Annotated in this window: 42 protein-coding genes and 1 riboswitch; of the genes, 18 read left to right on the top strand and 24 right to left on the bottom strand. The window is 59.6% G+C overall.

Going from position 1 to position 45513, the window contains the following annotated elements:
• The first annotated feature begins 397 nt into the window (after positions 1-397).
• On the top strand, positions 398-619 hold the full coding sequence (locus A9Q02_RS13565; protein WP_097653625.1) for a hypothetical protein: 222 nt from the start codon (positions 398-400) through the stop codon (positions 617-619).
• Positions 620-704: 85 nt separating this feature from the next.
• Here A9Q02_RS13565 and A9Q02_RS13560 read toward each other — a convergent pair whose 3' ends face one another.
• From A9Q02_RS13560 to A9Q02_RS13495, 14 genes are all read right to left on the bottom strand, one after another.
• A complete protein-coding gene (locus tag A9Q02_RS13560) occupies positions 705-2759 on the bottom strand; it encodes a hypothetical protein (RefSeq protein ID WP_141508909.1) in 2055 nt (684 codons plus the stop codon).
• A gap of 5 nt (positions 2760-2764) precedes the next feature.
• Positions 2765-3433: a nitroreductase family protein gene (locus A9Q02_RS13555; RefSeq protein WP_097653623.1), complete on the bottom strand. Its 669-nt coding sequence runs from the start codon at positions 3431-3433 to the stop codon at positions 2765-2767.
• Between the two features lie 14 nt (positions 3434-3447).
• Entirely contained in the window at positions 3448-3666 is a 219-nt protein-coding gene (locus A9Q02_RS13550) for a Franean1_4349 family RiPP (RefSeq protein ID WP_097653622.1), read from the bottom strand.
• Positions 3667-3790: 124 nt separating this feature from the next.
• A complete protein-coding gene (locus A9Q02_RS13545; RefSeq protein ID WP_097653621.1) occupies positions 3791-5209 on the bottom strand; it encodes an MFS transporter in 1419 nt (472 codons plus the stop codon).
• A gap of 112 nt (positions 5210-5321) precedes the next feature.
• A complete protein-coding gene (locus tag A9Q02_RS13540; RefSeq protein WP_245860542.1) occupies positions 5322-6131 on the bottom strand; it encodes an ABC transporter permease in 810 nt (269 codons plus the stop codon).
• Positions 6121-6978: an ABC transporter ATP-binding protein gene (locus tag A9Q02_RS13535; protein WP_097653620.1), complete on the bottom strand. Its 858-nt coding sequence runs from the start codon at positions 6976-6978 to the stop codon at positions 6121-6123. The genes A9Q02_RS13540 and A9Q02_RS13535 overlap by 11 nt, the downstream gene beginning before the upstream one ends.
• 18 nt (positions 6979-6996) lie before the next feature.
• Entirely contained in the window at positions 6997-8067 is a 1071-nt protein-coding gene (locus A9Q02_RS13530; protein ID WP_216361516.1) for an ABC transporter substrate-binding protein, read from the bottom strand.
• Positions 8064-8726 carry a lipoyl(octanoyl) transferase LipB gene (lipB, locus tag A9Q02_RS13525; RefSeq protein WP_245860543.1) on the bottom strand — a complete coding sequence of 221 codons (663 nt, stop codon included), beginning with the start codon at positions 8724-8726 and terminating at the stop codon, positions 8064-8066. Before lipB ends, A9Q02_RS13530 begins: the two co-directional genes overlap by 4 nt.
• A 26-nt stretch (positions 8727-8752) precedes the next feature.
• A complete protein-coding gene (locus tag A9Q02_RS13520) occupies positions 8753-9640 on the bottom strand; it encodes a DUF58 domain-containing protein (protein ID WP_097653617.1) in 888 nt (295 codons plus the stop codon).
• Between the two features lie 9 nt (positions 9641-9649).
• Positions 9650-10663, bottom strand: a complete 1014-nt coding sequence (locus tag A9Q02_RS13515; RefSeq protein ID WP_097653616.1) for an AAA family ATPase — start codon at positions 10661-10663, stop codon at positions 9650-9652.
• A 530-nt stretch (positions 10664-11193) separates the two neighbouring features.
• Complete coding sequence (locus A9Q02_RS13510; protein WP_141508907.1) at positions 11194-12885, bottom strand: coiled-coil domain-containing protein; 1692 nt, start codon at positions 12883-12885, stop codon at positions 11194-11196.
• 5 nt (positions 12886-12890) lie between these two features.
• Positions 12891-13310: a zinc ribbon domain-containing protein gene (locus A9Q02_RS13505; RefSeq protein ID WP_097653614.1), complete on the bottom strand. Its 420-nt coding sequence runs from the start codon at positions 13308-13310 to the stop codon at positions 12891-12893.
• A gap of 87 nt (positions 13311-13397) precedes the next feature.
• A complete protein-coding gene (tatC, locus tag A9Q02_RS13500; protein WP_245860541.1) occupies positions 13398-14180 on the bottom strand; it encodes a twin-arginine translocase subunit TatC in 783 nt (260 codons plus the stop codon).
• Positions 14177-15046: a twin-arginine translocase TatA/TatE family subunit gene (locus A9Q02_RS13495; protein ID WP_097653612.1), complete on the bottom strand. Its 870-nt coding sequence runs from the start codon at positions 15044-15046 to the stop codon at positions 14177-14179. The genes tatC and A9Q02_RS13495 overlap by 4 nt, the downstream gene beginning before the upstream one ends.
• A gap of 134 nt (positions 15047-15180) precedes the next feature.
• Here A9Q02_RS13495 and A9Q02_RS13490 point away from each other — a divergent pair, with 134 nt between their 5' ends.
• The 7 genes from A9Q02_RS13490 (at position 15181) to A9Q02_RS13460 (ending at position 21944) form a co-directional block, all read left to right on the top strand.
• The gene (locus A9Q02_RS13490) at positions 15181-15825 is read left to right on the top strand and encodes an ABC transporter permease (RefSeq protein ID WP_097653611.1); all 645 of its coding nucleotides are present in this window, start codon (positions 15181-15183) and stop codon (positions 15823-15825) included.
• 12 nt (positions 15826-15837) lie between these two features.
• The gene (locus tag A9Q02_RS13485) at positions 15838-16776 is read left to right on the top strand and encodes a glycine betaine ABC transporter substrate-binding protein (protein ID WP_245860540.1); all 939 of its coding nucleotides are present in this window, start codon (positions 15838-15840) and stop codon (positions 16774-16776) included.
• Between the two features lie 89 nt (positions 16777-16865).
• Positions 16866-17849, top strand: a complete 984-nt coding sequence (locus A9Q02_RS13480; protein ID WP_097653609.1) for an ABC transporter ATP-binding protein — start codon at positions 16866-16868, stop codon at positions 17847-17849.
• Positions 17846-18469 carry an ABC transporter permease gene (locus tag A9Q02_RS13475; RefSeq protein ID WP_097653608.1) on the top strand — a complete coding sequence of 208 codons (624 nt, stop codon included), beginning with the start codon at positions 17846-17848 and terminating at the stop codon, positions 18467-18469. The genes A9Q02_RS13480 and A9Q02_RS13475 overlap by 4 nt, the downstream gene beginning before the upstream one ends.
• A gap of 14 nt (positions 18470-18483) precedes the next feature.
• Positions 18484-18969 carry a hypothetical protein gene (locus A9Q02_RS13470; RefSeq protein ID WP_097653607.1) on the top strand — a complete coding sequence of 162 codons (486 nt, stop codon included), beginning with the start codon at positions 18484-18486 and terminating at the stop codon, positions 18967-18969.
• A 497-nt stretch (positions 18970-19466) separates the two neighbouring features.
• Positions 19467-20603 carry an RNA polymerase sigma factor RpoD gene (gene rpoD / locus A9Q02_RS13465; protein WP_097653606.1) on the top strand — a complete coding sequence of 379 codons (1137 nt, stop codon included), beginning with the start codon at positions 19467-19469 and terminating at the stop codon, positions 20601-20603.
• A 93-nt stretch (positions 20604-20696) separates the two neighbouring features.
• The gene (locus A9Q02_RS13460; protein ID WP_097653605.1) at positions 20697-21944 is read left to right on the top strand and encodes a bactofilin family protein; all 1248 of its coding nucleotides are present in this window, start codon (positions 20697-20699) and stop codon (positions 21942-21944) included.
• Between the two features lie 72 nt (positions 21945-22016).
• On the opposite strand, the gene A9Q02_RS13455 is transcribed toward A9Q02_RS13460, so the two are convergent.
• Positions 22017-24752 carry an MSCRAMM family protein gene (locus tag A9Q02_RS13455; RefSeq protein WP_097653604.1) on the bottom strand — a complete coding sequence of 912 codons (2736 nt, stop codon included), beginning with the start codon at positions 24750-24752 and terminating at the stop codon, positions 22017-22019.
• A 346-nt stretch (positions 24753-25098) separates the two neighbouring features.
• Positions 25099-25241, top strand: a riboswitch (cobalamin riboswitch).
• 156 nt (positions 25242-25397) lie between these two features.
• Between A9Q02_RS13455 and A9Q02_RS13450 the strand changes: the two genes are divergently transcribed.
• From A9Q02_RS13450 to A9Q02_RS13430, 5 genes are all read left to right on the top strand, one after another.
• Complete coding sequence (locus tag A9Q02_RS13450; protein WP_097653603.1) at positions 25398-27731, top strand: prenyltransferase/squalene oxidase repeat-containing protein; 2334 nt, start codon at positions 25398-25400, stop codon at positions 27729-27731.
• Positions 27732-27886: 155 nt separating this feature from the next.
• Positions 27887-29143, top strand: coding sequence for a ribonuclease E domain-containing protein (locus A9Q02_RS24275; protein ID WP_097653602.1), 1257 nt, complete (start codon positions 27887-27889; stop codon positions 29141-29143).
• Position 29144: 1 nt separating this feature from the next.
• Positions 29145-29969 (top strand): ECF transporter S component, encoded by an 825-nt coding sequence (locus tag A9Q02_RS13440; protein WP_097653601.1) that lies wholly within the window; start codon positions 29145-29147, stop codon positions 29967-29969.
• Positions 29966-30997, top strand: a complete 1032-nt coding sequence (locus tag A9Q02_RS13435) for an energy-coupling factor transporter transmembrane component T (protein WP_097653600.1) — start codon at positions 29966-29968, stop codon at positions 30995-30997. Before A9Q02_RS13440 ends, A9Q02_RS13435 begins: the two co-directional genes overlap by 4 nt.
• The gene (locus A9Q02_RS13430; protein ID WP_097653599.1) at positions 30994-32637 is read left to right on the top strand and encodes an ABC transporter ATP-binding protein; all 1644 of its coding nucleotides are present in this window, start codon (positions 30994-30996) and stop codon (positions 32635-32637) included. The genes A9Q02_RS13435 and A9Q02_RS13430 overlap by 4 nt, the downstream gene beginning before the upstream one ends.
• Before the next feature lie 33 nt (positions 32638-32670).
• Here A9Q02_RS13430 and A9Q02_RS13425 read toward each other — a convergent pair whose 3' ends face one another.
• The 4 genes from A9Q02_RS13425 to A9Q02_RS13410 all read right to left on the bottom strand — a co-directional run bounded on the left by A9Q02_RS13425 (position 32671) and on the right by A9Q02_RS13410 (position 34276).
• Entirely contained in the window at positions 32671-33054 is a 384-nt protein-coding gene (locus A9Q02_RS13425; RefSeq protein WP_097653598.1) for a toxin-antitoxin system TumE family protein, read from the bottom strand.
• Complete coding sequence (locus tag A9Q02_RS13420) at positions 33035-33343, bottom strand: hypothetical protein (RefSeq protein ID WP_097653597.1); 309 nt, start codon at positions 33341-33343, stop codon at positions 33035-33037. The genes A9Q02_RS13425 and A9Q02_RS13420 overlap by 20 nt, the downstream gene beginning before the upstream one ends.
• A 118-nt stretch (positions 33344-33461) precedes the next feature.
• Complete coding sequence (locus A9Q02_RS13415) at positions 33462-33788, bottom strand: hypothetical protein (RefSeq protein ID WP_097653596.1); 327 nt, start codon at positions 33786-33788, stop codon at positions 33462-33464.
• Positions 33789-33919: 131 nt separating this feature from the next.
• Complete coding sequence (locus A9Q02_RS13410; RefSeq protein ID WP_141508896.1) at positions 33920-34276, bottom strand: hypothetical protein; 357 nt, start codon at positions 34274-34276, stop codon at positions 33920-33922.
• Between the two features lie 250 nt (positions 34277-34526).
• Here A9Q02_RS13410 and A9Q02_RS13405 point away from each other — a divergent pair, with 250 nt between their 5' ends.
• Both A9Q02_RS13405 and A9Q02_RS13400 read left to right on the top strand, forming a co-directional pair.
• Positions 34527-35288, top strand: coding sequence for a glycosyltransferase family 2 protein (locus A9Q02_RS13405; protein ID WP_097653594.1), 762 nt, complete (start codon positions 34527-34529; stop codon positions 35286-35288).
• Positions 35289-35389: 101 nt separating this feature from the next.
• The gene (locus A9Q02_RS13400) at positions 35390-35872 is read left to right on the top strand and encodes a PspC domain-containing protein (protein WP_097653593.1); all 483 of its coding nucleotides are present in this window, start codon (positions 35390-35392) and stop codon (positions 35870-35872) included.
• Between the two features lie 64 nt (positions 35873-35936).
• Here A9Q02_RS13400 and A9Q02_RS13395 read toward each other — a convergent pair whose 3' ends face one another.
• The 4 genes from A9Q02_RS13395 to A9Q02_RS13380 form a co-directional block, all read right to left on the bottom strand.
• Positions 35937-36599, bottom strand: a complete 663-nt coding sequence (locus tag A9Q02_RS13395; protein WP_097653592.1) for a Crp/Fnr family transcriptional regulator — start codon at positions 36597-36599, stop codon at positions 35937-35939.
• Positions 36600-36751: 152 nt separating this feature from the next.
• The gene (locus A9Q02_RS13390) at positions 36752-37978 is read right to left on the bottom strand and encodes an aminopeptidase (protein ID WP_216361515.1); all 1227 of its coding nucleotides are present in this window, start codon (positions 37976-37978) and stop codon (positions 36752-36754) included.
• Positions 37979-37988: 10 nt separating this feature from the next.
• A complete protein-coding gene (locus A9Q02_RS13385) occupies positions 37989-38705 on the bottom strand; it encodes a response regulator (RefSeq protein WP_097653590.1) in 717 nt (238 codons plus the stop codon).
• 2 nt (positions 38706-38707) lie between these two features.
• Positions 38708-39736 (bottom strand): sensor histidine kinase, encoded by a 1029-nt coding sequence (locus A9Q02_RS13380; RefSeq protein WP_172450960.1) that lies wholly within the window; start codon positions 39734-39736, stop codon positions 38708-38710.
• A 174-nt stretch (positions 39737-39910) separates the two neighbouring features.
• Between A9Q02_RS13380 and bchY the strand changes: the two genes are divergently transcribed.
• The 3 genes from bchY to A9Q02_RS13365 all read left to right on the top strand — a co-directional run bounded on the left by bchY (position 39911) and on the right by A9Q02_RS13365 (position 44880).
• The gene (bchY, locus tag A9Q02_RS13375) at positions 39911-41224 is read left to right on the top strand and encodes a chlorophyllide a reductase subunit Y (RefSeq protein WP_097653589.1); all 1314 of its coding nucleotides are present in this window, start codon (positions 39911-39913) and stop codon (positions 41222-41224) included.
• Positions 41225-41227: 3 nt separating this feature from the next.
• Positions 41228-42748 (top strand): nitrogenase component 1, encoded by a 1521-nt coding sequence (locus tag A9Q02_RS13370; protein ID WP_097653588.1) that lies wholly within the window; start codon positions 41228-41230, stop codon positions 42746-42748.
• A 278-nt stretch (positions 42749-43026) separates the two neighbouring features.
• Positions 43027-44880, top strand: coding sequence for an APC family permease (locus A9Q02_RS13365; protein WP_097653587.1), 1854 nt, complete (start codon positions 43027-43029; stop codon positions 44878-44880).
• Positions 44881-44890: 10 nt separating this feature from the next.
• Here A9Q02_RS13365 and A9Q02_RS13360 read toward each other — a convergent pair whose 3' ends face one another.
• The gene (locus A9Q02_RS13360) at positions 44891-45304 is read right to left on the bottom strand and encodes an NUDIX hydrolase (RefSeq protein ID WP_097653586.1); all 414 of its coding nucleotides are present in this window, start codon (positions 45302-45304) and stop codon (positions 44891-44893) included.
• Between the last annotated feature and the right edge of the window lie 209 nt (positions 45305-45513).

The following is a 45513-nucleotide window of genomic DNA, read 5'->3' as shown; positions in this document are numbered from 1 at the left end:
TCCATCGTGTCCTCCTGAAGCGTTCGATCATTCCTTCAGAAGGATACACGATGGGCTACCACTTTGACGTAGCCCTACAACATGGCGCTGTAGCGCGACACCGCTGGCGCGACTTTGAGCGGTCGGCGTGTGCCGACGGCCAGCAGCGATCCCAACGCCTGCCAGCGGCGCCGCTGAAGCTGGGCGTTGGCTGGCAATTCCGATGCGCTCGATCAGGTCACTCCCTCTCTTCCATGTGGTACAATTGCCATGTCGTGACCAGTGGTGCCAGTCGTTGATTGAGCCTATGAAATGGGTCAGGGCAGATGCGTATCTATTTTGACACATGTAGTTTACAGCGTCCGCTTGACGAGCGCAGCCAAACTCGCATCATGCTTGAGGCAGAGGCGATACTTGTATGAGTACCACCGCCTATCTGGCCTTAACCGAAATAAACGAGATTGCCGTACGCGTGCTGGTGCAGGAACTCGGCATCGCGAACACCGCACGCTTTATCAACCAATTCACACGCGGTGTCGGCGATTCTCTTGCCGAAAAAGATCGCCTGTTTGGTCATATGACCGTGGCCGAGCTTGCTGCAGCAATTCGTCAAACAACAACGCCGCCCGGATCAAAATAACCGGAAGGAGATGGAGCGTTGGGCGGCGGCGTAACGGGTTGGGGGCACACAGTGGAGTTCGTGCATCAACGGCGTTACGCATCCATCACAACGCCCCCGGCGGCAACAAATACCAGAGCACGCGGTTGCCCCACGCCGTCAGGCTTTGCCAAAAGAGCCAGATGAGCAACAGGCTGACGGTAAGCTTGCCGGCTCGGCCCCGTTGCCAGAGCCACGCGCACCCAGGGCCGCTCAGCAGCGCAACCAGCGGGGCAATGAAGACCATGTGTTTGTTCCAGAGCCCGAACCATTGCTCGGCAACCGAGGTGGCGATCAGCAGCGCGGCGTAACCGAGCCCCAGGTGGGTGATGAAGCGGTTTCGCCAGTTCCAGACCAGCACGATGAGCACAAGCCCGGCGAGCATCACGGGCCAGAGGCGAAAGTGCGCCACGAGATGCTCGGGAAAGCTGTTGATCGGCGTGCCAAAAAAGGTGTCACTGCTCCGCCCGACGCTCCCTTCGCTCGCGATGAGCCCAAGATAGGCCGGGATGGTGCGCTGAATGAGGGTCAGGGTGTAGCTGCGGTAGACGATGACCCAGCCGACCAGAAAGGCCAGGCCGACGGCGGGAAGCAGGATCAGGCCTTGACGCCGCGTGCGGCTTTCGCCCAAGAAAAAGAGGCTGCCTGCAATGGCGACGATGAGAAAGGGTATAAAGGCAAGATGCGTGACGTAGGCAGCGATCGCGATGCCGAGCAGCAGGATGGCGCTGCTCCAGCGAAGCCACGTCTGGCCCTGCGGTGCCGGTTCGAGCGCCCATTGCAGCGCAACCAGGGCCATCAGGGTGAGCCAGATGCCGATGGTGGTCGGGAAGCTGCCGTCGTGAAAAAAGAGGTAGCCGACCGGCAAGCCGGCGTAGATCAGGCCGCCCCACGCGGCCCCCCAGCGCGGCTGTGGCCCCTGACGCATCAGGGCAAGAAACAAGAGCGGGAAGGTGGCTTCGAGCAGGGCCGTCACGATTTTGACGGCTTTGATCAGCTCAAAGGGGCTACTCCAGACGACGGTCAGCGGCAAGAGCAGATAGTAGGTGACGAGGCTATAGGGCACTGGTTCACGGGTGCCCCATTCGTACTGTTGCTCGAGCCGCTCGCGCACGACCGCTTCTTGCCCGTCGGCAATCAGCAGCAACTGATTTGCGCGGAGGCCGTGGTCAATGTTGATAAACTGCGGGTGCAGCATCCCGGTGAGCCGGAAGACAAAGATGAGCAGCACGGCGAGCCGTACCAGGACCAGGGCCTGGGCATTGGGCATCGGTCGGTGTTGGCGGAGATCGGGGAGGCGGAGGGTCAATGCGAGCACAAGGGTGTACGTAAGCACCTCAACCAACACGGGCAGCGCCAAGGCAGCCTGCAGGCGCAACGCAATGCTCGTGCTACCGCCCCCCGCGACCAACAGGCCCGCCCCAACACACAGCAACCCACTGAGACCCAGCGCGATCCGCGTTGCCACCCCGCTGATCCGCAGGGCTAGCAGGCTCAAAAGCGCCACGAGACCGAGTTGCAACGCCATCCCTGAAGGCGGCGGCACCATCCCTTGTTGACGTGAGGAAAGCGTCAGCTGGTCAAGCGAGACGCCAAGCAAGCGCGGGTCATCGGTAACCCGAAAGCCCGGCACCTCAAGGTTCAGCACAAAATCGCCGCTGGCCGGATCGCTCAAACCCGCTGGCACCAGCAGCCACACCTCTTGCATGCCGTTGCGTACCTGCATCTCGGCAAGCACCTGCGCCCCGCTACTCAGACGTACCACCCGTTCGGGGGGCGCATCAGGATAGCCAAAAAAGCGCAGGCGCACCTCGAAGGGGGCCGAACCAACGCCAGGCACACGGATCTGCGCCTGCTCGGTCGTCCAGCGCTGAAAGCCAAACGCCCCCGCCTCGGGCGGATAGACGCCACGGAAGCTGAGGGGCGACGGATTAGCGGCAAGCGACTCGTTGACCGTGACCGGGAACTGGTAGCCAGCCGCAAGGGTCAGCCAGGCAAAAAAAGGCACCACCAGCAAGGCCAACCAGAGTTGATCGATCAGCCTTTTGTGGGAAGAAGAACCGGCTGGCCTAGTTGCCTCCCGCCCACGCACGGCCTGGAGCAACGCGCTTGATCTGCCCATCCAGTTCAGGTTCCCTCGCCGGGCTCGTCAGGCGCACGGCGTTGCTTCCAGCCATTCCAGTGCGTACGTTCGCTGGCCGGGGCACGTTGCGCCGGGCGAAAATCGTCGCCGGTATAGTAGGCCACCGGCAACAGCACGGCCTGGGTCAGATGTGCCGGAAGCCCCAGCAACGCCGCGACCTCGGCTTCTTCCTGCAGGTGCAACGTCGTCCAGACCGAACCGAGGCCACGGGAGCGCAGAGCCAACATAAACGACCAGGCCGCCGGCAAGATCGACCCATAGAGTGAAGCCTGGGCCGTGACGCCTTGCTGTTCGACGCGCCCCTCGTAACAGAAGAGCACCATCACCGGAATTTCATGAAAATGCTCAGCCAGATAGATCGCCGACGCTTGCAAAGCATTCGTCGGCGTATAACGCCCCCCGTGCGGACCTTGCGGCGCGCCAAAATAGGCGGCAAACGAACGCCGATATATCTCGGCGATGCTTTGGCGCAGGGTCGCATCAGTAATCACGACAAAATGCCAGCGCTGGCGATCCGACCCGCTCGGCGCCTGAGTCGCGATCTCCAGACAGCGCTCGATCACCTCAGGTTCAACGGGGCGGCTCAGATCAAGTCGTTTGCGCACCGAACGGGTTGTCGTAAGCAAATGATCAATTGTCGCAAGATCAAACATAGCTTCTCTGCAACCTAAATAAAACCACGTCCGGCACGCTTCGACAGACGCGGATCGAGCGTCCCGGCAAACGCCTTCAGACTCTCGGTATCAAGCGCATCAAGCGCATCGAGTTCATCATCGGTCAGTTCATAGGCGGCACACGCGCTACGTGCGCCTTCAATCAACTGCTGACAAAACTCAGCATCGGTAATCGCCCGCCCAATAACCTGCTGCACAACATCCAATGACATAGAGAGCATCCTTTGGGATGGTGTCTAGAGTATACACCATCTTGCGGGAACCCGTGCCCGGATGTATGGCCACACCATCGCCCGTGCCCGGCATCGCCCGTGCCCAGTGCGGGGCACAGCAAACTCACGCACCCGAAGAAGCCTCACTCGTCGCCAAAGCAGTTGCTAATTCCTCGCCATGCGATTTGAGCCCCAGGCTCAACAGGAACATCACGCCCATGCAGACCGCCGAGGCGAGGTAGGCGATGGCAAGACCGGTCATCCCGCCGCCCCAGGCATCGGCAATCACGCCGAGCGTTGCAACGACGAGCAGGTTGCCAACGCTAATGCCTACGTTCACCAGACCCTGCGCGGCCCCACGCTCTTCGAGGTTGACTTCGTTCAAGACAATCGTGCGCAGCGTGCCCCCGACGATAATGCCAACCCCAAGGCCAATCAGCATGCTGGAAGGCAAAAAGATCCAGAGCCCTGCCGTTTCAGTGAGGCCAAGCAAGGCCGAGCCAAGGCCGGTCGTACCAAAGCCGATCAGCATGACCAGACGCGAGCCGAGGGTATTGAGCAGGCGCCCAAAGATCACCGAACCCGCCGATGATGCAATCACCAGAGGCAACAAAAGGAGTCCGGCTCGCTCGGCGGCAATGCCAAGCCCAGCGACGGCGACCGAGGCGATGTAGATCACACTCCCCATGCCAAAACCAGCCCCGCAACAGAGGATGTAGGTCAGGCGAAGCTGACGTGAGTAGAAGAGGTGCAACGGTACAACCGGGCTAGCGGCGCGGCGCTCGACCATGATCAGCAACGGGACACAGAGCAACGCCAGGCCAAGCAACGCCGGCCAGAGCATCAAACCAAGCGCGTTGTCGAGCACCCGGTTGATCCCGAGCACCAGACTGGTCAGCATCACGGCCACCACGACCACCCCGGCCCAATCGAGGGGTGCCGGGTTTGCGGCCAGTTGTTTGGCGGGCAAGTTCCGCAGGCCGAGCCAGATCACGACTGCCGCGACCGGCAGGTTGATCAAAAAGATCCACTGCCAACTCAAGACCAGCAGAATCAGCGACGCTACCAGTGGCCCCAACAGAAAAGCCATGCCAAAGGTCGCCCCTAGCATACCGAGCGCCTTGCCCCGTTCTTCACGCGGAAAAGCATCGCCCACCATCGCACTCGCGGTTGGCGTCACGCCACCCGAAGCAAAACCCTGGATCGCTCGCCCAAGCAAGAGCACCGTAAAACTTGGAGCCATCGCAATGATCAACGACCCGAGCGCAAAGCCGGTAACACAAAAGAGGTAGACCGGGCGCCGCCCGTAGCGATCACCCAGGCCAGCCATCAAGGTCGTGCTGCTGAGCGTTGCCAGACTAAAGATGATCGTAATCATCCCGATCTGACTATTGTCAACCCCAAACACCTGGCGCAAGGCAGGCACCGCAGGCGCAACGACTGCTGTATCGAGCGCCGCCATAAAGACCCCGACAAAAAGAACCAGCATAATCCGCCGACGTGAGAGCGCATCAACTGCGGCATCAAGGCGCTGAGCGTGCATAGGAACTCCGTCCTACAAGCTGTGAAGGAAGATTCCTGGGGGCCGTAAGCCCCAAACCCAACGCCTATTATAATCAATCTTACGCTATAGTCAATCTTGACTATAGCGCAACTCACGCCAACCCCCAGCGTTCGCGGACGCGGCGTTCGATGGGGGCAAAGAGGATCTGGTCGATCGTGACACCGACGATAACAATCATCACCATGACCGCCATCACCTGGGCCGCATCGTTCAGGTCGCGCCCGGTCTGCAGTAGGTTGCCAAGGCTCAGGGTATAGTAGAGCAACTCGCCAGCCATGAGTGAGCGCCAGGCGAATGACCAACCCTGTTTGAGCCCGTTGAGGATCGCGGGAAGGGCCGCAGGCAAAAGCACCTGGGTATAGAGGCGTACCCCACGTGCGCCAAGGTTGCGTGCCGCTTTCAAGTAGACCGGCGGCGTATTCTTGACGCCGGCTTCGACGCCGAGCGTGATCGAAAAGAGCGCCCCGAGCACAACCACAAAGATGATCGCCCGTTCGTTCAACCCAAACCAGAGGATCGCCAATGGCAGCCAGCACACACTCGGCAACGCTTGCATGCCAAGCACCAGCGAGCCGACGGTCTCCTGGATGAGTTTGTTGCGCCCGAGCAGCAAGCCCAGCACGAGGCCAAGCGAAAGCGAGATGCTGTAGCCGATCGCGAGGCGACGCAGACTCACCAGGGTCGCAGGAAGAAAGAGCCCCTGAGTAACTCCTTCCCAGAGTGCGTTGGCGACGATCAGCGGCCCAGGAAAAAGATATGGCGGCCAGATTTCGAGGCGGACGATGCCTTCCCAGATGCTCAGCAGGATCAGGTAAAAGATGAGCCGTCGGATCCACGGCATGACTCTGGCCCGACCGAGATGTGGTTGTTCGGCAAGCATTGTCGTCATCTCACCACTCATCGTTTGCCTCCTCATCGGGACGTTGACCAGCGTGCAGCACCGCGAGGATTTCGCGGGCCTGGTCAATCGTCTGGTGATGTTCGAGGCTCCGCGGGCGAGGCAGGGTGATCGAAAATTCTTGTATGATGCGTCCAGGGCGCGGCGAAAAGACAAGCACCCGATCACCGAGCGCCACCGCTTCCCGCACGTTGTGGGTCACAAAGAGGATCGTCTTGCCGGTGGCCGCCCAGATCGTCTCGAGTTCGATCTGCAACTTATCACGGGTCAGCGCATCGAGCGCCCCAAAGGGCTCGTCCATCAAGAGTACCGCCGGATTGAGCACGAGCGCACGGGCGAGCGCGACCCGCTGCCGCATGCCGCCCGAAAGCTGATGCACATAGCTATGCTCAAATCCACTCAGATGCACCAGTTCCAGATATTCGCGGGCCATGCGCATCCGCTCGGCTTCAGGCATACCGGCCTGCCGCAAGCCAAAGGCGACATTATGCTGCACATCAAGCCACGGAAAAAGCGCCGCTTCTTGAAAGAGCAAGACCCGGTCAATCCCTGGGCCTTGCACTTTGCGCCCACCCGCCCGAATCAGACCACCCGACGGCGGTTCAAGCCCGGCAATGATGCTCAAGAGCGTGGACTTGCCGCAGCCACTCGGCCCGAGCAGGCAGATCAGTTCACCCGCTTTGACCTGCAGATCGACCGGGGCAAGGGCTTCGACCATACGACCACGGGCGAGAAAACGCTTGCTTACGCCAACAATTTCCAACGAGATCCCACCCGAAGGCTGATCCAACGCATCAGCCTTCCCAGCAACCGCTTGCCCGTGCTGCGCCACGAGGTGTCGCTCTGCCATGTTTCGCTCCAATCGAGGCTATGGCAGCACCATTGGTGCCAGCCCCTGCCCTCCAAGCACCTTGTTCAGCAATGCAAGGTCGTAGATATTCTGGAGATCGGGCTCCGTTGCCCCCAGAAAGCCAAGTGCGTAGGCATGATCCGCTGCCAGCAAGAGGGTTGCGGGCAAGGGATCATAGGTAAACTCCAGGGTCGTGAGCGAACGCTTCAGCACCTCTTCGGGAAGTGGCCGTGTCGTGATGCGCTCGATCTCCTGGTTGATCAGCTGCGCTGCCGTTGCAGGCTGCGCTTGCATGTATTGTACGGTATCAACGTGCGCACGCAAGAAGGCTTCAACCAGATCGGGATGCTCACGCAGAAAACGGGGATGCACGACCAGAACCGTGCTGATAAAACGGCCTTCGGGCCAGAGCGAGCGCTCATCGATCAAGACGGTGCCACCCGCTTCCAGTACCAGCCGCGAAACCCACGGTTCCGGCACCCAGGCCCCATCAAGATCACCTTTGCGAAAGAGCGTCAGAATATCAGGGTTCTGGCTCGGCAAAATGGTGACGGTGCCGCCACGATCCGCCGGTTTGAGGTCGTACTGCTGCATCAGGTGGCGCAGGGCGACATCCTGGGTGCCGCCATACTGCGGGGTCGCGAAACGCTTGCCAGCAAAATCGGACGGTCCATTGATGCCCGCTTCGGGGCGCACCACCAGTGCTGCGCCACCCTCGGCGGCCCCGGCAATGATGCGCACCGCCTCGCTGTTGCTGCGCACATAGCCATTGATCGCCGGGTTCGGCCCGAGATAGCCAAGGTCAACCTCGCCGGCAAAGAGCGCCTCGACCAGCGATGGTCCAGCATTGAAACTCGTCGTCACCAGCGTCACCTCTGGGCCAAGCGCCTCTTGAAACGTACCTCGTGCAACCCCAACCAGCGCGACCCCGTGGGTGACATTCGGAAAATAGGCCAGGCGCAGCCGATCGCCCGCAGGCAGACGCTGCCCGCTTAGCGTGCATCCTGCCAGCAGCAAGAGTACCATCAACCAAACGAAGTGTCGCCGTCGCACCAGGGACAAGCCCACAGGCTTTAGCCGTAGGTTCATGACGGCGTGTCCCGAGGTTCACAGGTCACGCCAAAGAGCGCACAAAAGTGGGCCAGCACCCGCTGCTCAACGTCGACCAGCGCTGGCGCCGTGCCAAGCAGCGCCTCCAGCGAGGTCACGGCCCGATCGCTGATGCCGCACGGCACTATCTGCGCAAAACCAGCGAGATCCGGGGCAACATTCAGCGCAAAACCGTGCGACGTCACGCCGGACGCACTGAGCCGCACACCGAGCGCACAGATCTTGGCGGTGCCTCCGTGTACCCAGACCCCCGTCAGACCGGCGACGCGTTCGCCCACCAGGCCATAATCGGCCAGCGTGCGGATGATGACCTCTTCGAGCGTGCGCACATAACGCCCGAGATCGGCACCGTGGTGGGAAAGCTTGAGCACAGGATAACCGACGAGTTGGCCGGGCGCGTGATAGGTCACATCGCCCCCGCGGTCACTGGCGACCAGCGCAAGGCCCCGTCCCGCCAGTTGCTCCGCCGAGAGCAACACATGCGCAGGGTCGGCACGCACCCCAAGCGTAATCGTGGGCGGATGTTCGAGTAACAAGAGCGTATCAGGCACCTCGCCCGCCGAACGCGCCGCCACCAGACGCCGCTGCCAGGCCAGCGCCTCGGCGTATGGCACTAACCCGCCACGGATCAGATCCATCCGGCGGAGGGGAGCATGGCTCGTCATTAGCGTAAGACCCCTCGTTTGCGCAAGCGCCCCAGCACAAACTCCTCGACAGGAACACCCGTATCAACCGGCAGGTAGACGATCCCCCGACCACTGCAAAAGCTCTCGATCTCATCTTGCCACGCCGCAAGTTGCTCGCGGTAGCGGCGCAGCAGATCAAGATCGGCACTGATCTCGACGGCTGGCCCGCCCTCGACATCAATCAGGCGAAAATCGCCATCGAGTTCAGGCGACAATTCCTGAGGGGCGAGCGTATGCATCAGCGTAATCTCAAACGGGCGCGACGACAGCGTCTTGAGGGCCTCTTGCCAGTTGGCATCAAGCAGATCCGAGCAGAGCAAAAGTGGCCCTGGATTCCGGGCCGTCTGCATATAGCGCCGACAGGATTCGGTAAGGTTGCCGCCCCCACTGACCCCTAGGCGTTGGAGAAAGGTGAAGAGCCCAATAGCCCCCCGTTTCCCGCGCACACTCGGCATCTGCACCGGCGTCGCGCCGGCCGCAAACGCACTCACACTCACCCGGTCAAGATTGCTCAGCGCAATATAGCCAAACGCAGCGGCAAGCTTCGTCGCATACCGCAGCTTGTTCGGCGTTCCCCAATCCATCGAGGCACTCGTATCCACCAGCAGATGAACCGTCAACTCTTCCTCAGCCACAAAGAGCTTGAGAAAGACCCGCTCCATCCGCGCATAAAGGTTCCAGTCAATCTGACGGATATCATCGCCGGGCGTATAGGGGCGAAAATCGGCAAACTCAACCGACGAACCACGGCGCGGACTGCGACGTTCGCCCTGAATCTCACCCGCCATTGCCCGCCGGGTCAAGATCATCAGCCGATCGAGCTTGCGCAAAAAACTGCTCTCGAGCAGCGGTTCGGTCGTGGTCATAGGGCCAGCCTATTCCTCTTTAATCGCCTCAAGCACGCCTTTAACCACCTCATCGGGCGAAACGCCCTCGGCCTGCGCCTCAAAATTGAGCACCACGCGGTGGCGAAGCGCTGGTAGCGCGGCCAGCTTGAGATCGGCAAACGAGACGTTATAGCGGCCATCAAGCAGCGCCAGGATCTTGCCGGCGAGAATAAGCGCCTGCATGCCACGCGGCGACGCACCATAGCGCACATATTGTTTTGTGACCGACGAAGCCTCACGGGTCTCGGGATGGGTCGCCGAAATCACCCGGGCCGCATAGGCGAGCACATGGCTCGCAATCGGTACCGTTCGCGCCAGATCTTGCATCTCGACAATCATCGCCCCACTGGTCACGTGGCGGATCGTCGGCTGACGTTCGCCCGTGGTACGCTGCGCAATCTCAACCAGTTCAGCCGTGGTCGGAAAAGGCACATTGACCTTGAAGAAAAAGCGGTCAAGCTGGGCTTCCGGCAGCGGGTAGGTTCCCTCCATCTCGAGCGGGTTCTGGGTCGCCAGCACAAAGAAGGGCGGCGCGAGCTTATGGATCGTCTTGGCGACACTGACCGTGCGCTCTTGCATCGCCTCAAGCAGCGCCGACTGCGTCTTGGGCGTCGCACGGTTGATCTCATCGGCCAGCACCAGATTGGCAAAGATCGGCCCCGGCTCAAACCGGAATGTCTTGCGTCCCTGCTCATCTTCGCTGATCAGCGTCGTCCCAATAATATCGGCAGGCATCAGGTCGGGCGTAAACTGGATGCGCGAAAAACCACAATCAATCACATCAGCCAGCGTCCGCACCAGCGTCGTCTTGGCAAGACCGGGCACGCCCTCAAGCAGCGCATTGCCACCGGCCATCAGCGTCACCACAACCTGGCGGATCAGTTCACGCTGCCCAACAATCACATTGCCCACCTCAGCTTCGATCATCTGGGCACGCCGACGAAATTCATCAGGACTAATCCGATTGACCGCCGCCGCGGTCTTGGGAAGAGCTTCACTCATAGATGTTTACCCTTTAGGGCGGGAAACCCACCCGCTTTCAGCGGTGGGAGGAACGCCCCTGCTTTCGCCGCTTTAGCGCATTGGGTTGCGTCAAACAGCTCTTTCTGGCACAATTGTGTTACGTGCAAAGGCACAAGTCCGGCTCGGGCCGGTGGACCCGGCTTCCAGGCACATGTCCAACGAAACTTTGCGGGTTCCATTGGGGAAATCTCCGATAGGTAAAAGGTTGAAGGTCAGATGTTCGCATCTGTAACTGCTGTTGGGTTCGCCCGGCAGGGCCTCGGTAAGCAGGCCGTACTGCTCGGATCCTGGCGTCTTGCCAGGAGCGCCAGGGCAAAGCCCTAGCCTTTAGGCTTGGGTAGCTTACTCTGTCAATTCCTTACAACGTCCTTGCCAAACAACGTAATCGCCTGGCAAGGACGTTTGCATCTGCATCTAGACGTTTAAGACATGGTTCAGAATTGGGTATGCTGGCTTGACAGTATCGTATGCTGATGCGCTCACCTATTTCCTAGTTGCTATTTCCTAGTCTAAGGCTCAAGCTGCGAAAAATAGTCCCGGACAAAATCCTTCAAATGGGGAGGAATATATCCACGATCGAGCGCTTCGCTGGCGGCCTGGCTATATTCGGGGAAGATCTGCTGATAGGGGACGACCGACGGACTATTCGTGCCCGGCAGCGTACTCTGCCCCGGTCGCGTCTCGGTGGTTCCGCCTGAACCCTGCTGACCCTGGACAAAATCGGGGTCGCCCTGCAAGCCCGATGGGCGGAAGGGCTGATAGACCAGGCCCTCGCTGCCTGAGCCACTGCCTTGCTGACCTGAAGGTCGGTTTGGATCAACATTGCCCGGATTATTGCTCTGCCCGGCCCCAAGGTTATCGGCATTCGAGCCGCCACCACCACCGGGTTGTTGCCCATCCTGGCCCTGGCCCTGGCCCTGCTGACCCTGCTGACCCTGCTGGCCCTGCTGGCCTTGCTGACCTTGCTGGCCTTGCTGACCTTGCTGACCTTGTTGGCCTTGCTGACCTTGTTGGCCTTGCTGACCTTGCTGGCCTTGCTCACCCTGTTGCGCCTGCTGGCCTTGCTGACCTTGCTGACCAGCCTCAGCGACCTCTTGACGTGCCCCCTGCACTTCGGCAAGCGACTCCTGCGTACTCTGCTGGTTCGCCAGCGCTTCTTGAGCCTGACGCACCTCATCCGCAGCCTGAGCAAGTTGCTCGGCGGCGCGCTGGGTATCGCCCTGTTCAAGCGCCTGCGACGCCTGCTGCAGATTCTGGGCCACCTGAGGATTCGCCGAGGACTGCTGGGCTGCCTGCTGTCCGAGTTGCTCGGCCAGTTCGGCGCGTTCAGCGTCACTCAACTGGTCAAGCTGGCGAGCCAATTCTTCGAGTTGTTGCGCGGCCTGCTCCACACTCGGTCGCTGCCCAGGCTGGTTACCCGCGAGATTCTCTAGATTACGCGCCATCTGTTCAAGCGCCGCCCGCTGCGCATCGCTATTTGGGTCAAGGCGCTGTTGCAACCGCGCCTCAGCCGCCGACAGATCCGCCAGAGCCTCCTGGCGATCACCGGGGTTATTACGCAACTGCTCTTGCAACGCCTGCAACTCGGCGAGAATCTGCTCACGATCTTCAGGCGAGAGTTGCGTATCTTCAGCGATCTGCTGCTGCAACTCGGCCAACTGCTGATCAGTCTGCTGTAACGCCGCTTGCACCGCCTGACGTTCGGCAAGCACAAGATCCTGGGGATTGGGCAAACCAAAGAGTAACAGAAGCGCGAAGGCAAGCGGAGCGAGCGACCAGAGCAGGGGGGTACGGGCGACCCGCAGCGGCAACTGCCCAGCCTTGAGCGCCTGAGCGACACTGCCTGCATCCTCCTGTTGCCGTTCACTCAACAGATCGTGCGCATCGCGGTCGTGCAACTCGATAGCGGTCGCCAGACGCTCACGCAGGCCAAGGATCAGGTCCACGCGGCGGGCGACCCGCACCAGCGGCAGCGGACGGAAGAGGCCATAGCCAAGGACGATGAGGAACCAGATCAGGAGAGGGAGCAGCGCCCACAACAGCAAGTTTGCAATCGGCACCAACCGCCCGAGCAACGCCACCCCGGCCATCGCCAGCGTCGCCACCCAGAGGCTCTGACTGGCAAACCAGAGTGTATCGCTCAAGCGGAGGCGCAACCCGAGGGGGCGCAACTGCTGCCGCACCTGATCATATGGTGACACGGTACTCAACCCTCTTTTTTCCAGACGTGCTTTTCAACAATTTGACGGGTCAAATTGCCATGATCCCAGATCTCAACCACACGTTGACTAACAATTGTCACCGCCCCGAAAACAGCCTCGGCTTGCGGCAACCCATGCGACGGCGTAAGCGTCGTCGTTTGCGGAACAACGGCAAGACTCGTCGGCTCACTACGGCGTCGCAACCACGCGATCCCCGCCTCGACCGCAACAGCGGCGAGCCCCACGGCAACAGCTTTGCCCACCTGGCGCACCTGCGTGAGCGGGATCGTCTGCCCGGCGATCACCAGGGCATCAGACGGGCGTTGCGCCAAGGCATGCTGCTCAAGTGAAGCCCCGCACGCCCCACAGAAACGATTTTCCATTGGATTGCCATGCTGGCACACCGGACAGATGCGCTCGACCATCTGCTTTTACCCCTCGTTTAACCTGACACCAACGAACGACCCCTTCTTTGCAGTATAGCACCGTGCGAGGGCGCGGCGCAAATCTGTTCAGCGTTTTGGCACAAAGCGCGCCATAATCGCCCCAAGCTCATAGAGCAAATACATCGGAATGGCCAGCAACGCCAGATTGATGGGATCGCCCGTTGGCGTAATCAACGCAGCAATAATCACGACCGCCAGAAAGGCAAACCGGCGATACTTTGCCAGTTGGCTGGCAGTGACAACGCCAAGAAAGGCCAGCACATAGATGATCACAGGCAACTCAAAAACAATGCCGTTGATCAGGAGTAAGGTCGTAATGGTGCGAATAAAGTTAGCAACTGATGGTTGACTTTCGATTAATTCTGAGCCTGAAAAGCCAATCAGAAAACGAATTGCCGTTGGCACCGTAATAAACCAACCAAAAGCAAGACCAGCCACAAAGAAAAAGGTCACAAACGGGAGCGAGATATAAATAATCCGTCGTTCGCGTTCGTTCAAACCAGGCACAATGAAGGCCAGCAATTGATAGACAATCACTGGCATCGCCATAATCAGGCCAACCGTCAGGGCAACCGTCATATAACTGGTGAACTCTTCGGTTGTGCCAACCGACTGCACAGGCGGGCGATCAGTCAGGGGCGCAAAGGTATTGATAATGAGATCAACCAGCTTGAACGGCCCCATCACCAGAAAGACCCCGAAACCGACCCCAATGAAAATCCCGATACTCGCTCGCACCAGGCGCATCCGCAACTCTTTGAGATGCTCAATGAGCGACATAGCGCGCTCATCTTCAGTCGAGCTACCCGAGGCGGGCGGCTTTGTTCCTTGTTCTGTCTTGGTCGTCACCGTGACAACGTCTCCTGCGCTTGTACTTCACCCTCTGGCGACCACGACTCGCTCAAGAGGCCCCGTTCACGCAATTCAGCAACCAGATGGTGCAGTGCGATCGTCACAGCCTCAAGCTGTCCCACTAGTTGGGCGTGCTCTTCAACACTCAGCGTTACCGTCGCTGGCTGTGGCTCAGGCTGTGCAGGTACCTCATGCGAGTCAGACGTCTGCGGTTCAGTAATCGTTCCCTCGACTGGTGCAACAGAAGCCCAGTCTTGCACTGAGTTGAGCACACCCGTAGGCTGAGTTGCCGCCATCCGCGCCGGGCGTGGTGGGGTCGGCACACTCCCTGCGGCAGGGGCAGGCACAAGCGGTGGTGGTGGCACAGCGAGTTGCTCACTCACCGTCTGGGCAGCCTCGGCAAGATCATCGGGCGCAACCACACCATTCGAGTGTGCCACCTCGGTCAGGTTCGCCACCTCAGGCCCTAGCTCCGCCACGGCGCTCGTCTCACGCGGAGGCAGGATCGTCTGGGCGGAATCGCCAGCCATCAGATCGATAGCCTCGGCAGGCGTAGGCGCCGAGTCGGTCAAACGTAACATCGGGCGCAACTCATCGCGGATGTTGGTCAGATCAGGTGAAATATCGAACTGCTTGCGCGTACGCACCAGCTCATCACGCAGGCTCGCAATCTCTTGCTCAAACTCAGCGCGCACCTCATTGATCATCTGGAGTTCAGGTGACTGCTGTTGCCAGGCGAGAAACCGGGCCACCTGCTTGCCCGCGAAGCGCCCTAGTTCAGGCAATCGCTCAGGCCCAAAGATCACCAGAGCGAGGCCAGCAATAATCAGCAACTCGGTCAAATGAATATTAAAAAACTCCATCGCTGCCTTTCGTCTCTAGGCTTGCTCTGCTACCATCTTACCATAGCATTTGACGTACATCGGTGAATGTGCGAACATAAAAAGAAGACCATAGGCGGCGTCATTCCGCACAGCTTCCAGGAGACTCTTTGCTCATGATCGAACTGCTGGGCGAGGCCTACGCCTACTATCTCGCCAATCAGACGCGCTTCTGGACCGAGTTTGGACGCCACCTGACCTTGAGTGGAGCGGCCCTTGGCATCAGCATTCTCGTGTGCCTGCCACTGGGGATCTGGGCTGCACGTCACGCAGCCAGTGCGCAGTATCTTATCAATGCAGTTGGTACGCTGCGCCTTGTTCCCAGTCTGGCGATCCTCTTTCTGGCCCAACCCTACCTTGGTACTGGTTTCACCCCGGCTTTGATTGCCCTCACGGTGCTGGCCCTCCCCCCGATTTTGATCAATGTCTATGCTGGGCTGCTTGGCGTTGAACGTGCCATTGTTGAAGCTGCCCAGGGCATGGGCATGACGGTGCAGCAGCAGTTGCTGCAGATCGAACTGCCGCTCGCGTTACCCGTCATTCTGGCGGGAATCCGGATCGCAGCGGTTGAAGTTATTTCAAGTGCGACGCTCGCCGCCTTTATTGGGGCCGGTGGGCTCGGCATTTTTATTACCCGTGGCTTTGCCCTCTTCGAGCCACGCATTATGCTGGTTGGTGCCGTGCCTATTGCGCTGCTCGCCCTAGGCAGCGATCTGCTGCTTGGTCAGGCCGAGCGATGGGCAACGTCGTATCGTTCATAAGGAGACATGGTGATGAGAACGTTGTTGCGCGCATGGCGTCCGGGAACGCTGATCCTGCTGTTTGTGCTGGTGCTGGCTGCCTGTGGAGGACAGCCGACGGCTGGGCCGGGTGATGGGCAACCAGCCAACCCGACGGTCAAGATCGGCTCAAAGAATTTTACGGAATCACTGCTCGTAGGCGAAATGTACGCCCAGATGCTCGAAGCCAATGGCTTTACCGTCGAACGCAAACTCAACCTGGGGGCCACACCAATTGCCCATACAGCCCTGACCAGTGGCGAGATTGATCTCTACCCTGAGTATACGTCAACCGGTCTGCTCGAGGTCCTCAAACAAGAGCCCATCGCCGATGCGGCTGGCATTCTGGCTGCGCTGCGCGAAGGCTATGAAAGCCAGTTCCAAATCACCTGGCTCGAACCAGCCCCGTTCAATAATACCAATACCTTTGCCATGACCGAAGCACGGGCTGCCGAGTTGGGCGTGACGAGCTTTTCAGACCTGGTACCCTTCTCGGGTGAATTGCGGCTCGGTGGGCCGCCCGAGTTTCCCGAGCGCGAAGATAACAAAGCCGTGCTCGCGCTCTATGGCTTTGATCCGAAGTTCGGCGGCGACAACTATGTGCAACTCGATACCGGTGGGTTGCGCTATGAGGCGCTCGTACGTGGTGATGTTGAGGTTGTCGTCGCTTTTGGGACGGATGGGCAACTGGCCGGGCTCGGCTTGCGCCCCCTGGTTGACGATAAAAATGCCTACCCAATCTATCAAGTGAGCCCCGTGATTCGTCAGGCAACCCTCGAGGCCAATCCGACCATCGCCGATCTGCTCAATCGCCTCTCGGCATCGCTAACAGGCGAAGTGATGTCGGGGCTCAACTGGGAAGTTGATGGGCCAGACAAACGCGAAGTGCCCGATGTCGTGCGTGATTTCCTGACCAGTCAGGGCTTGATCTAAAGGTTCATCTTCCTGCTGGGAGCGAGGGCGTCCCACCCTCGCTCCCAGCAGGAAGATGAACCTGCACATTAGATCTAAGGGTTCCATCCATGAGCATGCTCGTTGCTGACGAACTGACCAAACAATTTCCTGGCGAAAGTCAGCCAGCCGTTGATGCAGTCAGCTTTACGGTTGAGCCAGGTGAATTCATCGTCTTGCTGGGTCCTTCGGGATGCGGCAAGACGACCCTGCTCAAGATGATCAACCGGCTGTATGAGCCGACGAGTGGCCGCTTCTTCATTGAGGGCGTGGATGCCCGCGATATGCCGGTCACCGCGTTGCGGCGGCGCATTGGTTATGCCATCCAGCAGACCGGGCTCTTTCCGCATCTGCGCATCGCGCAGAATATCGCGGTGGTGCCCAGGCTGCTCGGCTGGTCGAACGACCGCATCGAAGCACGTATCGATGCGTTGCTCGACCTCGTTGGCTTGCCCCGTGAGTTTCGCCAACGCTATCCACGCCAACTCTCGGGCGGGCAGCAACAACGCGTCGGCCTGGCCCGCGCCCTGGCCGCCGATCCGGCGATGATGCTCATGGACGAGCCTTTTGGGGCGCTCGATGCAATCACGCGTACGCGCCTACAAGATGAGTTGATGGCGATCCAACGCAAATTGCACAAGACGATCCTCTTTGTGACGCATGATATCGAAGAAGCCTTGCGGCTCGCTGATCGGGTGATGGTGATGAAGGATGGGCGGATCATTCAGTTTGCCCCGCCCCTCATGCTCCTCGCTCAACCAGAAGACCCCTTTGTGGCCGAGTTGACTGGTGCGAGCGATCTGCTCCGTCAGTTGAGCCTGATTACCGTCGAGCGAGCCCTCGCGCATCCTGGTCTCCAACCGTCGACCGATGAGACTGCTGACCTGACGCCGCTGCATCCGCAGGATGACCTGCGTTTGGCCTTGACCCGCCTGCTCAGCGTCGGTGACGAGGGGTTGGTCGTCGTAGAGGACGGGCGCATGTGTGGCCGGTTGACGCTGAACCATCTGCAAGCAGTGCTACGAGACACGGCACTTCTGGGAGCGCAACGATGACCTACCTGATCCAGAACTGGCGCTCGGTCGGCAGCCTGCTCGGCGAACACCTCTGGCTCACGCTCTCGGCGCTGGCGATCGCCCTGGTCATCGCCGTGCCCACGAGCATTCTGCTCGTACGGGTTCCACGGCTGCGTGGGCCAGTGCTCGGGTTACTGGGGATACTCTACACGATCCCTAGTCTCTCGTTGCTGGTCTTGCTGATCCCACTGTTGGGTCTGGGCTACTGGCCAGCGGTCGTCACGCTGGTCATCTATGCCCAACTGGTGCTGGTGCGCAACCTTGTGGTTGGCATGACCGAAATCGACGCCGCGATCCTTGAAGCAGCCAATGGCATGGGTATGAATGGATGGCAACGGCTGATCATCGTTGAATTCCCGCTGGCCCTGCCGCTCATGCTCGCCGGGCTTCGCATTGCAACCCTCTCGACAATTGGCATTGCCACGATTGCCGCCTTTATCAATGCTGGCGGCCTGGGGGTGCTGCTCTTTGACGGTGTCCGTAGCAGCAACCAGGAAAAAATTGTCGCCGGAGCGCTTGCAGTCTCCCTGCTCGCGTTTGGGGCCAACGCCCTGCTGCGCCAAGCCGAACGCTGGTCACGGCGCGGGTTGGATGCGTAACCACAGGATATACCGTGAGCTTCCTGACGATCCTCGAAATCGCGAGCTATATAGTCACCATTATTGGCCTACCCTATGCCATTGTGATCTATCTCCGCGAACAGCGCCTGGCCGAACAACGTGACGAAGAAGCCGTCTATCTCGCCCTGATTGATGAGTACGTCCGCTTTCAAAAACTCATTCTCGAGCACCCCGATCTCCACCTACGCATGATCGGCACAGCGCCGCCACTGAGCGACGATCAGCAAGAACGACGGCTGATCATCTTTGACATCCTCGTCTCGCTCTTTGAACGAGCCTACATTCTCGTCTACGAAGAGGAGATGCCCCCCCGTCAGCAGCGTCTCTGGCGCTCGTGGGAGGGCTACATGCGTGAATGGTGTCGGCGCGAAGAATTTCGCACCACGCTGCCGCTGCTGCTTGAAGGCGAAGATAGCGACTTCGCGACCCACATTAGCCGCATCGCTGCCCAGGAAGCCGCACGCAAGCAAGCGGGGTAACCGTCTGCCTCAGCGGTAGGTGCCACGTTGACGGCCACGACAAAAGCTGCAATCGCCCGATAACGGTCGCTATAAGGGGTTGACTTTCACCATGGGATAGTGCTATAGTAGCAACCAGTACATCAACGGGGTGCCAGGATCGCGTCCCTTCGATTGTGTGATCCTGATGGGGTTGGAGCTACCCAGCTCGACCCTCTCTTTATGCTAATGCAGGTCATACGATGGCATAGGGGCCAGAGTGGGGTAACAAACTCGCTCGGGCCTTCATCGTTCTTTGGCATTGCGATGACATAATGATCGTGGTATGCTGAAGAGTCTATCCTTGCGCCGGGTGAGCGTTGATATCGCAAGTTGGCAGGAAAGGCTTGACAGCATGTGTATGATAGAAGTACATACGACTGCTGTTGGCAGCACTTGATATGACGAGTGGTGTCAAGCGTTTCCTGGAGATTAGGATGGTAACGCAGCACAAACTATCCACACAGGAGTCGGGTCTGATGATCGAGCGGCTGTTAGAGCTAGCCCGGAGTCGAGGGTATCTCACGTATGGTGAGATCCTTGAAGCGTATCCGCAACCAGAATTTGAAGTTGCAGAGGTTGATCAACTCTACGCTAGATTGCAAGCTGAAGGCATTAAAGTCGTTGAGTCGGCGGCCGAACTGGAAAAAATCACCGAACTCAGTGATGAGGAACCTGTCAGCGACCTGCATGATCTGGCTGACATTGCGTTTGATGATCCTGTCCGGATGTATCTCCAGGAGATTGGACAGGTGCCGCTGTTGACTGCGGCTCAAGAGGTGCAACTCGCCAAGGCGATGGAGTCTGGCGATGCGGCAAAAGTTGCCCTCGAACGCGAAGAGTATGTGACCAGTCGCGAGCGCCTCTTGCTTGAGCGTGCTTTTGCCCAAGGCCAGGAGGCACGGCAACACTTGATCCAGGCCAACCTCCGCCTGGTGGTTTCGATTGCCAAAAAATACACGTCGTATGGCCTGACCATGATGGATCTGGTGCAAGAGGGCAATATTGGCTTGATGCGTGCCGTCGAGAAGTTTGACTATACCAAGGGACATAAGTTCTCGACTTATGCCACCTGGTGGATCCGTCAGGCGATTACACGGGCGATTGCGGATCAGAGTCGCACGATCCGGCTTCCTGTGCACATGGGTGAGGCAATTAGCCAGGTTAAACGCACGAGCCACAAGCTCCAGCAGTCGATGCAGCGTGAACCAACCCCAGAAGAGATCGCTGAGGCGATGGGCATCAGCGCGGGCAAAGTGCGCCGTACCCTCGAAGCGAGTATGCATCCGCTCTCCCTCGAAATGCCGGTTGGGCAGGAGGGTGAAGGACGGATGGGCGATTTCATTGAGGATGATCGCATCTCGACCCCTTCTGAGGCCGCCGCCGTTTCGATGCTGCGTGAGCAGATCGAAGAGGTGCTGCAAAAACTTCCCGAACGTGAGCGCAAGATAATACAACTGCGCTATGGCTTGAAGGATGGGCGCTATCGCACGCTCGAAGAGGTTGGCGTTGAGTTTGGCATTACCCGTGAGCGCATTCGCCAGATCGAGGCTGTGGCCCTGCGTAAGCTGCGCCATCCTCACCTGGGGAAGAAGCTGCGTGGGTACCTTGATTAGGGCTGTCGCCCTACAATCCAGTGTTTTACTCATCGAAAAAGCCAGCATAGCTGGCTTTTTCGATGAGTAAAGCAAGGGTTCTAAGGAGTTTCTATGCGGACAACGGCAAGGTTCTGGTTGCTCGTGCTCTGCGTCGGTGGGCTGGCCTTGCTGATCAGTCGCCCAGCGCTCGCGGCTGAACTGGCGAATACCGAGGTCTATCGCTTAGAGGCTGGTCAGGTCGTGACCTCTGATTTGATCGTTACCGCAGGTGAGGTCTATATTGATGGAACGGTTGAAGGCGATCTTGTCGCCTTCGCTGGTCTTGTTGAGGTAAATGGGAGGATTGAAGGCGATCTGCTCGCGCTCGCGGGCGAGGTGCGCATCAATGGCGTTGTCGGTGACGATCTGCGCGCCGGTGCCGCCGGGGTGATCATTCATGGTGAGGTCGGTGACCACGTGCTCGCTGCAGCAGGTGGAGGCGATGGCCCCGCAGGTTTTGTCCCACCTATCGGTGGACGAACGGTGCAGCAGGGCTTTGTCGTGGCATCCGATGCTCGGGTTGGGGGCGGCGTGATCGTGGCTGCCGGTGGGGTGCAACTTGAGGGCACTGTCGGCGATGATGTTCTGGTGGCAGCCGGTAGCGCCGTGCTCGCAGGCACGGTAGAGGGCAATGCGCAGTTGAGCGTGGGCGCGTTGGACGTCGCCGACACCGCACGCGTAGCTGGTCAGTTGACGTATACCGCGCCTGAGGAGATCAGCCTCCCTGATCAGGTTGCCGCCACGATCCGCTTTGAACCAGAGGCAACGAGTGCGACGACTGGAGGTGGGTCAAATCTCTTCAGCCAGACACTGCGCTTGCTGTTAGTGCTGCTTGGCTTTACCGGTGCCGCATGGTTGCTGTTGCGTTTTGCGCCCCAGACCCTGGCAACACCTGCGGGAGCCATTATGATGAGCCCTGGCAAAGCCCTGCTCTATGGCCTCGTGGCCGCACTCTTGCTCGTCGTCTTGCCCTTGCTCTCAACCCTGATCGGTGTCATCTTGCTGCTCTTCTGGGGGCCTCTGCCTGCGATCATGTTTGGGTTCTTCTTAACCGGTGCCATCGTGCTTATCTGGACACTCAGCCCACTCGTTACGGGTCTCTGGCTCGGGCAGGCCATCTTCCAGGCGACCGGGCGCTATGCGAGCCGCCTCGCGACGCTGATGCTGGGTGTTGCCGTCATTGTTTTGCTTGGCATGGTGCCGTTCCTGGGATGGTTCGTCTATCTGCTCAGCTTCCTCTTTGCCATTGGCGGTACACTCCTGGCGCGAAATGCGGCCCTGGCACGACGCTCTGAGTCGATGATAGGGGCACCCGGCTAGGGATCTACACGGATGCACGCAAAAACGGCCAGCAAAGCTGGCCGTTTTTGCGTGCGCGCTCCCCTCCAAAAGCTAGGGGACAAGATCCAGTTGCAGATCCTGTTCGACCGTGGTGCCAACCACCACCGTCACGGTTGCGCTGGCGACGACACTCGTGTAACGGCGCACCGTGAGCAACGGCGTTGCTTCGGTGTAGACATCCAGCGTCACTTCCCCAGCCGGCAGACCAGCCAGGTCGTACTGGCCGAAGTTGTCCGTGACCACACTGCCGACGGCGTTGCCGTTGACGCGTGCCACCACCGCAACGCCGGCCAGGCCTTCGCCCGAAGCTATGGCACTAACCCGGCCACTGATCGCGCCACCAGGCTCAAGGGCGATGTCACGCCTGGTTGTGCCCAATGAGCGCGGTACAAGGAAGGAGTCCCCATCAACACTCTGATAGAGACGCGTCGTTGCATTCGGTGAGAGCCGGGTCGTATAGCGGACACGGTATGACCCACTATCAATGGCCGGTGAGCTATATGCACCCGTTGCATCGGTGAGGCTCGCCCCGATGACGCTTCCAGTGAAGTCGTCCTCGAAGATCACGATGACCTGGCTCAGCGGTGCGCCGGTATCAGCGGCAGTCACCGTGCCAATGATCTGATGGCCGCGATTCAACGTGATATCGCGGTTGCTCAGATTTTCGCCTGCGCCAAGCAGAACCGGATCGAGAGCGCTGTTGAAGAACGCCCGCACACTAGCCGCAGGCGCACGACTCGCCAGGAAGCGCACGGTATACTCGCCCGCCTCGAGCCCGCCAATGCGGTAACCGCCGGTTGCATTGGTACGCGCCAGCGCACGGATGATGTTGTTGCCATCCGTGGCTACAACCAAGACACCAGCAAGCCCATCAGCGCCATCGCCGCTGACGGTTCCCGCGATGCTGCCACCGGCAACCAGTTCGGCATCAACATTCGAGACCAGCAGGCCCTCGGTAACGGTCACCGGGTTGCTGGCATAGAGTGCGCCACCGTAACCGAGGGTGGTAGTCACCGAGGCAAAACTGGTCACAAACTGCACACGATAAGCACCAGGGAGCAGCGGCTTGCTGACATAGGTGCCATCGGGATCGGTCTGAGTCACGGTGACAAACGGGAACTCAGCCTCATTGGCCCCAAGGCGGGCCAGGACAACAATGACCCCACCGAGCCCGGCCTGGCTATCGGCAGCCTTGACCGTACCACGGATGGCACCGGTTTGGGTCGAAGCCGGCAGAGCGATAGGCGGAACCTGGCTGATCTCACCCGCCGTCACCGCGACATCGGCCAGCGTTGTTGAGCCAAACGCCCCACTCTTGCGGATGGCGCGCTGATCGAAGCGCAACGTGTACGTCCCTGCCGGGACATTGCTCAAGGTATAGGTACCGGTATCATCGGTGAGTGTCCCGGCAACCGGGTTCTCGTCAGCATCAACCGCAGTCACCCGCACAGCACCCACGGGCGTACCATCGGCAGTCACGGTTCCACGCAAAGCACCCACTGCCGGCACGAGCAGATTGACTTCGGGCGTCAGATTCGGCTCGGTGACCTGCACCGGATCGCTGCTGATCGTGCCAAGCAGCGCCAACGCCGGATCGCCCGTTGCGCCGGGCAACGCTTTGACAGTATAGGTTCCCGTCTCTAAGCCAGTTGCAATGGTATAGACGCCATCAGTAATAGTGCGCGTGACGGTGATGATGTCACCCTGGCTATCCAGTACTTCAACGACAATCCCGGCCAACCCGGTTCCCGTTGCATCACGCACGGTACCGGCGAGACCGCCCGTTCCGGCGAGAACAGGGGTTGCAGGAATTTCAAAGGCACTCACGGGCAGCGTCAACTCAGCCCCGCCTGCCATCCCGGGCATCGTCGCGGGCTGACCATTGATCTGCACAATGAAGGGGGCCACATTCTGCACCGAACTGCTCATCCCGTGGGCCACCATGCTATAGAAGCCCGCCTGGGTCAGCCCACCCGAGCCGAAGGTGAAGCGGATATTGCCCTGGGCATCAGCATTCCCGGTGATCGAGAGAGGCATGACCCCGCCACCTGGCATATTGAGCCAGGTGCGGAACTCTTCGCCGGGCAGGAAGCGTGACCCCTGGAAGACATGGGCCGTCCCAACCGGGCCACGATCCGGCGAAACACCCATGGTAAAGATGCCGCCCGTTGTGCTCTCATCGTCATTGACAAGGACTTCCACTTCAGCCAGGTTCGAGTTACAGGTCTGGTCTGGCGTACAGCGGAAGACCGCAAAAAGGGCAATCCGCGACTGCAGCGGCGCATCACGGCGCACAAAGAAATTGATCCGCCCACGACGTTCTTCACCGGGCGCGATATTCCGCACTTCGACGGTCACGGTGCTGCCATCATGGGCAAGGTAACGATCCCCAGGTGCTGGGCTTACCGACGTAAAGGAAAGCAAGCGCGACTGATAGACCAGTTGCAGGGTGTCGCTTGCAATCATATCAGTAGTGCTCTGGTTACGAAAGCGATACTCAACCGACAGCGTTGAGCCGCGTTGCACCTGGGACAACGGTACGGGGCGAATCGTCACCTGGCGCGCAGGGAAAGGCGGTGGCGGGGGTGGAGGCGGGGGTGGAGGCGGTTCGGGCGGTTGCGGGAGCGCCGCAAAGGGGAGGTAGGCGGTCAAACCACCTGAAGCAAGCGAGCCTTCCTCAGCGGTAGTCGAGGCAACCCCAAAGGCCATCCCGACCATCCCCATCAATAAAGCAACAAAAAGCCATAACCGTAACAAACGAAACACACCATCAGAACGTAACTTCATACTCAAACTCCCAATATAGATGCTTCGACACTGCACATGGGGGGCCCCCCACAACTCCAGTTTCGCTTGACAAGGGCACACACACCGCCCCAGGCAAGCACTCCAGGAATCATTCTACCAGATATAGCCCTTGGGCCGCTTCTACCATGAGGATAGGATTGTTTTTTTGACGCCAAGGCGCAAAGGCGCGAAGGTTTTTCGCGTACCTTCGCGTGAGCTTATTTGCAAGGTATTGGGCCTAGATGGTGAGTAGTGTAAGTTGACGCAGAGGTAATCCGGTGCTATAGTAGCACGGCGTTGCATATGCTTCACAAAAGAGGTGCGACGCGGGACATTTTCCAATTGTATATTCCAGTCAGATAGCGGTTCCTCTGGTTTTATGATCAGGGTGAAAGCCGAAGCCGGTGTGAGTCCGGCACTGTCGCGCAACTGTAATGCCTCCCTCAAAGGATGCAGAGTCAGGTCGAGCGCCGCTATCTTTGCTGACCTTTCCTTCGCGTGCTTTGAGGAAGGCGGACGATTATGACTGACCCGTAGTGCAGCCACCTGGTCCCGCGATCGTGGCCCTGCCGGTAGATCTACAGCGACCGCCCGACATTTTTGTCGTGCGGTCGCTGTTTGTTTGTACCTTGAGGAGTGGAAGCAATGCATCAGGTTCGTTTGTTCGTGCTGGCCTGTGGTCTGGCAGTATGTACGTTGCTTGGTTTTGTTGGCATCGCAGCGGCCCGCGTTCCTGCCGTTGCCCCGGTGGCCGCACCGGCGGCTTTTGCGACACCCCGGACGAGTTATCCCATTCTTGATACGGCCCCGATCACCCGTGCGCTTGTGTATCTGAATGGTGTCCAGCGCAACGATGGCGGTTTTGTTGGCTTTACCCCCGGCCAGAGCGATGATTTCACGAGTGTCCGGGTGGCCTTTGCCCTTGGCGCAGCCCGCCTGCCTGGTGACTATCTGCTCAGCGACGAGGGCAAGAGTGTCCACGATTATTTGACCACCCGCGCCTATAGCTATACGCACGATCTCCAGGGGCGTCCGCTGCCCGGTCGTCTCGGTATGCTGATTATCGCGGCGGTGGCCGGTGACGCGAATCCGATGGCCTACGGGACGGATCCTACCGCGCAGCCGCTCGATCTGGTTGCCGCGCTGACGGCAACCTACCAGCCTGCGACGGGCGCGTATAGCAGTACCGCATCGCTCGGTTTTTCCAGTGGTGCCGCCGGCCCACTGAATCAGGCCTATGCGCTGCTTGGTCTGGCGGCAGCACAGCAAGCTTTGCCTTCAGAGCAAGCGCTGACCTATCTTCTTGATCTGCAAGATACCGATGGCAGCTGGGGCTTTGGGTTTGGGGGCGATGTTGATACGACCGCGTTGATTGTTCAGGCGCTGCTTGCCAATGGCGTTGCCCCGACCGCGCCGGTGATCCAGGATGCGCTCGGCTTTCTCGCCGCGAGCCAGATCGATGATGGGAGCTGGGGCTTCGATGGGTCGCCGAATGCCGACTCGACGGCTGCCGTGATCCAGGCCGCCGCCGCTGCCGGGTTCTTCCCGGTGACCTTGAGTTGGCAAGCCGTCAACGGCAATCCGCAGACGGCGCTGCTGGCCCTGCAACAGGCTGATGGCGGTTTTGGCAATGCCCTTGGCACCGCCAATGCGATCCCTGGGCTGGCCGAGGCGCCACTGCCGATCTTTGGGAGCCGCCAGCGGGCCGAACGTGCGCTCGCCTGGCTGCAAACAACGCAGACGAGCAGTGGCGGATGGGCTGCGTTTGGCACAACGCCCGACGTCGGGGCGACGCTCGATGTCATCTTGGCCGTTAGCGCGGCAGGCTTTGCACCCGACAGTGTGAACCAGCCCGGTGGGGCGTCGGCGCTCGCCTTCTTGCGCAATCAGGTCTTGACCTATACCCGTGTGATCACGACCGCTGGCGATGTCAGCACCAATCTCTTCCCGGCAGCGACGGGCAAGGCGCTCCTTGGCATCGTTGCGGCGGGCGAAGATCCAACCGCCTTTGCCGCTAGTCCTGGGGGAACGCTCAATCTTGTCACCGATCTTCAGGCAACCCTCCAACCGACTGGCGCCTATAGTACCACCGCTGTGCGTGGCTTTAGCAGCGGGGCGGCGACTCCGCTCAGTCAGGCCTTTGCGATCCTGGGCCTGCGTGCCGCAGGTGAAGCGATTCCCGACGAGGCGCTTGATTTCCTGCGCCAGCGCCAGAATGCCGAAGATGGCTCGTGGGGCAGTGTTGATACGACGGGCCTGGTGATGCAGGCGCTCATTGCCGCCGGGGTCGCACCAGACGATCCGGCGATTGCCGCGGCGGTCGCCTTCCTGCGTACCCAGCAGGATGCGCTTGGTGGCTGGAGTAATCCCAACTCGACGGCCTACGCTATTCAGGGCCTGATCGCTGCGGGCGAAGATCTGCGCAGCAACTGGCGCAAAGCTGGACGCAGCCCCTTCGACGCGCTCGGTCTCTATCAGAAGCCCGATGGCCCGCTGACCTACACCTGGGAAGAGGGTTCGTTCTTTACGCCTGGGACGGCGAACGCCTTTGCGACCTGGCAGGCGGTGCCCGCGCTGCTCGCCCGCAGCTATCCGCTGCCGGCGGGAACCGATCTAACGCAGTATGTCCCGGTTCTGCGCGGCCCCAATCCCGATCGCCTGGTCGTGCGACCAACCACGGGGCGCTGGGGCAACAGCATTGCCGTCAGCCTCCCCTTTGGCGGTGATCTCAATGGTGACGCTACTGCTGAACTCGAATGGCGTGCCGCCGGGGCAAGTGAATGGCTCACAGCGACGCTGACGCGGGCACCTGGCGTCTTTACCGCGACCCTGCCCGTAACCATGCCGCGAACCTACGAACTACGCACGATTGTGAACGACAGCGATGGCGTGCAGGCAGGCAATGCCGTAAGCACAACCCTGACGACAGTGACAACGGTTGAGCCGTTCCGAACGTATCTTCCGCTTGTGTTGCGGTGACGGGTTACCATTCACGCCCGTCCGCCCCTTCCCCAGCCCTCCCCTGCTGGGGGAGGGAGCCGGACGCCTCCCCCAAGCGGGGGGAGGTTAGGAGGGGGGCGGAAACGCGAAAGACGGTAACGTAACATTCCGCGTGTGGAAGGCCAGAAAAAACGATGCGCTACCTGTTCAAACTCACTGCCTCTATTTTTATGTTAAGCTGTCTTGCCTTGTTGAGCGGGCTTGTGCCTGCCATTCCGGCGAGTCTGGCGGCCCCGGTTGCGCAGAACCCGGCGCAGGCGGGGCTCGTCGTGCAGTTTGGCGATGGCAGCGTACGCACCGCATGCGTTGACCTTGGCGCGGCGGGGCAGATGACGGGGGAACAGGCTTTGCGCCAGTCAGGGCTGACCACCATTGTGGCCTTTGATCCCGGTCAGGGATCGGCCGTCTGCAAGATCGAACAGGTAGGCTGCAATTATCCCGCCGAGGGCTGTTTCTGTCAGTGTACGCTTGCCCCAGGCCAGCAGTGTCGTTACTGGGCCTACTATCAATGGAATAACAATCGCTGGGTCTTTTCACAGGGGGGCTCGAGTTCACGCATCCTGCAGGATGGCGATGTTGACGGCTGGTCGTGGGGGCCAGGCGGCATTGGCCTTGGCGTAGAACCGCCTGCCGTGCCTTTCGAGGAGATCTGTGTGCCACCGGCGACCGCAACGCCCACGGCGACCGCGACACCCACGGCGACTGCGACACCCACGGCGACTGCAACGCCAACCGCGACCAGCGCCGCGACGGCCACGCCTCAGCCAACCGATGCGCCTGCTGCGCCACCGCCGCCCACCGATGCGCCGGTGATCATGCCCGTGGCAACCAGTACGCCGCAACCCTCGCCAACAACCGTGACCGCAACGGCGCTGCCTGCCACGGCCACTACGCAAGCCACGGCAACGGCGGTGCCGCCAACAGCGACGCTAGCGCCACCAACGCCAACTGTCGCAAGCACGGCAACGCCCGCGTCTGGTCTCCCTGAAGTTCCCTCCATTGCACCCCCAACGCCAGTGAGCGAGGCAGCAGTGATCTCGACGCAGCCCGATCCTGCCTACGAAACGACGCCCGAAGAGACGCCCGATCAGACGATGGCCCTGATCGCCCTGATAACTCCTTCGCCCGCTCCGGTCTGGCTGCCGATGGTGCAACAGGCAGGGGCTGAACCGACAGTGGTGCGACCGACCGTCACGTTCCAGGAACCGACGATCATCCCGGTGGCAACGGCAACCCCGACCGCCACGCCTGAGCCGTCGCCAACGGCGGTGCCCACACCGACACCAGCGCCAACCAATCAGCGCCAGGGCCTGACCTGGTTTCTGGTGATGAGTGTCGCCCTTGCCGGGGCCCTCGTTGCGGCACGTTCACGCCGTGAGCAGGGGACGTGATATGCGTGACCGGTTGATGAGCGGGATGATCATCGGATTCACGACGGTGATCGGGATCATTGCCTTTCTCTATCCGTTCTGGTTGCCGACGATGGCGACGAGTGGAGGCGGGGTGGCGCACGCTGGGACAGCCCCAGTGATCCTGACGACCCTGGTGGGCCTGAGCTTTCTGGCGCTGTTGTTGGAGGCGCAGCGCGCTGCCGAGCATGCGTTGCTTGTGGCGTTGCTCGGGGTGCTCGTGGCGATGAATGCGATCCTGCGCTTTATTGATGTTGCGTTACCGTTGCCCGGCGGCTTTTCACCGATCTTCGTCCTGATCATCCTCACCGGCTATCTCTTTGGTGGCTCGTTTGGCTTTTTGATGGGCACAATGACGCTGCTCGTTTCGGCGCTGATTACCGGCGGCGTTGGTCCGTGGCTGCCCTTTCAGATGCTGACGGCAGGTTGGGTCGGTCTGACGGCACCGCTTTGTCGGGGGCCAATCCAGTTGCTCGGAGGCGTCGGGCGCTACCGCGAGGTGCTGGTGCTCGCCGTCTTTGGGGCGATCTGGGGGTTTGGGTATGGGGCGATCATGAACCTCTGGTTTTGGCCTTTTGCGAGCGGCCCGGTGGAACAATATTGGCAGGCAGGCATCGGCTTGATCGAGACGGTGCGCCGCTATCTGACCTTCTACCTTGCGACGTCGCTGCTCTGGGATATCGCAGGGAGTCTCGGCAATGGTCTGCTTATTGCCGCGTTTGGTGGGCCAATTCTGCGCGTCTTGCGCCGGTTCCAGCGCCGCTTTGCGTTTGTGTTGCGGCAAGCACCGCTGAGCGAGGGACTGTGACGCCGCGCTCGCTGCTGCTGGTGCATCCGGTCACCTGGACGATCTGGCTGGGTACGACGCTGTTGACGGTGTCGCTTACGCGGAATCCGCTCTATTTGCTGCTCCTGCTCTTCGGGCTCACCCTCGTGGCCGAAACCGAACGCCCGACGGGGCGCGCGACGCCGCTTGATCCGATCTTCTTTGCGGTGATCGCGGTTTCGTTTGGCGCGCTCTTCAATGCCGCAACGATCCGCTATGGCGATACGGTGCTGGTGGCGCTGCCGGCGTCGTGGTGGCTGATCGGTGGCCCGATCACGCTCGAAGCCGTCGTTTTTGGCATGATCAACGGGTTGGTGCTCAGTGCGCTGGTGGCCGGATTTGGCGCGTTTGGCACCGCGATGCCAATCAGCGCCCTGATCAGCCTCGTGCCCCGCGCCTTTTATCCGCTGGCCGTCGTGATGAGCGTCGCCGTCACCTATGTCCCGCTGACGATCCGGCTCGCCGGGCAAGTCCGTGAAGCCCAGCAACTCCGGGGGCATCAGGTGCGGGTTTGGCGCGACGGGCTGCCACTGCTGCTGCCCTTGCTGATTGGGGGACTCGAACGAGCCTTGCAGCTCGCCGAAGCGATGGCGGCGCGCGGCTTCGCCGCCGATCCGCCCTCCAATCAGGTCAGAATGATGCTCGTCGGCGGGCTGGCCGCCCTCTTTGCCGGGCTGCTTTTGCAGTTCGCCTGGGGGCAAGTCGTGGCGGCAAGTCTGACCATGCTCATCGGCACTGGCCTGATCCTCTGGGCGCTGCGTGAGTCGGGCCAGCAAGCCCCGCGCACGCGCTATCGCCTCTATCGCCGGGGCATCCGTGATATGATAGTGTTGCTTGGGGCCGGCCTGACCCTGATCGCCGTGCTGGCACCATGGCCGGGGCGGGCGAGTCTCGCCTACACGCCCTATCCGATGTTGCAATTGCCAATCTTCGAGCCACTGCTCGCCCTCGCCCTGATGGGCCTGCTGATGCCTGTGGCGGTACGCCTGGGCGACCGTTATCTACCATGATTGAGTTTGCGCAGCTATCCTATCGCTACCCTGACCAGCCGCAGGTCTGTCTCGACCAAGTGAGCCTGACGCTGCCTGCCGGGAGCTTTACGCTGGTGATTGGCCCATCGGGCAGCGGCAAATCAACGCTGCTCCGCTGTCTGAACGGGCTCGTGCCTCACTTCAGTGGCGGCGAGGTTGCGGGCAGCGTGCGGATCGCCGCTTATGATCCCATTGCCCTCGGGCCACGGGTAATGAGTCGCCATGTCGGCATGGTCTTTCAAAGCCCCGAGGCGCAATTTGTGCTGGAGCGGGTCGAAGACGAGATCGCCTTTGCGCTAGAACATGCGGCCGTGCCACGCGAGCAACTGCGCATCAGGGTCGAAGAGGTGCTTGACCTGCTCGATCTCGCGCCGCTACGCGACCGGTTGCTGACGACGCTCTCGGGGGGCGAACGTCAGCGCGTGGCAATTGCCGCAACACTCGCCTTGCAACCAGAGGTGCTGGTGCTCGATGAGCCAACGAGCCAACTTGACCCGCAATCGGCGGACGACGTCTTGCAAGCGCTGGTGCGGCTCAATCACGACCTGGGGCTGACGATCGTGCTCGCCGAGCATCGCTCCGAGCGGGTCTTGCCGATCGTCGATCTCGTTGTAGCGCTTGATCGGGCCGGGCGCGTAGTCAGCGGCCCCCCGCGTGAAATTCTGGCGACCAGTCCGCTCTGCCCGCCGCTGGTCACCGTAGCGCGTGCCGCCGGGTGGCAGCCGCTGCCCCTGAGCGTCAAAGAGGCACGTCCCTTTGCCACGAGGCAAGGGTTGGCCCAACAGGATGCAATAGCTGTGGGGAAGACCGGGGAGGCGGGGCGGGCCAGTGCAACAGGCCCCACCAGACCACCGCGTCCCTACCTAGAAATACGTGGCCTCGAAGCAGGCTACGGCAACACACCGGTCTTGCGCAACCTGGATCTGACCATTGCGGCGGGCGAAATCACCCTGCTCATGGGGCGCAACGGCATCGGCAAAAGCACCCTGCTCAAATGCATGATCGGCCTCTTGCGGCCACGGCGAGGCGAGATCCGCATTGCAGGGCGTTCCATTGCCGGGCGCGATGTTGCCGCGATCAGCCGCGAGCTTGCCTGCCTGCCCCAGGAACCAGACAGCATGCTCTTCGCCGACACCGTCGCCGACGAACTGCGCACCACCCTGCGCAACCACCGCCTGCCGGTGAACGAAGCGCTCATTGACGAACTGCTTGCGCAACTGGGGCTAAGCGAACGGCGCGAGCGCTACCCACGCGACCTGAGCATCGGCGAACGGCAGCGGGTCGCCCTGGGAGCGATCAGCATCACGCGACCGGGAGGGTTGCTGCTTGACGAACCAACGCGGGGGCTCGACTACGAAGCCAAAGCCATGCTCGGCGGCCTCTTGCGCCAATGGAGTCGGGAAGGCAGCGCGATCATCGTCGTCTCACACGATGTCGAATTTGTCGCCGAAATTGCCGACCGCGTGCTGATTCTCGGACAAGGCGGCCTGATTGCCGACGGCCCCCCGTGGAACGTGCTCGGCAACTCACCGCTCTTCGCCCCGCAGATCGCCCGCATCTTCCCCGGCCGCGGCTGGCTCACCGCCAGCAACGCCTTGCAAGGGTTGCAACAGAAATAACGCTGAAAACAATATTAAAAAACGTTAAATTCATCATACTGGATCTATAGCGGCCACAATCTCGTGCAACACCTCTGCTAAGCTTGGTGACACTCCCTCAATAATGCCTTCAGGAGTATGTTTGTGCTCGCGTGTTCCGAGATGAGGTCGGTGCAACGCATTGTCATAGCGAAATCGCAATTGCTGGGCTTCGTCCTGATAATGATAGCTATACATCACGCGCTGTACATTCGACCCAGAAACACTTAAGTACTCGCGCAAAAACAACACTGAGCCATCCTGGAAGGTGATTGAGCCAGAGAGATAGCCCTGTCCACCAGGGCGGGTTTCCATATTGATCTGAGCATGCAACACAAGGCGAGTCGCGGCATATGGTTCAAGTATGGTTGTTATCTGATCATAATATGCCTGAATCACGGTACGTGACACCTCGCAATTGGTTGATTTTCATATGCAAATCTTGTACTAAAGCATATTCACCGGCCCACTGAATATACTCATCATCACCACCGGAAAGATCTTCGGCTGTCATAGAACTCATAAAGCGTTCGGATGAAACCCCATGCTTCTCCTCAAATGGAATCAAGCGCTGTTTAGCCAGGGTAAGAGCTAGTTCAAGGTGAGCAATTTCGCGCTTGATAGCTGCATCAACCAGGGAACGCACCTGAGTCGCATCATCACTTGTCTCCAGATAAATTGTTGTCATAAAGATTACCTTATGTATCTACAAGTTCTCATATTGCCATATTTATTCCAGTTCTCATGTACACGGCGCTTCAAGCAAGGGAGTGGTGGGAGAGCTGCGCCCTCCCACCGAATGTAGGTTAGGCAACGACCTCAAGGGGGCCGTGATCATCGCAATGGTCGCCGTGAACGTGGTGCAGGCGCCCGTCGACGAGATAGTCGAAATGGTCGCCGTGGGGCACGAGCGGATGCCCACAGCCGACATGACCACATGCGCACGCAATGGGGGCGCAGCCATCGGGATTGGTTGCACTCACCGCAATCACATGCTCATCGTAATGGCCCGCGTGGGTATGATGCAGATGCCCATCGTGCAGATAATCAACATGCCCCTCGTGGCGTACCCGTACATGGCCGCAATGCTCGCTATGCACATGCGGATGGTTCTCGTGTTGCGTACAACTCATTGCGTTATCTCCTCATACCATGCCTGAAAACCGTGCTGGTTTCAGCGTACCGACTGATAGGTCTATGGTACCGTATCCTGATGCGCTGACAAGCCCTTGTAGATGAGATATCATCGCAGGAAAGCGACGTTTTATTTGGTGCGAACACGGCGCTTGAGATCAAGCGACGGCTGGCGAAAACCGAGCACATCAAGCGTGCCACGCGGATAGCTCTTGATAAACCGGGTGAGGCCATTGGGATTGCGTCGCCAGAAGAGCGAGATCAGCATCGCGGTGACGAGTAACGCAATGAAGACACCCATATTGATATCAAAGCCAACAACCGAAGCTACGGCCAGGTACGCAAAGGCAAGCAGCATCAGCAAGGCCTGCAGCGCTGGCAATAACAACAGACGCTCGCCTATCTGGCGATACGCATACAGAAACGCCACCAGATACCAGACCTCAAAGAGGATCACACCAATGATCAGATACGTCCAGACACCCACATTCATTCCTCCTCATCTATATCTATCGAGGCGTGTCGGCTTTAGCCGGCTAATGGTCTTCAAGAACTTAATCCGGTAGTGCCGACTTCAGTCGGCGTCCGGCTTAGCCGACTGAAGTCAGCACTACCATAGACACGCGCGCCAAGAACGCACCTACCCACCTTCTGAGACTTCATGATAACATATCGTAGCGAGTACCTATGCTATAATCGCCGCGTGGCAAAAGCCCGCGAGTTTTAAGGATAGCAGCATGACCGAGCGGCCCAGCATTACGGCTTTCTTTCCGGCTTTCAACGATGCAGGCACCATTGGTAGCATGGTGATCAGTGCCATCGAAACGTTAGAGGATCTGACTGACGATTACGAAGTAATTGTGGTCGAGAATGGCAGCACCGATTATACCGTACAGGTACTCGAGTCACTCGCTGCCCACTACCCCCGTCTGCGGGTCTTTACCCATCGTCAACCGCTCGGCTATGGCGGGGCCTTGCGGGTCGGCTTTGCCAGTGCCACCAAGGATTTGATCTTTTACACCGACGGTGATGCCCAGTATGACCCCCGTGAGCTACGCCTACTGCTTGCCGCCATGCATGACGGGGTTGATATTGTCAATGGCTGGAAAATCGATCGTTCTGACCCCTTGCACCGCAAGATCATCGGGCGCGTCTACCATCATACGGTCAAGGTGCTCTTTGGCTTCAAGTTACGCGATGTTGACTGTGACTTCCGGCTGATCCGGCGTGACGTCTTTGATGTAGTCGAACTTGAGTCGGACAGTGGCACCATTTGTCTAGAGTTGGTCAAAAAGTTACAGGATGCCGGGTACCGCTTTGCCGAGGTACCGGTGCATCACTATCACCGCACCTATGGGCAGAGCCAGTTCTTCAACTTTCCGCGGCTCTGGCGTACCGGCGTGCAATTGATCCAACTCTGGGGCAAGCTGGTTGTGCGGCGTCAGCATATGAAACAGATCGCCGCCCGTCGCCGCAAACTTGGTCTGCCTCAGCCGTAAAGGTTGGCGCAAAGGCGCGAAGCGCCACTTGTTGCAACTATTCCCCGCTGCGCACCGTCTCATTGACAAGTGAACGGAAGGTAGTGACGGAAGGAACAACAATGAATACGACAACCCGCTTGATGCGCAGTCGCAATGATCGGATGATCGCTGGCGTAGCCGCCGGGATCGCCCGTTATCTCACCATAGATCCAGCCATTGTCCGCTTGATTTTTGTCTTGCTGGCGCTTAGTGGGCCGGCGATCCTGCTCTACCCTTTGCTCTGGCTGATTATGCCACAAGAGCCAGCCGAGGGCGCGGGAGTGAGCCAGGTCTTTGTAGCCACAGGCAAGACGCAGCGGCTGCGTGTTGATGCGATGACGGGGGAGACCGGTGGGCCTGAACAAGAAGTGCCGATCAACAACGTCGGCGGCGGCAGGCCACACCATGAGAGTCAGCCAGCGACCCAGGGCAACCGGATGCTCGGCTACGTGTTGCTGGGGCTAGGGATCTTTATCATTTTACAGATTATCTGGCCCGGCTTCACCTGGATTGTGTTTCCGGCGTCACTGGTAGCAGTGGGAATCTATTTGCTACGCAAGTAGAGGTGGTGCATAGATCGCAGCAGGCCAGCTTTGCTGGCCTGCTGCGATCTATGGGGAACGTCGGTTAACTTTGCGAGAGCTCGCGGAGGCGTGAAAGATTGAGCAGGGTAATCCCCGAACGATCAATATCGAGCAGGTGGGCATCGCGAAACTGGTTAATCACTTTGGTGACGGTTTCGCGATAGGCGTTGATCATCTCGGCGAGTTGCTGATGGGTACGGCGTGGCACGCGCTGGCGTGGCTGGTTGGATTCAGGTTGGTCGCCTGACATCTCAAGCAAGACTGACGCGAGCCGAGCGGGCACCGATTTGAAGGCCACTTCATCAATTCGGCGGCTAACCGCCAGCCGATGTTGCCCGAGCATATCAATCAACGCACTCGCCAGACCGGGAGTTGTTGCCACAGCTTCGCGGAGCGTGGTGGACTGCACCGCAACGACACGTACAGGCAAGAGCGCCTGCGCATACGTATCATACGCGCCGCTACCTTCGAGCGCACTATGCCCAAAAAACTGACCTGGCTCAACCACTTTAAGCGTCAAGACCCGGCCTTCATTGGACAATAACTGCAGGCTCACCTGCCCGCTCTGCACAAAGTAGAGCGCGTGAGCGGGTTGGCCTGGTGTATACACATAACTGTGGCGCCTGAAGCCCTGGACGTTTCCCAGACGCTCAACAGTGGTCTGCAGCACGTGCTGCACAGGGGCGTTACCCATCAAGGCGTCCATAGGCTCTTCTCCACCATATCGTGAACGTATGCGTTGCTCTAGGTATTGTATCACAGACACCAGGATTTTGGGGCCTTCAGCCCGCAGGCACCATAGCTTTGCGCACGAAAAAGCCAGCGATGCTGGCTTTTTCGTGCGCAAAGCTACAACACCTAGACGGCAAACGCCCACTCACCCGCACGCATCACCGGCTCGGTACTGCCATCGGCATTGAGGCCATCAATGTCAAGCTCGGCTGAGCCAAGCATGAAGTCGACGTGGACAATGCTGAGGTTGCCCCCGGCAGCAGCAAAGGCTTCATCAGTGAGGTCGGAACCGCCCTCGATACAGAAGCGATAGCCATTGCCAAAAGCGAGGTGGCTGGCGGCATTTTCATCAAAGAGGGTATTGGCAAAGAGCAGACCCGTACGGGCAACCGGCGAACTGACAGGCACCAGAGCGACTTCACCCAGGCGGGCGGAACCTTCATCAGTTGCCACCAGACGACGCAGGGTCTCTTCGCCAACGGATGCACTGAGATCAGTCACGCGGCCTTGGGCGAAACGCAGCGTGAAATCGTCAATCAGATTGCCGCCATAATTGAGAGGCCGCGAGGAACGCAACACACCTTCGACGCGCTGGGCGTGGGGCAACGAAAAGATCTCGTCGGTCGGCAAATTCGGCACAAAAGCCTGGCCACGTTCACTGACCGAGCCACCGCCGGCCCAGAGATGCCCATCGGCCAACCCGACCGTCAGGTCGGTTCCAGGGCCACGGTAGACAAGCGCCTGATAGCGACGCTCATTCATATAGGCACTGCGCGCATCAAGTTCCTGCACATGGCGCTGCCAGGCCACAACGGGGTCAGGTGCATCAAGGCGACACGCGGTAGCAATCGCCTGCCAAAGCTGCTCCATCTGCTGATCAGGGGGAAGATCGGGGCAGACCTGCGCCGCCCAACCGGGCGTCGGAAACGCAATCACCGTCCAGGCCGACGCATTGCGTTGGACGAGTTCACTGACTGGTTTCGAGGCGCGTGCATTGGCCCGCATCATCGTGCTGATCACTTCGGGATCCTGGCCGGCGAGCAGCGTCGGGGTCGCGGCATGGATGGAGAGCAAAGCATCCCCGGCTTCGAGATAGCCCAGCATCGCCTGGGGCAGCCAGGTCGGTACTTCGTCAAAGGAATTGCGCGGGGCTTCCTGGGCGCGCACCAGCATCAACTGCTCATCGCCCCAGATTACATCAACGAGTCGCGCCCCGGACTGATAGGCACTACGAGCGACGGCGCGTACCAGCGCCACCGTCTGGAGATCGCCACGAATAATCAGGCGCTGCCCAGCCTGAAGGTTGAGACCAACACGAACAATCACATCAGCGTATTTGTCCAGATCTTGCATTATGCTCATCTTATTCAGCGGGAGCGGGTTCATCTTCTGCATTATAGCCCATTTTGATCCAGCCCCGCTTGATCGCATAGATCACGGCCATCGTACGGTCATTGACCTGAAGCTTCGAAAGAATGGACGTAATATGATTCTTGACCGTCTGACTGCTGATATTCAATTCACTGGCAATCTCTTTATTAGAAAGACCGCGAGCGATACAATCAAGAATCTCGATTTCACGACTCGTCAGCGGGGCAAAGAGCGCACTTGTCTGTTCATCTTCGCTGCTAGCGAGTTCACGGAACTGATGCAACACCCTACTAGCGACAACGGGCCTGGCGAGCACCACATCATTGATCAAATATTTACCGAGGGCGACTTCACGGATATAGAGGCGCAGCTTTTCGGGATGCACATCTTTGGACGAATAGGCTGAAGCGCCCACCTTAATCGCCTGGAAGAGTTGGTCATCGTCTTCATAGACACTCAGCACGATAATGCCCATGCGTGGCGCACGGCGTTTGATCACGCGGGCAACTTCGAGGCCATTGAGCCCGGGCAAATTAATATCAACCAGCACCACATCAGGATGCAACAACTCTGTCAACTTCAAGGCTTCTTGCCCATTTTCAGCCTCACCAACGACCTCGATATCCGCGGCGTCCGAGAGACTCCAGCGAATGCCCTGGCGAAAGAGGGGATGGTCATCAATAATCAGCACACGAATCGGATTTAACATAGCTATTTCACCATTGGCAAACTGACCGTCACCTCAGTACCATGCCCAGGGCGCGTCGTGACGACAAAATGGGCACCGATCAACTCAGCGCGTTCACGCATGCTGGTCAGGCCCCAACTTTCACGACCGGCACGGCGGATCACTTCACGGGGGTCAAAGCCCGGGCCTTCGTCACGAATACTCAACAGCAGGTTGCCCTGATGCAGATGCAAATGCACCGCAATCGGGGCACCCGGCGCGTGTTTCCTGGCATTTTGGAGGGCTTCTTGGACGAGGCGATAGAGCACAATTTCGATTTCAGCAGGGAGGCGGGGCAGAGGATCGATGTCAACCTTCACCGACGCATTGACGATCTCGTGGTAACGGCGGATATATTCGAGCAAGGCCCCACGCAAACCGTGTTCATCAAGTTTGGCCGGGCGTAACTCGGCAATAAAGCTGCGTACCTCACGCAGCCCTTCACGCGCATTCTCGCCCAGTTGATCAAGGACAACCCCGAGTTCAGCGAACCGCTGGCTCGCCAAGAGCGTCTGGCAACGTTCGACGCCCATCAACCCATTGGCAAGCACCTGCGCCGGGCCATCGTGGACTTCACGGGCCAAACGCTGACGTTCCTCTTCGCGCCCCATGATCACCTGCGCCCGTAGCGCCTGCGCCCATGGATCTGCCGGTTCACCCTCACTACTCCCACTCAGCGTCGCACTGCTCATCTCGATTTGGCGGATCAGCTGATCAAGTTGACGGAGGGTATGGCGCAGGGTAGCATGTTCACTACTGAGCGCTTCATAGTCTTTGCGCACCTGCTGCTCGCGCTGGGTGAAGCCGGGCGGGACTGGTTGACCGCGTTCAACAAGAAAACGCCCCTGCATCACCAGTTCATCAAGCTGGCGCTCGGCCGCACGCAACTCAGCCTCAAGCTGGGTCAAACGCTGGTGGGCCGACTGATGTAAGGTTCGCAAATGGGCAATTTGATCAGTAATGAGCGCCTGCGCAGCTTCAAGGAGCGCTGACGGTGCTGAGCTCACAACCATTTCTCCCTTGCAACAATGCTTGACGCTAGTATAGCACGGCGTTGCATGCCCCGGCAAGCAGCGGTGATACAGCTTCCCGGAAGCTTTGTGAAAAAAGCTGCACATAAAGCAAGCAAGTGACGTTATAATGGCGAGGAACAGTCTGTTCGTGAACGAAACAAAGGTTACTGCTTCATGGCTGAAATAATACCGTTGACTCCTGCCGGTGATGAGAAACCGCAGGAGCCATTCAAAGAAGGGACGTGCAAACTTCATCCGCAGACGATGTGCCCTGCGTTTGGTGCTTTGCGGGTGCTCTCGCGGATCGAGGGTGCGCAACCAGCGATGATTACCGATACCGGATGTCTCTATGGGTTGACCTTTGTGACCCATTTTTATGCGTCGCGCAAGAGCATTATTGCCCCCGCCCTCGGTACCGCCGAGCTTTCGGGTGGCCTGGTGCAGGAGGCTGCGCTTGCCGCGATCACGGAGGCCGCCAAAGAGCAGAATGTCTCGGTTATTCCGGTGCTTTCGCTCTGTGTCGCCGAGACTGCGGGGCTCGCCGAGGAGTTGCTGCCGACCGAGATTGATGGCAAGCCGGTCGTGCTCGTGCGGGTGCCAGCCTATGCGATCCATTCCCATCCCGAGGCCAAGGATATTGCGCTGGCGGCGGTGATGCGCCGGTTTCTCGATCCGAGTGCCGAGACCGAGCCGGGGACATTGGCCTTGCTTGGCGAAGTCTTTCCCGCTGACCCGCTGCTGATCGATGGCGTGCTGCGCAAGATGGGCGGGCGTTTGATGACAACCCTGCCGGGGCGTCACGTTGATGAGTTGAAACTAGCTGGACGCGCTGCTGCCGTGGCCGCCGTCCATCCTTTCTACCGTGAAACCGTGAGCCTGATGCGTGAACGAGGGGTCGGCGTCGTCTCGGGAGCCCCGGTCGGGGCCGAAGGGAGTGTCGCCTGGCTGCGAGCCGTTGGCGCAGCGCTCGACCTCGATGAAGATCTCGTCGAACGGGTGGCCGAGGAAGAGGTTGCCGTAATCAAGGGTTTCCTCGCCAGCCAACCGCTGAAAGGCGCGACGATTATGCTCTCAGGGTACGAGGGCAACGAGATGCTCTATGCCCGTCTGCTGGTGGAGGGGGGGGCCCACGTGCCCTACATCAGTACCAGCATTGGCCCGAGCATGCTGACCGCCGCCGATGAAGCCTGGCTCAAAGCCCGTGGTACCGAGGCCATTGTCTATCGCAAGGCGATCGAGGACGATAAGGCGGCGATGGAGCACTGGACGTTTGACCTTGTCATTGGGACGACCACGCTCGCCGCGCATGCCAAAGAACTTGCGATTCCGTCGGTCTACTATACCAATATCCTGAGTGTTCGCCCCCTCTTCCTTGCCGCCGGAGTGATGGGCTCGCTCACCTTTGTGCGTGATTTAATGAATCGCCAGCCGCTCTACCAGCGCATGGTCGATTTCTTTGCCCCGCCTGCTTCTGAGGAGGAAGCATAGCATATGACTATTCAGTTGATCAGAGATATTTCTGATTCGTCGTCCTACTGGGGCGCTTCCTGGGTCTTTGGCTGTTTTCCTGATATCCATATTGTCTGCGATGCCCCCATCGGTTGCTACAACCTGCTCGGCATGGCCGTCACTGACTATACCGATGCGCTGCCCCATATGGATAATCTGACGCCCACCTCGATCCGCGAAGAAGATGTGATCAATGGTACCGCAAAGGCCCTGATCCGAACGATTGATGACCTTCGCACGATTGGCAGTCTCGAAGGGAAACGCTTGGTCGTGGTCTCGACCGCCGAGAGCGAGATGATCAGCGCAGATCACGGGCGTCTGGTGGCGCAGATCGATCCCGAAGCCCGTTTTTTCTGGAGCCAGTCGCTCGAGCAGGATGAGTGGACCGGGCGGGATCGGGCGTTGCTCTTTGCCTGGGAGGAATATGGGCGGCCTTTTGTCGCCCCTGAGTCGCCGCCGCGTTCGCCCAAGCTCGTCAATATTCTTGGCCCATCGCTGGGATGCTTCAATGCGCCCGCCGACTTGCACGAAGTGCGTCGGCTCATCACCGGCATTGGCGGCGAGATCAATCTGGTCTATCCGTATGAGGGAAGCATCGCGGCGACGCCACACCTAGCTGACGCAGCGGTGAACGTCGTGCTCTACCGCGAGTTTGGCGAACCGCTGGCGCAGGCACTCGAGCGACCCTACCTTTTTGCGCCCTTTGGCGTCTTTGGCACCACCGCTTTCCTGCGCGAACTCGGTGCCCTCATCGGCACGCCAACCGCCGAAGTAGAAGCCTTCATCGAACGCGAAAAGCGTACCACTCTCCAGCCTGTCTGGGATCTCTGGCGAGGCCCACAGAGCGACTGGTTTGCGACGGTGGACTGTGCGATTGTGGGCGGGCGGAGTTATGTCGAAGGGTTGCGGCAACTGCTTGGCGAAGAACTCGGCATGAAAATCGCGTGGAGTTCGGGACGTCCGCGGCGCGACGACGAACCCGACAATATCGAGATCCGCAAACGGCTGCACACCAAAGCACCTGCGTTTGTCTTTGGCAGCATCAACGAAAAGATCTACCTGGCCGAAGCGAATGCGCGGGCAACCCACTATATTCCCTCCACCTTCCCGGGGCCAGTCGTGCGGCGCACCACCGGCACGCCCTTTATGGGCTATGCTGGTGCCGCCAACATCATGCAAGAACTCGTCAACCGTTTTTACGACATGGTCTTCAACTTCTTGCCGGTCGAGACGATCAAGCCGCCGAGCGGTCCAGGCGGGCCACCGCAAGGACCACCGCCCGGGCCACCGCCAACCAACGCAGACAAGGAGGCGGCCAGCCGCACCATGCCGTGGAGCACAGAGGCCACCGAGCGGCTCAACGCAGCCATTGAACAGGTGCCCTTCCTGGCCCGCATCAGCGCGAGCCGGTCACTGCGCCAAGCCGCCGAAAGCATGGCCCGCACCCGTGGGCTCACTGAGGTTTCACTGCCGATCATCGAAGAAGCGATCCGCCAGGGGTAACGATCACGCCTTGTGGGACGGGGCGCGGTGCGATTGCATCATACGAAACTGGCGGGCACCCGCAAGGACGGGCACCCGCAAGGACGGGCACCCGCAAGGACGGGCACCCGCAAGGACGGGCACCCGCAAGGGGTGCCCCTACTTGTGGGGCGCGGCGGCTTTGCCGCCGCGCCCCACAAGAATTAAACCTCTACCTTAGATCATTGAATCACAACAGGTCTGGTGCTACGATCAAGGTCGCAGATTGTGCGATCTTGACGCACTGGAGCGCAGAACTTATGTCTTCGTCATTCAAACGGCTGTTACTAGGCAAGCCGATTCCAACTGAGTCAGAGAACCGCGACCAGTTGCGGAAACATACCGCCCTCGCAGTCTTTTCGTCAGATGCCCTCTCGTCGGTCGCCTATGCCACCGAAGCAATCCTGGCCGTCTTGATCATCGCCGGCACGTTTACCCTCGGGCTTTCCCTCCCGATCAGCCTGGCCATCACGGCGTTACTGGTCATCGTTGGCATTTCATACCGCCAGACGATCCACGCCTATCCGGGTGGGGGTGGGGCCTATATTGTGGCCCGTGAAAACCTCGGGGTTGTGCCAGGGCTTGTGGCGGCGGGGGCACTGCTCGTTGACTATGTGCTGACGGTAGCGGTGAGCATCTCGGCCGGGGTGGCGGCGATCACCTCGCTTGCCGGAGCCCTCGGGTATCCAGGGCTGCGCGAGTATGGAGTGGGGCTAGCGCTCATTTTCATTGCGACGATCACCTTGCTCAACCTACGCGGCATTCGCGATAAAGGGTTGCTCTTTGCGCTGCCCACCTATATTTTTGTGCTCAGCATTTTAGGCATGATCGCGTATGCCTTGATCCGCTATTTCATCGTTGGAGCGCCCGATCTTCCGCCACCGGCCAGCATCGAGCCGCCGGTCAACGCCGAATTGATCAGTGCCTGGCTGATTCTGCGGGCGTTTGCGGCAGGCTGTACAGCCTTGACCGGGATCGAAGCGATTAGCGATAACGTCCAGGATTTCAAACCACCGGCAGCACGCAATGCCGCCACGACCCTGACGGTGATGATCGTGCTGTTGGTGACGATGTTTCTTGGGATCACCTATCTGGCGAACCTCTACGGGGTGACGCCAAATAGTGTCACGAATGAGACGGTGCTTTCGCAACTGGCCCGGGGCGTCTTTGGGATCGGCCCGATCTACGTCCTGCTCCAGGTTGCGACGGCGTTGATCCTGGTACTTGCGGCGAATACAGGGTATGCCGATTTTCCACGGCTGGCCTTCTTCCTGGCGCGTGATCGCTTTTTGCCCCGCCAGCTTGCCAACCGCGGTGAGCGCCTGGTCTTTTCCAATGGCATTCTGGTGCTTGGCATTGCGGCCGCGGTGCTCGTTGTGCTCTTCCAAGCGAATCCCATTGCGCTGCTGCCCCTTTATACGCTCGGTGTTTTTACCTCATTTACCCTTTCACAACTCGGGATGGTGCGCCGCAATCTGCGTACGCAGACCAACGGCAGCGAGCGAGCGGCATTGATCAGTGGGATCGGGGCGTTGCTCAGCGGTGTAGTGCTGGTGATGCTGGCGCTCACCAAGTTTATCCACGGGGCATGGATTGTGATCATCGTGATTCCAATCCTAGTTTTGGGCTTTCAGGTGATCGCCCGTCATTATACCCGCGTGGCCGAACAACTCTCGCTGACCACGGCTGTCCGTCCGCAACCGATTCGCCGCCTGACGGCGGTCGTCCTCGTCAGTGGGGTTCACAAAGGGATGCTGCCGGCACTAGAACTGGGGCGGGCGCTTGCCCCAGACAATGTAACCGCTGTTTATGTCAACCTTGAGCCAGACCAGGGCATGCGGATCAGATCCCGCTGGGAGGAATGGGGTTGCGATGTGCCGCTCGTCGTACTCGACTCGCCTTATCGTTCGCTGGTGACCCCAGTGCTCAAATATGTGCAGGAGATCGAGGGACGTTATCGTGATGACCAGGTCATGGTGATTTTGCCTGAGTTTATTCCATCACGCTGGTGGGAACATTTGCTGCATAATCAGACGGGATTGTTGTTGCGTGCGGCGCTGATGTTTCGGGCCGGCAAGACGGTGATCAGCGTGCCGTACAAACTCGAACGGTGATGGCTTGATCTTATGGATTGAGCAGGGTCATTGCGGCTTGCAGCACAGCCCGTATCCGTGGGCGGCCAATGCGTTTGAGGGCGCGTGAGACCTCGAACCAGCGGACCGCTTCGATCCCTTCCTGTTTGCCAGGGCGAAGATTGCCGGTTGGCTGTACAATAAGATAATAGGCAACGACTTTGCGCCGACGCCGACCAGCTTTGACAACGCGATAAAAGGCCTGTGACACTGGTTCACCAACCTCACCACGCAGCCCAGTCTCTTCGTACAATTCACGGCAAAGCGCGTCGTCATCGCTTTCACCTGGCATGACCCGGCCTTTCGGAAGTGTCCACATGCCACCACGCTTTTTGATGAGCAAGACTTCAATGTGCCCGGTGGACGTGCCACGCAAGGCCACGGCACCTACCGCACGAATAGACATAGGTCCGGCCTTTCAATGTATATCTTTTCAGTATACCAAGTTGGATCAAGTCTGTTTGCCAGGCTCAAGGCCTGGAGTGGGGTGTGGAGCGGCTGCGCCGCTCCACGAGATGTTTTGGTTCGTGTTGGCGGCTTCGCCGCCAACACGAACCAAAAACGGGAGTTTGGGGCGCAACCCCAACGCCGTTGCCTCAGCCCTGAGGCCTGGGG

The organism is Candidatus Chloroploca asiatica (assembly GCF_002532075.1).
GTDB lineage: Bacteria > Chloroflexota > Chloroflexia > Chloroflexales > Chloroflexaceae > Chloroploca > Chloroploca asiatica.
The sequence above is the reverse complement of the archived record's forward strand: the minus strand, read 5'-3'. Positions and strand labels throughout refer to the sequence as shown.

What these genes read in the sequence shown, in the direction of transcription:
- A9Q02_RS13495 (WP_097653612.1), bottom strand. Translation starts at nt 15,046, where the DNA reads ATGGAGTTTTTTAATATTCATTTGACCGAGTTGCTGATTATTGCTGGC.
- A9Q02_RS13530 (WP_216361516.1), bottom strand. Translation starts at nt 8,067, where the DNA reads ATGAACCTACGGCTAAAGCCTGTGGGCTTGTCCCTGGTGCGACGGCGA.
- A9Q02_RS13395 (WP_097653592.1), bottom strand. Translation starts at nt 36,599, where the DNA reads ATGGACGCCTTGATGGGTAACGCCCCTGTGCAGCACGTGCTGCAGACC.
- rpoD (WP_097653606.1), top strand. Translation starts at nt 19,467, where the DNA reads ATGATCGAGCGGCTGTTAGAGCTAGCCCGGAGTCGAGGGTATCTCACG.
- A9Q02_RS13380 (WP_172450960.1), bottom strand. Translation starts at nt 39,736, where the DNA reads ATGGTTGTGAGCTCAGCACCGTCAGCGCTCCTTGAAGCTGCGCAGGCG.
- A9Q02_RS13455 (WP_097653604.1), bottom strand. Translation starts at nt 24,752, where the DNA reads ATGAAGTTACGTTCTGATGGTGTGTTTCGTTTGTTACGGTTATGGCTT.
- A9Q02_RS13460 (WP_097653605.1), top strand. Translation starts at nt 20,697, where the DNA reads ATGCGGACAACGGCAAGGTTCTGGTTGCTCGTGCTCTGCGTCGGTGGG.
- A9Q02_RS13480 (WP_097653609.1), top strand. Translation starts at nt 16,866, where the DNA reads ATGAGCATGCTCGTTGCTGACGAACTGACCAAACAATTTCCTGGCGAA.
- A9Q02_RS13505 (WP_097653614.1), bottom strand. Translation starts at nt 13,310, where the DNA reads ATGGTCGAGCGCATCTGTCCGGTGTGCCAGCATGGCAATCCAATGGAA.
- A9Q02_RS13430 (WP_097653599.1), top strand. Translation starts at nt 30,994, where the DNA reads ATGATTGAGTTTGCGCAGCTATCCTATCGCTACCCTGACCAGCCGCAG.
- A9Q02_RS13520 (WP_097653617.1), bottom strand. Translation starts at nt 9,640, where the DNA reads ATGACCACGACCGAACCGCTGCTCGAGAGCAGTTTTTTGCGCAAGCTC.
- A9Q02_RS13385 (WP_097653590.1), bottom strand. Translation starts at nt 38,705, where the DNA reads ATGTTAAATCCGATTCGTGTGCTGATTATTGATGACCATCCCCTCTTT.
- A9Q02_RS13475 (WP_097653608.1), top strand. Translation starts at nt 17,846, where the DNA reads ATGACCTACCTGATCCAGAACTGGCGCTCGGTCGGCAGCCTGCTCGGC.
- A9Q02_RS13420 (WP_097653597.1), bottom strand. Translation starts at nt 33,343, where the DNA reads ATGACAACAATTTATCTGGAGACAAGTGATGATGCGACTCAGGTGCGT.
- A9Q02_RS13545 (WP_097653621.1), bottom strand. Translation starts at nt 5,209, where the DNA reads ATGCACGCTCAGCGCCTTGATGCCGCAGTTGATGCGCTCTCACGTCGG.
- A9Q02_RS13490 (WP_097653611.1), top strand. Translation starts at nt 15,181, where the DNA reads ATGATCGAACTGCTGGGCGAGGCCTACGCCTACTATCTCGCCAATCAG.
- A9Q02_RS13450 (WP_097653603.1), top strand. Translation starts at nt 25,398, where the DNA reads ATGCATCAGGTTCGTTTGTTCGTGCTGGCCTGTGGTCTGGCAGTATGT.
- A9Q02_RS13485 (WP_245860540.1), top strand. Translation starts at nt 15,838, where the DNA reads ATGAGAACGTTGTTGCGCGCATGGCGTCCGGGAACGCTGATCCTGCTG.
- A9Q02_RS13390 (WP_216361515.1), bottom strand. Translation starts at nt 37,978, where the DNA reads ATGCAAGATCTGGACAAATACGCTGATGTGATTGTTCGTGTTGGTCTC.
- A9Q02_RS13540 (WP_245860542.1), bottom strand. Translation starts at nt 6,131, where the DNA reads ATGAGTGGTGAGATGACGACAATGCTTGCCGAACAACCACATCTCGGT.
- bchY (WP_097653589.1), top strand. Translation starts at nt 39,911, where the DNA reads ATGGCTGAAATAATACCGTTGACTCCTGCCGGTGATGAGAAACCGCAG.
- A9Q02_RS13440 (WP_097653601.1), top strand. Translation starts at nt 29,145, where the DNA reads ATGCGTGACCGGTTGATGAGCGGGATGATCATCGGATTCACGACGGTG.
- A9Q02_RS13365 (WP_097653587.1), top strand. Translation starts at nt 43,027, where the DNA reads ATGTCTTCGTCATTCAAACGGCTGTTACTAGGCAAGCCGATTCCAACT.
- A9Q02_RS13405 (WP_097653594.1), top strand. Translation starts at nt 34,527, where the DNA reads ATGACCGAGCGGCCCAGCATTACGGCTTTCTTTCCGGCTTTCAACGAT.
- A9Q02_RS13400 (WP_097653593.1), top strand. Translation starts at nt 35,390, where the DNA reads ATGAATACGACAACCCGCTTGATGCGCAGTCGCAATGATCGGATGATC.
- A9Q02_RS13360 (WP_097653586.1), bottom strand. Translation starts at nt 45,304, where the DNA reads ATGTCTATTCGTGCGGTAGGTGCCGTGGCCTTGCGTGGCACGTCCACC.
- A9Q02_RS13555 (WP_097653623.1), bottom strand. Translation starts at nt 3,433, where the DNA reads ATGTTTGATCTTGCGACAATTGATCATTTGCTTACGACAACCCGTTCG.
- A9Q02_RS13415 (WP_097653596.1), bottom strand. Translation starts at nt 33,788, where the DNA reads ATGAGTTGTACGCAACACGAGAACCATCCGCATGTGCATAGCGAGCAT.
- A9Q02_RS13565 (WP_097653625.1), top strand. Translation starts at nt 398, where the DNA reads ATGAGTACCACCGCCTATCTGGCCTTAACCGAAATAAACGAGATTGCC.
- A9Q02_RS13515 (WP_097653616.1), bottom strand. Translation starts at nt 10,663, where the DNA reads ATGAGTGAAGCTCTTCCCAAGACCGCGGCGGCGGTCAATCGGATTAGT.
- A9Q02_RS13535 (WP_097653620.1), bottom strand. Translation starts at nt 6,978, where the DNA reads ATGGCAGAGCGACACCTCGTGGCGCAGCACGGGCAAGCGGTTGCTGGG.
- A9Q02_RS13560 (WP_141508909.1), bottom strand. Translation starts at nt 2,759, where the DNA reads ATGGGCAGATCAAGCGCGTTGCTCCAGGCCGTGCGTGGGCGGGAGGCA.
- lipB (WP_245860543.1), bottom strand. Translation starts at nt 8,726, where the DNA reads ATGGATCTGATCCGTGGCGGGTTAGTGCCATACGCCGAGGCGCTGGCC.
- A9Q02_RS13550 (WP_097653622.1), bottom strand. Translation starts at nt 3,666, where the DNA reads ATGTCATTGGATGTTGTGCAGCAGGTTATTGGGCGGGCGATTACCGAT.
- A9Q02_RS24275 (WP_097653602.1), top strand. Translation starts at nt 27,887, where the DNA reads ATGCGCTACCTGTTCAAACTCACTGCCTCTATTTTTATGTTAAGCTGT.
- A9Q02_RS13370 (WP_097653588.1), top strand. Translation starts at nt 41,228, where the DNA reads ATGACTATTCAGTTGATCAGAGATATTTCTGATTCGTCGTCCTACTGG.